The following is a 57,671-nucleotide window of genomic DNA, read 5'->3' on the forward strand; positions in this document are numbered from 1 at the left end:
GCCGGTCAGATCGCCCGCCGCGATCCGGCCGAAGCTGCCGACCGCGGCATCGATCGGATCGACGATCGACGAGACGAGCCAGCCGCGCGCGAACAGCGACAGCAGCAGCGCGGCGCCGAGCCCGGCCGCGACCGTCACGATGACGAACGAGAATTGCCGTTGCGCCTGTTCATAGCGCGCCTCGCCGAGATCGACCTGGCGCTTTTCGAGCACGAGCATCGCCTTCTCGTAGGCCGAATAGAGCGGCGAAATCTTGTGCGCCTGAAATTCGCTGAAGGTCGCGCGATCGCCCGCCTTGAGCGCCGCCATCGCGGGCGCGACGCCGTCGTGCAGGAACGCGGCGCGCTTGCTCTGCATGTCGGCGACGAGATCGCGCGCGCCGTCGTCGTTGCCCGCCTGGGCGAGATACGCGTTCATGCGGTCGTCGGAGAGCTTGATATAGCTGTCGGCGCGCTTGAGCACCGCCTCTGCAGCCTCCGTGTCGTTGACGCTCAACAGCGACTCGTAGGTCGCGAGCGCGAGCCGCGCGCGCAGCAACTGCCCCGAACTGCCTTCGAGGTTGGCGACGGCCGGAGTGTCGACCGTGTACATCTGCTTGAGCGATCGATTGGCCGAATTGAGCGACAGCACGCCAAGCGCGGCGCCGAGGATCAACGCAAAACCGAACAGACCGATGATCGCGTTCACGCAGCGGCGAATCGAGAGGTTCTTGAGCATGTATGAAGTTCCACTACTGAAATCAAAGCGCAAACGCGCGCGCACGGGGCGCGCGAGCAACGCCCACTGGCGAAGCCCGCGACACTGCCCACGAGCAAGGCCTGCGGACCGCGTTCGCGGAGGGTGCCCGATACGAGACGGCGTCATCGCGCGGCGCGCGTTCATTCGACGCAAGGCGTGCACGAACTAGCTTGCAGTCACCTTGCATACAGCATGAACAACGGCGAATTTTTCTAAAACTTTATTCATTGGACGGATCCGTCGCTAAAAAAAGATCGCGCGGACTCGACGTGCGTTACATGCAGATCATGCGCATTGAAAGCGGGATCGCATCAGGCGTAAAAATCGGGATGCGCCCCGTGTAACGCGATATTGCCGCGGAGCGCCCGGGGCGGCGCGGAGACCGGCGGCCGGGCTGCCGGCTGCGCGAGGACGCAGCGCGAACGATGCCGCGCCATGGGCCATGCAGGAGCCGGAATCCGCGCAAGCGCGCGAACATATGTACGCATACACGTACGCATACACGCATGCTGATCCGCACGCACGCACGAACGCGTGATCGCGGACGCGGGCGTTCGTGCGTCCCGACGGTCAGCCGTAACGCGCGCGCGGCGCCTGCGCCGAGGCCGGCTCCACGTCGAGCGGACGCTCGGGCCGCATGACGAACGCGAGCACGGTCCCGATCGCCATGAGCGCCATGAGCACGACGAACGGCAAGCTCCAGTTGCCCGTGCGATCGATGATCAGGCCGCCGATGACCGGACTCACGATCGCGGCGCCGGCGGAGCCCATATTCATGATCCCGGCCGCCGTGCCCGAATGTTTCGGCGCGATATCCATCGGCACGGCCCACATCGGACCGATCGTCATCTCGTTGAAGAAGAACCCCGCGCTGAGCGCGAGCGCCGCGCCCGGCACGCCGATATCGGGGATCAGCAGGATCGGCAGCAACGACACGAACGTGAGCATCATGCAGACCGCGACCATGACGTTGCGCGCGATGCGCAGACTGCCCGTGCGCTTGAGCAAGTAATCGGTGAGCTCGCCGCCGAGCCAGTCGCCGACGACGCCCGCGAAGAAGACGCTCGCCGCGAACCACGCCGACTTGCCGAGGTTCATATGGTGGCTTTGCTGGAAGTACTGCGGGATCCAGGTCAGGAACATCCAGAGCACCCAGCCGTAGCAGAAATAAACGACCGTGACGGGCAGCATGCGGCGCAACAGCCGTCCCCAGGGCACCGGGGTGCGCTCGCGCGCGCCGCTGTAGACGGGCAGCGTGTCGGCTTCGGCGTTCGAGATGCCGCGGTGCTCGCGCGGATCGTCGCGGAAATACCAGCCCCAGACGATCGCCCAGATCATGCTGATCGCGCCGACGACGAAGAACGAACCGCGCCAGTTCGTCGCGATCATGAGCCAGGTGACGAGCGGCGGCGCGACCGCGTTGCCGATCCGCGAGGCCGCATGCGTGATGCCCTGCGCCGAGCCGCGGCGCTCGGGCACCATCCAGTTCGACATCGCGCGCGTGGCCGTCGGGAACGTCGCGCCCTCGCCGAGGCCGAGCAGCAGGCGCGCGAGCACGAGCGAGACGATGCCGGACGCGAACCCCGTGAGGATCGTCGCACCCGCCCAGGCGACCGCGCAGACCGTCAGCGTGCGGCGCGGACCGAAGCGGTCGCCGAGCCATCCGCCGAAAATCTGGATCACCAGGTACGGGTACGCGAACGCGGAAAACACAAAGCCGATCTGCGTATGCGACAGGCCGAACTCGGGGCCGAATTGCGCGGCCGCGGTACTGACGTTGACGCGATCGACGTACGTGATGCAGTACATCACGCTGAGCAGCACAAGCACCTTCGTCGTGACACGGCGAAACATCTTGAACTCCCGTATGGGTCGGCCGCTGCGCGGGCCGTTACGCTAGCGTGTAGTCGACCTTGCCGATGCCCTCGATGACGCCGTGCACGGCGCCGGGCGAATCGATGGCTCGGCAGCCCGTGTACGAGCCCGCCGTCAGGATCTGGCCCGCGCCGATCGTGCGGCCGCGCGCGAGCGCATCGCGTACGAGCCAGACGACGACGCGGCGCGGATCGCCGCACGGATTGCGCGCGACGCCGCTGAAGATCGTCTGATCGCCTGCGCGGAACTCGACGCGCGGCGCGACGAATTCGATATCGGCGCGGTACGGCACGCCCTGGCCGACGATCAGCGCGCCGTTGTTCTGCAGATCGGCGAGCTGCGCGAGCTTCGAGATCGCGTTGCGGTTCGTGAAGCGGCTCGCGACGATTTCACTCGTCACGTGCACGGTCGCGATGCGCGCGAGGATCGCCGCATCGTCGAGCGCCGCGAACGACGCATCGATCGCGTCGCCGAAGCGGAATGCGATCTCGAGTTCAAGACCGACGATCGCCGATGCCTTGAAAGGCAGCATCACGCCGTCGTCGAAGATCGCATTCGCGGGCAACGGCGAGCATTGCGGCTCGGCCTCGGGCGTGCTCGCGCCGATCTTGTAGCCGCCCGCGCCGCCGAGCGCGGCGATCGTGATGTGTTGGGCGACGTAGGCCTGGTCCTTGGATTCGGGCACGAGTGCCTCGTCCAGCGTGTCGAGCGTCGTGTGCGCGCGGCGTGCTTCGAGCAGCCGCGTCGCGAGGCGCTGCATCCGATCGTCGGTCATTGTCCAGCCGTCTCCGCGAGATAGTCGATCGCGGCCTGCACGCCGCCGCGCTGATGCGGCACGCCGGCCTTGATGAAGCCGGCTTCGACGCCCGCGAGCGTCCCCAATAGCGTGAGGTCGTTGAAATCGCCGAGGTGTCCGATGCGGAACACCCAGCCCGATACTTTGCCGAGCCCCTGCCCGAGCGACATATTGAAGTGTTCGAGCACGATGCGGCGGAACGCATCCGCGTCGTGACGCTTGCCGTTGCCGTCTTCAGGCATGACAACCGCCGTGAGCACGGGGCTGTATTCGTCTTCGTTCAAACACAGGACCTCGAGCCCCCAGGCGCGGACTGCGCGCCGTGTCGCTTCGCCATGCCGCCGGTGGCGCGCGAACACGCGATCGAGGCCCTCCTCGAGCAGCATGTCGCACGCCTCGGCCAAACCATAAAGCAGATTCGTCGCGGGCGTATAGGGCCAGAAACCCTTCTCGTTCATCGCGAGGATCTCTTCCCAACCCCAATAGGCCTTGGGCAGCGTCGCCTGTTTCGACGCTTCGAGCGCCTTGGCCGAGACGGCATTGAAACTGAGTCCGGGCGGCAGCATGAGGCCCTTCTGCGAGCCGCTGACGGTCACGTCGACGCCCCAGGCGTCATGCCGATAGTCGGCCGATCCGAGACCCGAAATCGTGTCGACGAGCAGCAGCGCCGGATGCTTGGCGCGATCGATCGCGGCGCGCACGGCCGCGATATCCGACGTGACGCCTGTCGAGGTCTCGTTGTGCACGACGCAGACCGCCTTGATGCGGTGCGCCGTATCGGCCACGAGGCGCGCCTCGATGCGCGATGCATCGACGCCGTGACGCCAGTCGCCCTCGATGAGTTCGGCGTTCAAGCCGAGCTTGTCGGCGAGCTTCTTCCAAAGCGTCGCGAACTGGCCCGTCTCGTACATCAGCACGTCGTCGCCGGCCGACAAGGTATTGACGAGCGCCGCTTCCCACGCGCCCGTCCCCGACGACGGATAAATCACGACCGGCTGCTCGGTTTTAAATATCTGCTGAATCGAGGCGAGTACTTTCTTTCCCAATGCCTGAAACTCCGGACCCCGATGATCGATGGTCGGATAATCCATTGCACGTAGAATGCGATCGGGAACCGCGCTCGGTCCCGGTATTTGGAGAAAATGCCGGCCACTCGGGTGGGAATTTAGTTTCAGCATGGTTCCTCGATACGAAATGGTATTTTGTATTTGGCATACCATACTCGCGGACTATGTCGTTTGCAATCGCACCACGGTGTCGGCGCATGACGTGCGGCGGATAGACGCCCGCCATCTCGCGCCCTTAGTATTATTCGTCACATCCGATTCGAATCGAGCCCAACATGACCGAAAACGGCATACAGAATCCCAATCTGAAGGGTGTCAGTAAGACCGCGGAATTCGAAGCGGCGCTCGAAGGCATTCGCGGCGTCACGATCGAGCGGCCCGTGCTGCACGCCGCGGTCACGAAGACGCTGCGCAAGCTCATCGTCGAGGGCACCTTGCCGCCGGGCACGCGGCTCAACGAGCGCGATCTGTGCGCCTCGCTCGGCGTATCGCGCACGCCGCTGCGCGAGGCGCTCAAGGCGCTTGCCGCCGAAGGGCTGATCGAGCATCAGCCCAATCGCGGCGCGGTCGTGCCCGTGCTCAGCGAGGCCGACATCATCGATGCGTTCGATTTGCTCGGCTGTCTCGAAGGGTTTGCGGGTGAACTCGCATGTTCGAAGATCACCGCCGAACAATTGACCGACATCAAGAGCCTGCATGCGTCGATGGTCGCCTGTTATGCGCGCGTCGATTTGCCCGGTTATTACGCGCTGAATCAGCAGATACACGAGCGCATCAACGAAATCGCGGGCAATTCGACGTTGCGGCAAACCTATCAATCGGTCAACCGGCGGCTTCAGGCTTTACGTTTCCGTTCGAATCACGATTCGAAGAAGTGGCAACGCGCGGTGTCCGATCATGAAAAGATGATTGCCGCGCTCGAAGCACGCGACGGCGCCATGATGTCGGCGATTCTGCGTTCGCATTTGAACGAAAAGAAAGAAGCCGTACTCGCGGCCATGCGCACGGTCGCCGCGGCCTGAGCGTCGAGCGCGGCGCGGGCTATCCGGACGGCCGCCGGCGTCCGGTGAGCGCGGCATCCCGCACCCGCGCGGCGCGATCCGAGCCTAACGCGCGTTGGTCTGGAGCAGCGACAGGAATTCGCGGCGCAGCACCGAGTCACGCAGGAACGAGCCGCGCATCACGCTGTTGACCATCTTCGATTGATTGTCTTTCACGCCGCGCCAGTGCATGCAGTAGTGATCGGCTTCGAGCACGACGGCCAGGCCGTCGGGTTGGAGCTTGTCCTCGAGCAGATCCGCGAGCTGCGCGACCGCCTCTTCCTGAATCTGCGGCCGGCTCAGCACCCAGTCCATGAGCCGCGCGTACTTCGACAGTCCGATCAGGTTCGAATGCTCGTTGGGCATCACGCCGATCCATACGCGTCCGATGATCGGGCACAGGTGATGGGAACAGGCGCTGCGCACGGTCATCGGTCCGACGATCATGAGTTCGTTGAGCGCGGCGACGTTCGGGAACGAGGTCACGGGCGGCGGCGCCTGATACCGTCCGCTGAACACTTCGCGGATAAACATCTTCGCGACGCGGCGCGCGGTGTCCTGCGTGTTGTGATCGTTCTCGATATCGATGACGAGGCTCTCGAGCACGCCGCGCATCTTTGACTCGACCTCTTGCTGGAGTCCGTCGAGCTCGCCCTCGCGGATAAAGTCGGCGATATTGTCGTTCGCGAAATAGCGGCCCTGCGCGCGCTCGACGCGGGCGCGGATGCGCACCGACAACGGCGTGCCTTCGTCTTCGTGCGCGTCGGGGGCTTCGGCGGCAGGCGCGGAATGCTGCGTGCCGGGGGCTTCGGCGGCAGGCGCGGGGCGCTGCGTGTCGGGAGCTTCGGCGTCGGCCTGGGGCGCGATCGTCTTCGCGTCGTCCATCTGATGGTCCTCGGTAACCTTGCCGGCACATCGATGCGCCGGCCAATCCCACATGCTATCCGGCACGCGTGCCGGGGTCAAAATGCGGGGAACGTTCCGCTGATGCGGAGGTTTGCTGCATTGGCCACCCGCTCGATGGCCATTGCAAGCACAATCTGACTGTAACGCCCAGCAATATGCACCCTCTTTGTCATTCGTGCTTGAGCGGGCACAGTGCGCTTTTCCGTTTGCACGGTGCGTCCCGCTTGCGTGGCCCGCCAAGCACGGCTTACAACTCGCCTCATTGCCGCTTGCCCGCCCATGCGCTTTGCCATTGCCACCGTTCCACGCTATCAGGTCGTGCTCAATGCATTCGTCGAAGCCGGGTGGGAGCCCGTCAAGATCTTCTCGACGAATCTGCTGTCGACGCTCGAAAGCAATTCCGTGCTGCTTGACCGCGCCGAACGGCTGCGCGTGCCGATCCAGCTTTCGAAGATCGAGCCGCGCGATCTGGAAGCCCTCGCGCAGGCCGGATGCACGACGCTCGTCGTCGCCGGTCATCCGTGGCGCATTCCCGAGTGGCGCCCGCATCTGCAATACGCGGTCAACTTCCATCCGTCGCCCCTGCCCGAGGCGCGCGGACCTTACCCGCATTGCCGTGCGATCCGCGAACGGCGTCGCGAGTGGGGCATCAGTTGCCACAAGATCGAGACGAGCTTCGACACGGGCGACGTGCTCGCGCAATCGCGATTCGCGATGCACGCGAACGAGACGCACGAGACGCTCGATCTCAAGATCCAGTTCGCGATGGCGGTCGTCGCGCTCGACATCGCGCGCGACCTGCCGAAGCACTGGGCGGCGGCCAAACCGCAGCAAGGCGGCGATTACTGGCCGTTCGACAGCGACGCGGATCGCACGCTCGATTTCACGCAGAGCGTCGACGAGGTCATGCTGAAGGTCCGCGCATGCGGCCTGCTCGAATGCATGGCGACGGTCGAGCAGCAAAAGATCCATATCTCGCGCGCCGAGGGATGGGTCCAGGCCCACGGCTTCCCGCCGGGCACGCTCGTGCATCGAAACGGCAAACATCTCGTCGTCGCGGCGGCCGACGGATTCATTGCGCTGCTCGAGTGGAGCACGTTGTCGCTCAACGAACGGCGTGTGCACCATCGCTGACGGATTGCGCGCGCACGACATGATACGCGCGCGATGGCGCCAATCGCACGATGCACCGATCGCTTGCGTGCGCTTGGCCGCGCGACGTTCGGTCCAGCAGACTAGATCCAGGCGTTTGTGCGTGGAACGGCGAGCACCGCCGCGGCATTGGACGGTGGCGTGAAGAGGCCGCCCTGCGGCACATCGAACGACGCCATCGCCTCGACCAGGGTGTCGACCAGCTCACTGCGCAGCACGTCTCGGTCCGCTGTGTAGACGATCTCAATACGATGATCGGCCCCGCCGTACCAGTCCTTGACCGTCTGCCGATCGGCGGTGCCCGCGACACGGATCTCGAGATCCGCGCCGACGCGCCAAAACCAGAGGTCCTCGCTCGATATCCCTTCGCCATACCGAATCATGTCGACATTGCCGGTCGTGCCGTCGAAATCGATGATCGTGTCTTCGCCCGAGCCGCGCTCAAACGAGTACGTGTCGTTACCCGCTCCACCGATCAGCACATCGTTGCCCGCTCCACCATGGAGTCTGTTGTCGCCGCGATTGCCGACAATCCGGTTATCGAGCGCATTTCCCGTCGCGTCGATGTCTTCGTCCCAGAGCTTGATCGGATCCTTCGTGTAGATCGCATGGGCATTCGGCACATTCGCGGCCGCGCGGAAATCGCCGATTGCGACGAATCGCGTCATGTCGCGCACGCGACCGCGCCCCGAATCCGCGATGTAGAAGCCCGCAAGCGCGCCCGTTTTGGCATCGCATGCGACACCGGTCACTGTCACGACGTGGTCCGCCTTCGCGCGCCGCGCCGACCCGGCCGTGCCCCACAGGGTGTTCGAGTCCACGCCGACGACAACGCCGCGCCCCCCTTTGATGAGATTCGCGATCGCCTGTTCGTCGTAGCCCGCAATGGTGTCGCTCCGAATGCCGATGCTCGTCAACAACGCTTGCTGATTCGCGATATTGGAGCCGCCGCGTCGGTGTTCCGGTGTCGATTGATCCGTCTCGCACCATCCGTTTTCGATCGCGCGTTGTATGACCGTGTGTTCCGAAACGGGTCGCTTGGCCTGAACGCTGAGATTCGCGATGGCCGTCAAACCGCAGGTCCCGATATATCCGGGGACGGCATCGCCCTGCGTGTAGTCGAGTTCGTTGGCCTTCGGGTAGCCATAAACCAGCACGTCGACGCCGTCCACCACGCCCACTTCCGGCGTCACAAAATCCAGTAGCGTAAGGTTCTCGACGTGGGCGCCGAGCGTATAACGGATTGTCGTATTGACCGTGTCGACACCCTCCGCGGCCGTCTCCACCACTCGATCGCCGAGATCGTCGACATAGTAGGTATCGTTGCCCGCGCCGCCGATCATCGTGTCCGCGCCCGTCACGCCGTCGAGTATATTGTCCTCGCGATTGCCGACGATCCGGTTGTCTGCGCTATTGCCCGTGCCGTGGATACGTGCCCCCTCGACGAGATGGAGCGCTTCGACATGCGCGTCGAGGATGTAACTCGTGCTGCTGACGACGGTGTCGTACCCCTCGTTCTCGCGCTCGACGATGACGTCGTTGGCGCTGTTGACGATATAGCTGTCGTCGCCGAGACCGCCTCGCATATCGTCGGCACCCGCGCCACCGTCGAGATAATCGCGGCCGGACCCGCCGACAAGTCTGTCGTGACCCGCGCCGCCGTACAGCGCATCGTCGTCGGTTTCCCCGGCCGAGAGCGTTTGCTTCGTCGAATTGGTCGGCGTGAACCCGAACAGGACGTCGTCGCCGTCGCCGCCATATAGGACGTCGTCACCGGCATCCCCGAACATCCGGTCGTTGTCCGCCTCTCCGTAGAGCGCGTCGTGGCCGTCGCCGCCCTGCAACTCGTCATGCCCGATACCGCCCCAGAGCACGTCGTGGCCCAGCCCGCCGAGGAGCAGATCGTCACCCGCGCCGCCATATAGCCAGTCATCGTCCGTCTCACCGGCGGCGAGCGTAGCGGGCGTGTCGGCATTACCCCAGTAGCCGCCCATGACGTCGTTGCCATCCCCACCCCACATGCGATCGTTACCGGTGCCGCCGAACAGTCTGTCCTCACCAGTGCCGCCGCTCATCGTGTCGTGCCCCGAACCGCCGTTGAGCGTGTCATTGCCGGCGTCGCCGAACAAACAGTCGTTACCGTCGTCGCCGAACAGCGTATCGTCGCCGCCTTGACCATCGATCAGATCGTGGCCGACGCCGCCGCTGGCTTCGTCGTTGCCATCGCCCGCGAACATCGTGTCGTTGTCCGATTCACCGGGCGCGAGCGCCTGTTTCGGATCGTTGGTGGCCGTGAACCCGAACAACACGTCGTCGCCCGCGCCGCCATTCAAGATGTCATCGCCGACGCCGCCAAACAAGCGGTCAGCGCCTTCGCCGCCTTCAAGTGCGTCGTCGTGTGCATCACCCACGAGCAGATCGGCCCCCCCGCCGCCGATCAGGATATCGTTGCCGTCGCCACCGAACAGGCGATCAATGCCCGTACCGCCGTCGAGCAGATCGGGGCCGATCCCGCCGCCAAGCTCATCGTCCCCCTCCTCGCCATAGAGCCGATCGCCGCCGGCACCGCCGAGCAGCAGATCGTTCCCCTTGCCGCCCCAGAGCTTGTCGTTACGCTCGCTGCCGCCCATCGTGTCGTTGCCCGCGCCCGCGTAGAAATTCTGAATGAGGCTCAGGTTGAAAAGCTTGCGGTCATGAATCGCGTAATAGCGGACGTCGAATCGGTCATCGAGATCGGTGCCGATCATCGAGCGCTGATCTTGCGAGATCCGAATCTGATTGGGCCGCCAGTACACCACGCCGATCGGCGAGCCGAACACATTCGCTTTGCCGCTCACCACCGCATATTGGCTGACCGCAGCGGCGGGAAGGATCGGCGCGCATTTTGGGTTCGTCGGAGCCGACGCCATGCGCTCGGACAATGCACGGTATCGCGCGTTGCCTGACGTGCGCAACGCATCGTCGTGCGCGGACAGACGGGTGAGGCCTGCACTCGCCATCGCGGCCGCGAGCGTCGTCATTTCATTGCCACGCGCGTCGTCCGTGTCGACGACGCCGTCTTCGTTCCAATCGCGCCAGGCAGTCAGGCCGCTCAACTCGCTGCCCTCAAGTGCGCCATTACGATCGAGATCGCACGCGATGAGGTCTGTCGCACTCAGCCCCACGCCCGCACCGTCGAAAACGCGAAAGGTCCTTTCCGCAATCGGCGCAGCCGTATCGTGTTGCGGCGAGCGGCTTTCGTAAAACGCGCCAAGCGGCATCAGATCGACAAGACTGACGCCGGGCATCATCACGCGTGCAGTGCGATGCGCGAGGTAATCCGTCGATGCGTTGACGAGGTTTTCGAAAGTCCCCGTGCTGATGTCGCCTCGGCTCAGTGCTTCCCAGGCCGCGCGATCGGCCGCAGTGGCCGCATTGAGGTTCTCGAAGCGATACGTCGGCGCGCTCCATGTCTGCCCATCGGCCGACGTCTGCATCGCGTGGTATCCGGCGACCGGACTGCCCGCGATAACCGACTCCCGTGCGACGATCAGGCCGCTGTCGCGCTCGTAGGTGTAGAGACCGTGTCGCCCGTTCGCCAGGGTCCCGGTGCGATGCGACGGATCAAAGCTGCCAAGGTACGTCGTACCGCTGAATACATGCTCCTTTCCGTCGGCCATGAATGCGAGATGGCCGTTTGCGGCAACGTTGCCGCGTGATGTCGTCCCGTCTTGCGACCGCAAATCGTAGAACGTTTGTCCGGTGGGCGTGTGCGTCGTGGTGACCAGCGTGCCGCCCGCCGCGGGACCGAGCGTGATTTGGCGCGTCGAAATCTCATAGACACTCGCCACGTGCGTGACCGGGTGTGAGATCGACACCGTCGCCTTGACGCCGTTCTTCAACGTCGACGACATCGCGAGTAGCTTGATATCGTCACGCTTGCGTTCCGTCTGAGCAGGCGCAAGGGATGCGTGACCGTAGGTACCCGCAATGGTGTCGTACGCGACCGCAAGCGCTGTGCCGATCTGCTGCAGATTGCCGAAGCCCGGCGTTAGCTCAAGCCATTTCGTCGCTTCGGACGCAATCTTAGGGTCGGTCGAGTACTTGAGGTTCAGGATTCGAAGTGCAAGCAGCGAGCACTCGGCCAGCGCATCGAGACCGTCTCCGCTCGTGTCCCGCAAGCGCGCCCACGTCTTCTCGACCGCAACATCCCCTTCGGTCTTTCTGATCAGAGCCATCGGGATTTCGAGTGTCCAGTTCTCGATGCCGAGACCGTTTAGTTCGAATACCTCTTTGTGAAACTCTCGTACCTGCGTGAAATCCAACTTGCCGCTCAATACGTTACCGTTATGTTCGGCAATAGAAATGAGGGTATGGAGATACCGATCGGCCATATCGACACGAATCTTATTCACACGCTCGGGCGGCATCGGTTCACATTGAGGCATCCCCCACCCTCTCCAGGTCGTTTCCGTTAGAAACCCGAGTGCGGACGTCCCTGTCATCGTGGAACCCGTCTCGACGCCCTTCGCCCAGCCCGCATAGTGATAACCTTGCGCGTCCAGCTCTGCGTACACGCGCTCGATTTCGGCGAGACCACCGACCTGAACGCGTCGTCGGTATTCTTCGAGCGTTGCTTTGCGTATGAGTGCGGGCATCGTTCACCTCGTCGATCGATCGGAATGAGCGGCCATTACATTCGGTACGCGTGTGCCGTACTCTCACAAATCGATCTAGACAGCACGTGTACTCGGGAAACTCGGCACTCCGGTGGGCCACTCGATGGCGATCGACGTCAATCGCATATAAGCCAGCGTTTGAACCGTCACCGAGCGGGGCTTGATGGGTCCCCTGTCGATGGCGTCGTAGCGGCCTCGTCAAGCCTGAAACTCCAAATCAAATCGCCCGTCAGGCGTTGGATCTCCTTCCAGTAAGGAAGAAAATAGCGCGGGTACGAAACGTGAGCCTCGGCCTTCATCCGCGGTTCAAGACTGAACGACTGCGTACACGTCAAACGCAGCACATTCTTGCGATAGTGATTCGTACAAGCGATATAGGTATTGAGCCTTCCGTCTCGAGATCGATTGACATAGAGTTCCGTATTCGACGCAATCCAATGGTAAGCGTTGCCGCTCTCCGGATCGAAGAATCGCGTCGCGTAAGCCACCAGACCCCATCTGTCCTCCGGCAGCTTCTGATATTCCCTCTCACGCTTCGGGTCAAGATCCGGATTAAAGGTCAATCGATACTTCAGGACTCGTTCCAGACCGGCGATACCGTAATAACGAGAGCCCGTTTCGACACCGACGAACATCCATGGCGAAATCGAGTCGTACCAGCCATCCCAGTACAAATTGGCGTACTTCTCATAGTCCCACCAGAGCGCCGGACTGGTCCGGCCGGCCATGTCCGGGAATCGCACATTAAAATCGAAACTCGTCAAGGGCGAGTCCATCGTCCGCTTCGGAATCGGCCCTTCACGTTTCCCCATAAAACCCGGATCGCCCTCATATTCGACATGCTCGGCAAACCACAAAGGAATCCTGACGGGCACGCCGCCGAGATTCCCCATGCCGAAGTTCGGATCCGCATATTGGGCAGCGTCCGTTTCGATCGGAAACCATGACTTCCCGAGCACGCGACCCAACTGGGACAATCCCAACAGAATGCACGCGACGATCGATAACACGACGATCGAAAAAATAAATAACTTCTTGAGCGTCATGTGCATCACATCTCCATGCGTTGCTCTGAATCGCAGCGCAGCGCTTCGCGTGACCACGCCGCGGGAGCATGCGCACGCGTATCCCCGGCGGCGGGAAGCGAATCGCAGCGTCGTAAATCATCGGCGGTTCGTATCGATGTCGCCGAAACTTGCGCCGACGCCGATGCGCCCGACGTCGAAGCCTCTGCCCCTACGTCCACGCTAAAACTCCTCACGAGTGCGACGACCTTCTGCTGAATCGCATGCCAATGCGGCAACCAATGGCGCGGATACGACACCGTCACAGCCGCTCGCATGCCCGGTTCCATGCTGAAATGCTGTGCACAGCGCTGATACTTGAGACTCAGATACGGATCGTTCATACAGAGCACGAACGTACCGACGCTGCCGTCCCGATTCCTGCGCACCAATAGATCCTTTTCGTCATCGCGGTAGGGCTTTCCGGTCTTCGGATCGATACCTGGCGGCGCATACACCGTCAATCCGAATTCACGTTTCGCGAGCTTCGCGTATTCGGGAGGGGTGTGGTGATTCGGTCCAGCCTTGTGTGCAAGCCGCTCGCTCACGGTCCGATCGAGATAATCATCGCCGGGATATCGATCCGCCATCTCGAGCTTGACGTCGATCCAAGGCGACACGGCCTCGAATTCTTCGAAATAGGCGTCGAAATAGCGGCCGTAGTCGCTCCAGAGCGCTCGGCTCGAACGCCCCGCCATATCGGGATACCGAACCGCAAAGCCGAGCTCATTCATTTTGGATCGTTGCGTCAACGCCATCTTGGCGCCCCGATGAAGTGCCGCGAAGTCCGGCTCCCCTTCATATGTCACGTGTTCGGCAAACCAAGAAGGCATGCGCACGGGTACGCCGCCCAACTCGCCGATAACGACCGGCGGGCGCTTGGCCTCGTCTGCGAAATATCCGAGTGGATGCAGCGTACGATCGGGCATGAAATGGACGATCGCCGCACCGCATCCCGCCAAAACGACGACGACCCCCAACACAGTCGCCACGCTCCATCCCACGATCCGGCACAACCACCGTCCGTATCTCGACATCTTCATCCGATTGCCTCGTGTCCTGTCGGGCGACTCAGCGATGGCGCGTTCGAAGCACGCTGTTGCGCAAGCGTGCCCTCGCTTCGAACCCATCGGCCGCCGAGCCGCATGAAACCGCGTGGAGCGATGCCGCTTACCGTTTATCCGGCCTCATCCAAACCGACGCATCACTCAAACGCGCCACGCCCAAGCATTCCCATGCTGGCCTTGAGCCTCAACCTCGCCGAGTGCCACTCGGCCAGACATCGAATCCGCTCCTGCTGCGCATCGGCGAGTCCGTCCTCCGCGCGCAGCCGTTCGACGATGTCTGCCGCACCATGGTCATAGCGGCGCTGCGCGCTCTGCGCGGCATCCATCGCCGCAACGAGCAACGCCTGCGAAGCGAGCACGTTACGTCGCGCCGCCTGAACATCGGCACGCGCCTTCACGATGTCCAGATCGATCTGTAACCGCGTCTCTTCCAATTGATTCGATGTCTGCTCGCTTTGCGCCTGTGCACGGCGGACGCCATAGATCCTCGCGAAGCCATCGAACAGCGGAATCGTCAGCGTCAGGCCGATCGTCGTGGTTGTACCGCCACGCGCCGATAGACCTTGATTCGGATACCCGTTGCGATAGACGTTCCAATTCAAGTCAAGCGTCGGCAACGCCTCCGCGCGCGCGACACCGATCTTCGCTTGCGCCGCGTCCGCCTGCGCTCGCGCCGCGACGATCGCGGGATGCACGTGTTTCGCGTGTTCAAGCCACGCATCGAGCACGACCGCTTCATCATCGCGCGGCGCGGGCAGTGCGTCCGGCAAGCGCACGGCTTGCTCGGACGATCGACCCATCGCGTTGAGCAACACCGCGCGCGCTTTGTCCAATTCGCCCTGTGCCCGCGAACGTGCGAGCGCCGCTCTCGCATGCGCGGCGCTCGCTTGCGCGATATCGGCGTGACTTGCGCTCCCATGCAGGCTTCTGCGCCGTGTCGCGCCGAGCGTCAGTTCGGCCAGTTCAAGGCTGCGAGCGCGCTCGCGCTCGGCAGCTTGCGCGGTCACGGCGTCGAAATACGCCGACACGACGTGCGCGAGCACCCGCTGGATCGTCGCATCACGGGTCGCGCTCGCCGCATCGAGCAAGCGGTCGGCAAGCTCGATATTCGCCGATCGGCCCCCGAAATCGAGCACGCGCCACGTCAAGGTTCCGTAGCTCGCGAGTCCGCGCGCACGCTGATCGCCAAACGCATCGCGTGTACGACTCTCGAGTTCGCTGGTCGACAACGACAGCCGGGGTAAGTAGGCGGCGCGCGCCTCGCCGAGCGCGGCTGCTTGAAGCCGGATCTCCGCTATCGCATGTTTGAGCTGCGGGTTGTCGCATAGCGCGATATCGATTGCGTCAGTCAGGTCGAGCAGCCGGGGAGGATCCGGCCACACCTGCCGCGCACGATCCGAACATGACCATGGTTGTCGATCACCGGGTAACGCGATGCTCGAATTTTCAAGTACGGGCGGATTTGCAAGCAATGGATCGTCGAAGAGATCGGGCAATCCGTTCGCGTCGCTTCTCGCAACGACAAGCACGACACCCAGCACGCCCATCGCAGCCCGAATCCAACACCCGGGCCATCCACGCCATGCGCAATACATACGCCTGTCATCGTTCATGAAGGCTTTCTCTCGCGTGCAGGAACAACGGCGCCAATACGTATTCGATGATCCGGCGCGTCCCCGTGCGAATCTCGACCGTGCCGGTCATACCGGGCGTCAATGCAACACGACGTCCTTGTACCGCGATATCGGAGCGATCGAGCGCCACGTGGATCGAGTACATCAAGCCGCGTCGGTCGTCCTCGATGGCGTCGTGCGATACGTGACGTACAACGCCGGACACCGTCCCGTACTTCGTGTACTCGAACGCGTCGACTCTGAACTCGGCATGCTGGCCTTCGTGCACGAACCCGGCATCCTTGTTCTCGATGAACGCTTCGATCTCGACGTGCGTCTGCGCAGGCACAATCTGCATGAGCGGCTGCGCGGCTGCCACGACACCGCCGACGGTATGCACGGCAAGCTGCTGGACCGTGCCGTCGACGGGCGCCGTCAAGCGCAGCAACGCGCCACGCGCCTGCGCTCGCGCGACGTCCTGTCGGGCCGCGTCGGCCCGGCGCCGTGCATCGTCGTAGACATCCTCCGCCGCCTTGCGCGATTCCGCGATATACACCGCTCTGCGATGCTTCGCATCGTCGAGCTGGCGTTCCAGATCCCCGCGCACCTGCTCCTTGTCGAGGCACGCATGGCGCGAGACATCGTGAGATCGCGCGAGCGCCGCATAGTCGGTCGCCTGTTCCGCGGCCACTGCGAGTGCCTCCCCGACTCGACGAATGTCGGCGTCGATACGCGCACGCTTGGCCGCGTAGTCGCGCCATTGGTCCATCAGATGCCGCTGCGCCTCGCGCCGCCTATCGACATCGATGCCTTCGATCGCGGGCAATCGGGGACGCACCATCGAATCGATCGATCTCAGCAACGCATCGGAACGCGCCGAAAGCAGCTCCGCCGCCTGACGCTCGCCTTCGGCTTTATCCCGCTCGCTGTCGTTCATGCGGGTATCGAGCTCGATGAGCACCTGCCCCGCACGAACGGTCTGACCTTCTTCAACATGGAGCGCATGCACGCTTGCGACTTCGGTCGAGCCGAGCGTCTTCGTGTATCCGTCCGCGATAAGCCGGCCCTGCGCGTTGACGATGATGTCGACCCGACCGAAGACGGCTCCAGCGATACCCTCCGCGACAAGCGCAGTCAATACGCGCGCAACCCAACGTCCGACGGGCGAGATGGGTGCGTTCTGAATCGCAAGCGCATCGGGCAGGAATTCCGCTTCGTGCGCGCGCAATGCAGGCGGATCGAGTTCAGCGCGGCGTCGCCAGCTCACGCGCCAGACGCGACGATAGCGACGAATCCATTCGAGCCATGCCCGGATGCGGTGCCTCGTGCGTGTCCCGATCATCGTCAGGCTCCGTGCCCGAAGCGGCCGCCGGAAGACATCGGCGCCCCTTGCTGCAGCCGATGAAGTCCCGCGTAGATCCCATCCGTGTTCGCGAGAAGCGCGTCGTGAGTCCCGATCTCGACGATCTGCCCGCGGTCCATGACAACAATGCGATTCGCATCGCGCACAGTCGACAAGCGATGCGCGATGACGAGGACCGTACGTCCCGCGCAGATGCGCCGCATCGCGTCCTGGATGATCCGTTCGGATTCGTAGTCGAGCGCGCTCGTCGCCTCATCGAAGATCAGGATCCGCGGCTGCGTGATCAGCGCGCGCGCAATCGCGATGCGCTGTCGCTGTCCTCCGGACAAGCCGACGCCGTGCTCACCGACGATCGTGTCATACCCTTCGGGCAGGCCACAGATAAAGTCGTGAGCGCCGGCGAGCTTCGCGACGGCCATCACGCGTTCGAGCGTCGCGCTCGGCAGCCCGAGTGCGATGTTCTCGCGGACCGAACGATTGAACAGATGGTTTTCCTGCAGCACGACACCGATTTGCCGCCGGAGGCTCGCAACGTCGATCACCGCGAGATCGTGGCCGTCGACGCGCACACACCCTCGATCGGGCACGTATAAGCGCTGTACGAGACGCGTCAACGTGCTCTTGCCCGAGCCCGAGCGACCGACAATTCCGACGAATTCGCCCGCCCGCACGTGCAATGTGACATCGCGCAAGACGTCGCCGGCGTCGGCGCGGTACCGGAACGAAACGCGATCGAATTCGATCGTCCCGACGACGCGCGGCAACCGCGACTTGTGCGCCGCGACCTCGGGGCGGCTGTTCAGAATGTCGCCAAGCCGGCCCATCGAAATGCCGACCTGCTGAAAGTCGTTCCAGAGTTGCGCGAGTCGCAAGATCGGGCCCGACACCTGGCCGGCGAGCATATTGAACGCGACGAGCTCGCCGACCGTCAGTTTCTGTTCGATCACGAGCACCGCGCCCCACCCCATGATCGACGCGGTCACGAGCTTGCTGAGCAACGACGCGCCTTCCGTGGCCCATATCGACACGCGCGCGACGGCGAGCCCCGCGCGCACGTAGGCCGCGAGTTGCCGATCCCACTTCTCGGCCCACCGCGGCTCGACCGCCATCGACTTGATCGTATCGACGCCGCTGATCGACTCGACGAGAAACGACTGGTTTTCGGCGCCGCGGTTGAATTTTTCGTTGAGCCGCCCGCGGATCAGGGGCGTGAACACGATCGAGAGCAGCACGTAGAACGGAATCGACAGCGCGACGATCGCCGTCAGCGCCGCGCTATAGATCGACATCACCGCGAAGACGACGAACGAGAACACGATGTCCATGACGAGTGTCATCGCATGGCCGGTCAGGAATGCACGGATCGATTCGAGTTCGCGCACGCGCGCCACGGAATCTCCGACGCGCCGCGCATGAAAGTAGGCGATCGGGAGTTGGAGCAGATGGCGGAACAGACGCGCGCCGAGTTCGACGTCGATCTTGCTGCTCGTATGCGCGAAGACCCACGTACGCAACCCGCCGAGCATGGCTTCGAACAGCGTCGCGCAGACGAGTCCGAGCACGACGACATGAAGCGTGCGCATCGCATGATTGACGAGCACCTTGTCCATCACGACCTGAAAAAGCAAGGGCGTCGCAAGGCCGATAAGCTGCAGGACGAACGAAACAAGTACGAGCTCGCCGAGCACGCGACGATATTTGACCATGGCCGGAATGAACCACGAGAAATCGAAACGCGCCATCGTCGACGCACGATCGGCCTTGCTCGACAGCAGGATGAGTTCGCCCGTCCAGATGTCGAGCACGTGCGCACGATCGACGACTTCGGGTGATTCGCCCGCACGCCGAATCAGGATCCGCGTGGCGCCTGACGATGCATCGGTCCGGATCTGCGCAATCACAAAGAATTTGCCCGTCTCGCGGTGCTGCGCGATCGCGGGCAGCGGGGCACGATCGAGCCGTTCAGGCGTTTGCACGATCGCCTTGGCCGAGAGTCCGAGCGAACGCGCGGCAAGCAGCACGCGTAAGGTGTCGAGGGGGGGCGCACCGAATTCATGTCGAAGCCGCGCGACATCGAATGCCACGCCATGCATGCGCGCCATGATCTCGAGACACGCCATCCCCGAATCGCGCGGCGGATGAGTCCGCGGATCTTGCCGTACCGATGTGAGTTCGCTCATGCCGACGATGCCGCCCCGGGGTCCAATATGAGACAACGCCAAGTCGTTCGGCTCAATGCCGCTCGACGAAACGCCGAAATATAGGACCGTGGAATGGGCCGAACTTGCCCAATCCGCGCATGGCGATATGCGCGTCAGCGCAACAGCGGAGAAATCACGACAGGGATGCCACGAAACCGCCGAACAAACAAAAACCCCGAGGATCGTTTCCGATCGTCGGGGCTCTGTGCATTCTGGCGGAAAGGGTGAGATTCGAACTCACGGTACCCGAGAAGGGTACACCGGATTTCGAGTCCGGCGCATTCGACCACTCTGCCACCTTTCCTTGGTGTTCACAGCCTGCGGCGCTGATACAACCGACCGCTTTGAACTGCTTGATCTGTCGCATGGAGGTCAGCTGCGACAGAAACGAGATATTAGCGGAGCCCTCATCGCTTTACAAGCCCCCGATGCATCGAAACCGAATTTTTTATCCGGCATCGATCACGCATCGTTTCGGCTCGCCGTCGACACAGTCATGCCCGCCCCTATCCGGGCGCGCAATCAGGCCGTCAGACGCTCCTGCCCGCCGAGATACGGACGCAGCGCGGCCGGCACCGTGACCGAACCGTCCGCGTTCTGATAATTCTCGAGCACCGCGACGAGCGTGCGGCCCACGGCGAGGCCCGATCCGTTGAGCGTATGGACGTTCTCGGGCTTGCCCTGCGCATTGCGGAAACGCGCCTGCATCCGGCGCGCCTGGAATGCTTCCATATTCGAGCACGACGAGATCTCGCGATAGGTGCCCTGTGCGGGAATCCAGACCTCGAGGTCGTAGGTCTTCGCCGCGCCGAAGCCCATATCGCCCGTGCAGAGCGTCATGACGCGATACGGCAATTCGAGCTTCTGCAGGATCGCCTCGGCATGGCCGACCATCTGGTCAAGCGCTTCGTACGACTGCTCGGGCGTCGTGATCTGCACCATCTCGACCTTGTCGAACTGATGCTGGCGAATCATGCCGCGCGTATCGCGCCCGTACGAACCGGCTTCCGAACGGAAGCACGGCGAATGCGCGGTCAGCTTGATCGGCAACTGCGCCGCATCGACGATGCTTTCGCGCACGGTGTTCGTGAGCGTGATCTCCGATGTCGAAATCAGATATTGCGTGACCGTGTTTTCGCCGCCACCCTTTTCCACACGGAACATGTCGTCGGCGAACTTCGGCAATTGCCCCGTCCCGAGCAGAATCTCGGGGTTCACGATATACGGCGTATAGCACTCGGTATAACCGTGCTGCGTCGTATGCGTGTCGATCATGAACTGCGCGAGCGCGCGATGCAGACGCGCAATCCCGCCGCGCAACAGCGTGAAACGCGCGCCCGAGAGCTTCGCGCCCGTCGTGAAGTCGAGTCCGAGCGGCTCGCCGACGTCGACGTGGTCCTTGACCTCGAAATCGAACGTGCGCGGCGTGCCCCAGCGGCGCACTTCGACGTTGTCCTTCTCGTCCTTGCCCGTCGGCACCGACGCGTGCGGCAGGTTCGGAATACCGAGCAGGAATTCCGACATCTTCGTCTGGATTTCGTCGAGGCGCGCGGCCGATGCCTTGAGCGTGTCGCCGATGCCGCCGACTTCGGCCATCACGGCCGATGCATCCTCGCCCTTCGACTTGAGCGCGCCGATCTGCTTGGACAGGCTGTTACGGCGGCCCTGGAGTTCCTCGGTCTTGATCTGAATATCGCGACGCTCGGCTTCGAGCGCGCTGAACGTCGCGGCGTCGAAAGCAAAGCCACGATCGGCGAGACGCCGGACGACGGCGTCGAGATCCTTGCGGAGAAGTTGTAGGTCGAGCATGAAAAAGATCGCTGCGGCTATTTTTCGAATCTGCCGATTCTAACCGAGTGCCGCGACCCGCTTCACGAATTGAGGCCCGAATTGTGCCCGCTGATCGTTGAATCGCATCGAATCGCGTTGTATCGCGTTGTATCGACGCGCGCACGAAAGCGCCCCTCGCATCCCCCGCGCACCGATGACCGCCCCTCGCCCGCTACGACTCCCCGCCCCCTCGTGCCTCGTCGTCGAGCGAGCGCAGCCACGCAAGCTTCTCCGCAATCTTCGCTTCGGCGCCGCGCGGCACCGGCTGGTACCAGCCCGGCTCGTCGAGTCCTTCGGGGAAATACGTCTCGCCCGCCGCATACGCGTGCGGCTCGTCGTGCGCGTAACGATATTCGCGGCCGTAGCCGAGCTCCTTCATGAGCTTGGTCGGCGCATTGCGCAAATGCACGGGCACCTCGCGCGAACGATCCTGGCGCACGAACGCCATCGCCTGATTGAACGCAAGCTCGCCCGCATTGCTCTTGGCCGCGACCGCGAGATAGACCACCGCCTGCCCGAGCGCGAGTTCGCCCTCGGGCGAACCGAGCCGTTCATAGGTCAGCGCCGCATCGTTCGCGATCTGCATCGCGCGCGGGTCCGCGAGGCCGATGTCCTCCCACGCCATCCGGATAATTCGGCGCGCGAGATAGCGCGGATCGGCGCCGCCGTCGAGCATCCGGCACAGCCAGTACAGCGCCGCATCCGGGTGCGAGCCGCGCACGGACTTGTGCAGCGCCGAGATCTGATCGTAGAAATTGTCGCCGCCCTTGTCGAAACGACGCACGTTGAGCGTCAGCGCATTCTCGACAAACGCCGCGTCGATCGTCGTCTTGCCCGACGCAGTGGCGGCCGTATCGGTCTGTTCGAGCAGATTCAGAAACCGGCGCGCATCGCCGTCGGCATAGCCGATCAGCGTCGTGATCGCGACCTCGTCGAAAGCGAGGCGCGACAGCACGGTCTGCCGCGCGCGCGCGAGCAGCTCGCGCATCTCGTCCTCGGTCAGCGCCTTGAGCACGTAAACCTGCGCGCGCGAGAGCAGCGCCGAATTGACCTCGAACGACGGGTTCTCGGTCGTCGCGCCGATAAACACGACGAGCCCCGACTCGACGAAGGGCAGCAACGCGTCCTGCTGCGCCTTGTTGAACCGGTGGATTTCATCGACGAACAACAAGGTCTGCTTGCCGCTTTGCGCAAGATATTGCTCGGCCTGCTCCATCGCGGCCCGGATGTCCTTGACGCCCGCGAACACGGCCGACAGCGCGATGAACTCGCAATCGAACGCATCGGCCGTCAGTCGCGCGAGCGTCGTCTTGCCGACACCCGGCGGGCCCCAGAGCAGCATCGAATGCGGCTTGCCCGATTCGAACGCGAGCCGCAGCGGCTTGCCGGGTCCGAGCAGATGCTTCTGGCCGATCACATCGGCGAGCGTCGCGGGCCGCAGCGCCTCGGCAAGCGGCCGGCGCGGCTCGACCTTGAACAGATCATCCATGGATCACGTCGGCGCCCTTGGGCGGTGTGAACTTGAACGTGTCGGCCGGCAGCGTCGGATTCTTGACGACGTTCGTGAACGTCAGCAGCGTCACGTTACCGAACACGTCGTGCAACTCCATCGCGGCGAGCGTGCCGTCGCGAAAGCCGATGCCGATTTGCTGGAATTGCGTGCCCTGGCTCTTCGGCGTGAGCTCGAGCCAGTCGATGCCGTCCTTCACGCCGACGTCGCGCAAGGCGTAGCTCTTGTCGAGATCGTTGCTGCCGAACAGGATCGCCGCCGGGCTCGCGCCGAGCGCATTGCCGAGCTTGCGCTCGGTGACCTGGTTCAGGTCCTTGTCGTAGACGTAGAAATTCTCGCCGTCGGCCTGCAGCAGCTGGTCATAGGGCTTCGTATAGGCCCAGATGAACTTGCCGGGCCGCGCGAATACGAAATTGCCGCTCTGCGTGCCGGCCGCCTTCAGCGCCTGCGTGGCGCTCGCGCCACCCTTGTTCGCCGAGATCTGATGCTGGACGAAGTCGCCGCGCGCCGAATGCACCTGCGCGACGAACGCCTTCAGGTCGTCGATCCCGCCCGCGAACGCCTGCGATGCGGCAAGCAGCGAGGCGCCCAGCAGCGACGCCGTGAGTACCGCCTTTCGAATCATCGATTTCATAGTCATACGGTCGAAACGGAATAACCGTGGGAATAACTTGGGAAATATAACCGGGCGCCGCAAGCGGCATGCCCCGGAGATGGGCTTGACGCACGTCCCGCACGTCCGTGGCGCACGTCCAGCGCGCACCCGCGGGCCAGGCGTCGAACGGCGGGCGTCGTCGCACGCGTGCGCCCGCCCACACGCGAATCTGCTCACTCGGCGTCGCGCGTCGGCACGAGGATCTCGCGATTGCCGTTCGACGACATCGCCGAGACCATGCCCGATTGCTCCATCTGTTCGAGCAGCCGCGCCGCCCGGTTATAGCCGATACGCAGATGCCGCTGGACGAGCGAGATCGACGCGCGCTTGTGCTTGATCACGATCTCGCAGGCCTGATCGTAAAGCGGATCGGATTCGCCGCCTGCGCCGCCCGCGCCGGCTTCACCGCCCTCGACGCCGTCCTCGCCCGCGACGCCGCCCTCGAGAATTCCCTCGATATAGTTGGCCTCGCCGGACTCCTTGAGCTTCTCGACGACGCGATGAACTTCATCGTCCGACACGAACGCGCCATGCACGCGCACGGGCAAGCCCGTACCCGGCGGCAGATAGAGCATGTCGCCCATCCCGAGCAGCGACTCGGCGCCCTGCTGGTCGAGAATGGTCCGCGAGTCGATCTTCGACGAGACCTGGAACGCCATGCGCGTCGGCACATTGGCCTTGATCAGCCCCGTGATCACGTCGACCGACGGACGCTGCGTCGCGAGGATCAAGTGTATGCCCGCGGCGCGCGCCTTCTGCGCGATCCGCGCGATGAGCTCCTCGACCTTCTTGCCCACGACCATCATGAGGTCGGCCAGCTCGTCGATGACGACGACGATCGTCGGCAGCCGGTCGAGCGGCTCCGGTGCGTCGGGCGTCAACGAGAACGGATTCGGAATCTTTTCCTCGCGCTTGGCCGCGTCGTCGATCTTGTTGTTGTAGCCGCTCAGATTGCGCACGCCGAGCTTGCTCATGAGCTTGTAGCGGCGCTCCATCTCGGCGACGGTCCAGTTCAGCGCGTTGCCGGCCTGGCGCATGTCCGTGACGACCGGACACAGCAAGTGCGGAATGCCTTCGTAGACGCTCATTTCGAGCATCTTCGGGTCGATGAGCATCATGCGGACCTGATCGGGCGTCGCCTTGTAGAGCAACGACAGGATCATCGCGTTGATCCCGACCGATTTGCCCGAACCCGTCGTCCCCGCGACGAGCAGGTGGGGCATTTTCGCGAGGTCGGCGACGACGGGCTTGCCGCTGATGTCCTTGCCGAGACCCATCGTCAGCGCGGACGGCGCGTCGGCATAGATCTCGGAGCCGAGGATTTCCGACAGCCGCACCGTCTGCCGGCGCGGATTCGGCAATTCGAGCGCCATGTAGTTCTTGCCCGGAATCGTCTCGACGACACGGATCGACACGAGCGAGAGCGACCGCGCGAGATCCTTCGCGAGACCGACGATCTGGCTGCCTTTGACGCCCGTCGCCGGTTCGATCTCATAGCGCGTGACGACAGGCCCCGGATACGCGGCGACGACGCTGACCTCGACGCCGAAATCCTTGAGCTTCTTTTCGATGAGCCGCGACGTGAATTCGAGCGTATCGGCCGAGACGGTCTCCTGGACGGCCGCCGCGGGGTCGAGCAACGCGAGCGGCGGCAACGTGCTGTCGGGCATCTCGGCGAACAACGGTTGCTGCTTTTCCTTCTCGACGCGTTCGGACGTCGGCACGGTCGTGACCTGGGGCACGATCTGCACGGGCTCGTGTTCCTCGAGCTTCACGCGGCCGCGTTCGACCTTGTTTTCGCGCTTGACCGCGGCGGCCTCGCCGGCCTTGCGGTCGCGCTTGGCTTCCTGCCGCAGACGCGCGAGCGTGACGGCGTTGATGATCGCCTCGCCGACCTTCTCGGCCACGCTGAGCCACGAAAACTTGAAGTAGAGCGACAGGCCGATGCCGAACGCGAACAACAGCGCGAGCGTCCCGCCCGTGAAACCGAGCGCGTGCGACACGGCGTTCGCGACGAGGTCGCCGAACACGCCGCCCGACGAACGCGGCAGCGCGAGCTTGAGCGACCACATCCGCAGCGACTCGATGCCCATGGACGACAGCAACACGAGCGCGAACGCGCCGATCTGCACGACCCAGCCTTCGCCGACATGCGCGGACGCGCCGTCGTCGTCATCGAAGCCGCGGCCGCCGCGCTCGCGCGGCTCCGCGATCCGCTTGTAGCCGCCCGCGACACCGCGCGCGAGCAGCACGATCCACCAATAGGCCGAGAGGCCGAACAACAGGAACAGCAGGTCCGATGTCCATGCGCCGACGCGGCCGGCCCAGTTCGAGATGTGGTCGACTTGCGCCGAATGCGTCCAGCTCGGATCGCGCCGCGTGTAGCTGACGAGCGCCATGACGAGAAACAGCAGCAGCGCCGCCTGCACCAGCCAGCGGATTTCCGAGAACAGCCGCGACATCCGGTGCGGCAGCGCGTTGGCGCCGGGTGAAAAAGTCGTTTTCGCCATTGAAATGCAGGTACGGCGGAGGTCCGCCGGTCGTTCGATGCGTGTCATTCTAAACCGCCGATCCCGCGTTCCAGCCCGATTGCTCCGTCACGCGCGGAAAAATCTGTATCGAAACGCTGCAAAAACAACGATCAAGGGCACATTCCGCATTGTTTACTTCAATCTGCGGCGCGAGCGTCCCGCGGCGGCTGTGCGTCGCCCCGCCGCGGGACGCTGCAGGATCCGCGAGGCGCGGCGCGGCGGACGACCAAGGCGGCATCACGAAGGCAGGAGGCTTCACGGCCGATCAGGCATCGCGCGCGGCGTCTCCGCGAACCGAGCATGCCCTCCACCGGCGCCATGATCGGCTTGCGCTCGCGCGGGGCTGCCCCCATATGCTCGACGAAGACGGCCGAATCACACGCACGCGTCCGCGGCGCGCCCGGCTCGCCGTGCCGGGTATGCGCTCACTAGCGGCACCTCACTATCGGCACCTCACTATCGGCACGATAGAAAGGGTTGATTCGGTCTCGTCACGGCGCCCGCATATAATTGCGCGTCCGTTACCGCCCGCTGAATGCCCGTTTGGGGAAAGAACATGTCGCAAGTCAAACACGCCAAAGTGCTGATCCTGGGCTCCGGCCCCGCCGGCTACACCGCCGCAGTCTATGCCGCGCGCGCCAACCTGAATCCGGTGCTCGTCACGGGTCTCGCCCAGGGCGGCCAGCTCATGACGACGACCGATGTCGAAAACTGGCCCGCCGACGCGAACGGCGTCCAGGGACCGGAACTCATGCAGCGTTTTCTTGAACACGCGCAGCGTTTCAACACGGAAATCGTCTTCGATCACATCCATACGGCCAAGATCACCGAAAAGCCGATCCGGCTGATCGGCGACGCGGGCGAATACACGTGCGACTCGCTGATCATCGCGACCGGCGCGTCGGCGCAGTACCTGGGCCTGCCGTCCGAAGAGCTGTTCATGGGCAAGGGCGTCTCGGCATGCGCGACGTGCGACGGTTTCTTCTATCGCCAGCAGGAAGTCGCCGTGATCGGCGGCGGCAACACGGCGGTCGAGGAAGCGCTGTATCTGTCGAACATCGCGAAGAAGGTCACGGTCGTGCATCGCCGCGACAAGTTCCGCGCCGAACCGATCCTCATCGACCGGCTCCTCGCCAAGGAGAAGGAAGGCAAGGTCGAGATCAAGTGGAACCACGTCGTCGACGAAGTCCAGGGCGACACGAGCGGCGTGACGTCGCTGCGCATCAAGCATCGCGATACGGGCGCCACGCAGGATATCGAGCTCGCGGGCGTGTTCGTCGCGATCGGCCACAAGCCGAATACGGATCTGTTCGAAGGCCAGCTCGAGATGAAGAACGGCTACATCGTCACGCACGCGGGCCTCGGCGGCAACGCGACGGCGACGACCGTGCCCGGCGTGTTCGCCGCGGGCGACGTGCAGGATCACGTGTATCGGCAGGCCATCACGAGCGCGGGAACGGGCTGCATGGCGGCACTCGATGCGCAGCGCTACCTTGAAAGCCTCGAAGCTCACTGACCTCGCGGATCTCGGCGCGCTCGCGAAACAGCTCAAGGCGCAAGCCGAAGCGAGCGAGCGCGACCGGATCGAAACCGCCCGACGCGCGCGCGAAGCGGCGGCGGAGGCCGACGTGTTCCGCCGCTCGGTCGGGGCGGTGTCGCCGCTCGACGCGCCCCCGCGCGCGCCGCGCCGGCGCGACACGCCCCCGCCCCTGCCGCTCAAGACCCAGCAGGACGAGAAAGCCGTGCTCGTCGAGGCGATCTCCGACGAGTTCGATCCCGAGGCCCTGCTCGATATCGACGACACCCTTTCGTTCTGCCGGCCCGGCGTGCGCGGCGACGTCGTGCGCAAGCTGCGCAGCGGCACGTGGATCGTGCAGGCGCAACTCGATCTGCACGGCAAACGCAGCGACGAGGCACGCGAAGCGCTCGGCGCCTTCCTGCGCGAAGCCGTCAAGCACGGCCTGCGCTGCGTGCGCGTGATTCACGGCAAGGGGCTGGGTTCGATCGGCAAGGAGCCCGTGCTCAAAGGCAAGGTCCGGCGCTGGCTCGCCCAGAAGGAAGAAGTCATCGCGTTCTGCCAGGCGCGCCCCCATGACGGCGGCGCGGGCGCGGTACTCGTGCTGTTGCAGCCGTCGACACAGTTCGCGAAGGAAGTCGACAAGCTGCCCGTCTCCGGACACGCCGAACGCGCGCCGGACGGCGGAACGGATGCGGCTGTGAATGCACGTGCGGGTGCGGATTCGACGCAACCCGCCACGACGCTCGAAGCCTCGTTCGCCGAGTTGCTCAAGCGCCACCGTTAAGGCGCGACCCTCGCGCTGGGCGCTTGACCGATACCGCATGCGATTGACGGTGCCCCCCGATGCGCCGTCTCCGCGGTCAAGGCGCGGCGCTCATGCCTGAGCGGCGCTCACGGACCTGCAATCCCATCAAAGACAGCATCGATGCATCGGCATCGCCGATCGGGCGCAAGCGGCATCGTTCAACACCGATCGGGCCCATGACGGGCCCTTGCGTGCGAGACGGGATGCCTGCGCTCAGATCGCGGCTTCGTTCTCTTCGCCGGTCCGGATCCGGATCACGCGATCGATATCCGACACGAAAATCTTGCCGTCGCCGATCTTGCCCGTGCGCGCGGCGTTGACGATCGAGTCGATGACGCTTTCGCATTGCGCGTCGGTCACGACGACCTCGATCTTGACCTTCGGCAGGAAGTCGACCACGTATTCGGCGCCCCGGTAGAGCTCCGTATGGCCCTTCTGACGGCCGAAGCCCTTGACCTCGGTCACCGTGAGTCCCGTGAGGCCGACTTCCGCCAGCGCCTCGCGGACTTCGTCGAGCTTGAACGGCTTGATGATCGCAGTGATACGTTTCATGGTGGTCCCTTAAATGGCTGGATGTGCTCTCGATGCTGCGGATGGCTGTGCGTGCGGCGCAGGCCACCGTCATATCGCGGGGTACACGATGTCGATCGGCATGCGCATGGATGGGCTTGCCTGCATTCTACCCGTCGCGGCGCGGCGCCCGAAGCGCCGCGTCCGGCACGCGCGTGCAGACGGCTCCTGCATGCCCTCCTGCATGCCTATTGGTCGGGCACGCTCGCGAGTTGTTCGAGCCAGACGACCGACTCGCCATCGCTCGGCGCGCGCCAGTCGCCGCGCGGCGACAACGAACCTCCGGTCCCGACCTTCGGCGCGTTCGGAATGCATGAGCGCTTGAACTGGCTCTGACGGAAAAACCGGTCGAGAAAGATGCCGAGGTTATGCTTGATCGCCGCGAGCGTGTAGGCGTTGCGCGCGACGTCCGCGCGCTCGGGCCAGCGTCCCTTTTCCCGGTCGTGCCACGCCGTGTGCGCGAGGAACGCGACCTTCGACGGCGCGAATCCGAACCGCAGCGTGTAGTAGAGATTGAAGTCCTGCAGCTCGTACGGCCCGATGACGGCTTCGGTCTTCTGCTCGATCTTGCCCGACTCGCTCGACGGAATCAGTTCGGGGCTGATCTCGGTCGACAACACGTTCTCGAGCACCTCGGCGCCGCTCTCGCTGATCTGCCGCGTTTCGGCGACCCAGCGCACAAGATGCGCGATCAGCGTCTTCGGCACGCTCGCATTGACGTTGTAGTGCGACATATGGTCGCCGACGCCGTACGTGCACCAGCCCAGCGCGAGTTCGCTGAGATCGCCCGTGCCGATCACGATCGCGTGATTGAAGTTCGCGAGCCGGAACAGATGGTTCGTGCGCTCGCCCGCCTGGACGTTCTCGAACGTGACGTCGTACTGCGCCTGGCCTTCGGCGTACGGATGGCCGAGATCGCGGAGCATCTGCTCGCATGCGGGCCGGATATCGATTTCGTGCGCCGAGCAGCCGACCACGCGCATGAGTTCGCGCGCCTGCTGCAAGGTGCGCTCGCTCGTCGCGAAGCCCGGCATCGTGTACGCGAGGATGTTCGTGCGCGGCAGGTTCAGGCGGTCCATCGCTTTCGCGCAGACGAGCAGCGCATGCGTCGAATCGAGCCCGCCCGAGATGCCGATCACGACCTTCGACAGCTTGCTCGACGCGAGCCGCTGCACGAGTCCGTGGACCTGGATCTGGTAGACCTCGTTGCAGCGCTCGTCGCGCCGGCGCGGATCGGCCGGCACGTACGGGAAGCGCTCGACATGACGTTCGAGCGGCAAGGCGCGCTCGCGCACGAGATGCGCGTCGAACGCGAGCACGCGAAAACGCGCGACCTCATGCGCATGCCGGCGCACCGACTGCGCGAACGTCGTCGTGTGCATGCGTTCGCGCGAAAGCCGTTCGAGATCGACGTCGGCGACGATCAGATGCGAGTCGTCGCGGAACCGCTCCGACTCGGCGAGCATCTCGCCGTTTTCGTAGATCAGCGCCTGTCCGTCCCAAGCGAGATCGGTCGTCGATTCGCCGCGCCCGGCCGACGTGTAGAGATACGCCGCGAGACAACGCGCCGACTGCTGCCCGACAAGCTGATGGCGATAGCCGGACTTGCCGATCACGACATTCGACGCCGACAGATTGACGAGCACGGTCGCGCCCGCGAGCGCCGCGAACGACGACGGCGGCACGGGCACCCAAACGTCTTCGCAGATCTCCGCGTGGAAGCGCAGCAACGGCAGATTGCTCGCCTGAAACAGCAGATCGGAGCCGAACGGCACGCGTTCGCCGAGCAGATCGATGGCATCGACCGGCGCGTTTTCGCCCGCGCTGAACTGCCGCGCTTCATAGAACTCGCTGTAGTTCGGCAGATAGCTCTTCGGGACGACGCCGATCACGCGCCCCGACGACACGACGACGGCGCAGTTGTACAACGCGTGCTGCACGCGCAGCGGCATGCCGACGAGCAAGGTCGTCGCGATCTCGCGCGACGCGTCGACGATCGTCCTGAGCGCGGCTTCGCATGCATCGAGCAATGCGGCCTGATGAAACAGGTCATCGCACGTGTAGGCCGACAAGCCAAGCTCGGGAAAGGCGACGAGCGCCGCGCCGCGCGCGGCGGCATCGCGTGCGAGCGCGAGCGTCTGGGCCGCGTTGAACGCCGGGTCCGCGACGCGGCAGCGTGGCACGCCGACCGCGACACGCGCAAAACCGTGGGTATAGAGATTGAAGAACGGATGGGTCATCACGCATTCCTAGGGGTTGCGCACCGGCGACCGATGCCGGGTGGACAACGCGGGTCGGGATATGCAGCTAAGATAGGGACGATTAGCGACCTTGTGCATCGATCGTCATGCGCCGCGCTCAGGCTCGCGCGACATGGCCGATGCTTTCGGAACGATTCGGGACTGATGGATTATCGCACGCGCATTGTCGAATCACCGGCAGACCTCGACGCCGACATGTGGAACGCGCTGCTCGCAAAGCAGCCGAAACCCACGCCCTTCCTGCGGCATGAATTCCTGAGCGCGTTGACCGAGGCCGGATGCGCGACGGCCGAGACCGGCTGGGCGCCGCGCTTTCTGACGATCTGGCGCAGCACGGGTCACAGTTCGACGCAAGACGACGGCGCGTCGCGCGAATCGGCTTCGAGGCCGAACCGCGCGCCGGAATCCGCTTCGACGTTCGCTTCAACGTCCGATTCCGCATCGGATCCGGCATCCGACTCCGACGACGCGCCGCGCGAATGGCTCGCCGACGGCCAGACGATCGGCCCGTCGAGCTTCGACGGCGAAACGCTCGTCGCCGCGATGCCGCTTTATCTGAAAAGCCATTCGTACGGCGAGTACGTGTTCGACTGGGCATGGGCCGATGCGTATCGGCGCAATGGCCTCGAGTACTACCCGAAGCTGCTCTGCGCGGTGCCGTTCACGCCGGTGTCCGGCGCGCGCTTGCTCGCGATCGACGACGAGAGCCGGCTCACGCTTGCCGCGACGCTGCGCGCGCTCGCCGAGGACTCGGGGGTCTCGTCGCTCCACGTGCTCTACCCGACCGACGACGAAGCGGGCGTGCTCGACGCCGTCGGCATGATGGCGCGGCGCGGCGTGCAATTCCACTGGGAGAATCCGGGTTACCGCGACTTCGACGAATTCTTGTCGACGCTCGAACAGAAAAAGCGCAAGAACATCCGCGCCGAGCGTCGCAAGGTCCAGGAGGCCGGTGTCACGATGCGTCGGGTCAAGGGACCCGATATCACCGACGACGCATGGCGCTTCTTCAACCGCTGCTACCAGCAGACGTACCGCGAGCATCATTCGAGCCCGTATCTGAACCTCGCGTTCTTCCGAACGATCGGCCGCACGATGCCCGAGAATCTGATGATGGTGATCGCCGAACACGAAGGCCGCCCGGTCGCGAGTTCACTCGTCGTCTACCAGCGCGACAGCGATGGCGGCACCTTGTATGGCCGCTACTGGGGCGCGATCGAACATATCCCGTGTCTGCACTTCGAGACGGCCTACTACCAGCCGCTCGAATTCTGCATCGAGGAGGGCTTGCGCGCCTTCGAAGGCGGCGCGCAAGGCGAACACAAGATGGCGCGCGGCTTTATGCCGACCGTCACGCATTCGGCGCACTGGCTCGCGCATCCGTCGTTCGCCGATGCCGTCGAACGTTTCCTCGCGCAGGAAACCGCGCATATGCGCGACTACGTCGACGAACTCCGCGAACACGATCCGTTCCGCCACGCCGGCGCGCGCGACGCGTAGACGCGGCAAGCCTCACGCCAGACGGTCGGCTCAAACGCAAACCCGGCGGCCGGCGCGCGCCGCGCGACGGGCCTCGGCCCATCGCGACGGGCGCGGCCCGGGCGCCGGGTTGCGTGTCGTGTATCGGCGTCGCGTGACGCTTACTTCGCGGCGTTCGCGATGCCGTCGGTAATTTCCTTGTGCGCGGCTTCGATGCCGACCCAGCCCTCGACCTTGACCCACTTGCCCTTTTCGAGCGCCTTGTAGTTCTCGAAGAAGTGCTTGATCTGATCCTTCAGATAACCCGGCACGTCGTCGATCGACTTGATGTTCGCGGTCATCGGGCAGACCTTGTCGTGCGGCACGGCGATGAGCTTCGCATCGACGCCCGACTCATCGGTCATCTGCAGCATGCCGAGCGCGCGCGCACGCACGACCGAGCCCGCGAGCAGCGGAAACGGCGTGATCACGAGCACGTCGACGGGGTCGCCGTCGCCCGACAGCGTGTGCGGGATGAAACCGTAGTTGACCGGATAGCGCATGCCCGTGCCGACGAAACGATCGACGACGAGCAGGCCCATTTCCTTGTCGGCTTCGTACTTGACGGGGTCGCTCTGAGCGGGAATTTCGATGATGACGTTGAAATCGGTCGGCAGGTCTTTGCCAGCGGGGACGCGGTCGAAGCTCATGGTGTTCTCTGTTTCAGGAGGTCTGTCGGCCGGCGCGCGAAGCGCCGTACGGGGAAATCATGCCGGCCGCAATTATAGCGGCAGCGCTCCGGGCGACGCCGCGCGGCGCGCGTTCAGGTCAGCTTGATCGCGAGCGCGCTCGCGCGGTAATGCGTGCTCGCCTCGCCCGCGTGGCCGAGCTCCTCATGGAGCCGCGCCAGCGCGCGATGCGCGCGAATCTTCAGCGTGTCGTTGTCGCCTGCAAGCGCGAGCGCCTGTTCGAGAAACGCCTGCGCCTTGCCCCAAAGCTGCTGCTGCAGACATAGGCGGCCCAGCGTGAACTTGAGATCGGCGTCGTCGGGGTGTTCGGCCTGCCACGCTTCCGCGCGCTGGATCAGCGGCAAGGCCTCGCCGCCGCCGCAATCGGCATAGCGGCGCAGCAGGCGCGCATCCCATTGCTGGGCAAGCGCGTCCTCGACAATCTTGCGCGCTTCGCGCGGACGATCGAGCTGCAGCAGCAGATCCGCCGCGAGATCGGCGATCCGCGGCGTCTGCCGCTCGGTCAACGGCAAACTGTCCCAGCACGCAAGCAAGGCGACCGGATCGTGCCGGCGGTCGCGCAGCAGGTTCTCGGCCGACAACTGCCGCAGCCGCAATGCGACGGCCGGGTGGATCGCCTCGCGCTTTTCGAGCAGCTTGACGAGCTTGAGCACCTCGGGCCAATGCTTGAGTTGCTGGTGCGCACGCAGCGCGATCTGCTGCGCGTTGAGCCGCCGCACGCCCTGCGCCTCGAGCTCCGCGAGCGCGTTCAACGCGCCTTCGGAATCGCGCGCATCGGCGCGCATATCGGCGCTCGCCATCAGACGCGCGTCCTGCCACTCCTTGTCTTCGATCTGTTCGAGCCACGCGTCGCGTCGCGCGTACTCGTGCATGCGGTGCGCGGCGAGCGCGCCGATCATCGCGGCGGGCGGCTGATTCTCGTCGAACGCGCCCGCATCGCGCGCCGCCTTTTCGGCGCGCGAGAAACGCCCCGCGTAGAGGTTCGCGAGCGCGTCGCGCAACGACGCATGCGCCTTCGCCGCGCGCGCGCGCGTGCGATAGGCTGCGACGCGATCCGGCATGCGCCAGAGATTGCGCACGGTGCGCGTCAGCACATAGATCACGATGAATGCGACGACGATCGCCACGATCGCGAAGTTCAACGACACGTCGATCCGGTACGGATCGTCGATGATCAGCACATGGCCCGCGTCGAAATGACCGAACAACGCGATCACGACCGCCGCGACGAACAGCAGCACCAGCCAGAAGAGAGCCCGCATCGCCATCGCGTCAGTCTCCGCTCTTGTATTGGTGAATCGCGTCGAGGCTCGCGTCGAGATTCGGCAGCTCGACGACGGTCGACGCATGGCGAACCTGTGCGATCAGATCGCGCACGGTCCGCGTCGCCTGGGCGTTCGGATCGAAATAGCGGGCGATCGCCGCATCGGCCGCATCGAGGTCCGAATCCATCGTTTTCTGATCGCGCGACAACAGCGACAGTCTCGCCGTCAGCAGCCGGATTCGAAGGTTCTCGCGCAGATAGACCGCCTGGTCCGGCGCGATCAGCATCGCGTCGGCATTGTCGATGCGGCGCACCTGCACGACGCCCGTCAACTCGTGAAGCACGCGCGTGCCGAAGTCGGCCCACCAGGCATCGAAGCGTTGGACCGCGACCTGGAAGGCCGTGCCCGACGGTTGTGTCGACGATGCGCCCGAGGCGTCGACTGCCGACGCACTCGACGCGCCGGATCCGCTGGACTCACCCGACGTACCCGACGCAGCGGCGCCATGCGCGGCCACGCGGCCGCCGTGCTTGCCGTTCACCGACGCGGGCGACGAGGCGGCCGCAGCCGCGGGCACCGGGCCCTCGCCCGCGAGCGGCAACGCGTCGAGGCGCGCGATCGCATCGTCGAGCTTGATCGCCAGACCCGTGATATCGGCGTTCGGCGCGGCCTTGAGCTTGTCGATGTCGAGCGCGATCGCCTTGCGGATCGAGAGGATCTGCGGACTATTGAGCTCGGCGAGCCGCCCGTCCGCGTTCTGCAACGCGTAAAGCGCGAGTTGCACATTGCCCGTGAGCTGGAGCTGTTGGCTCGCGTTCGCGAGAATCTCGCCGATCTCGGACAGCGTCCACTGCGTGCGGTCGCGCGCGAGATCCTGATACATGTTCTGCAACGCCTGCTGCTGCCCCTGCGCGTCGGCGAGCTTGCCTTCGATCTGCGCGAGATGCTGGTCCGTTTGCCGCGTGGCGTCGAGCGCGCGGGCGCTGTCCTGCGTCGACGCGTTCGCCGAACGCTCGGCCGTCTGTTGACGCGCGTCGAGCGCGCGCTCGACGCGATCGAGCTTGCGATTGAGCGCATAGCCCGCGACGCCGGCCGCGACGGCGACGACGAGCGCCAGCCATACGAGCAGCAGGCGTCCGCGTTGCCGTCCCGCGCCCGGCTGGACGGGGCGATCGGCCCCGCTCGCGCTGAAGCGCGTCGGCGAGATCGTCGTGTTCTGTGGGGTGTCTTTCGAATCCGTCATGCTCGATGAAGCTCCGCGAAGCGTCGATGAGGCGGCCGGCGTCGCACCGACCGGCGGGGCGGCTGCGTCGCCCTCCCCGCTGGCTGAATGGATAGGCGCACCGATCGGTCGATCGGGCCGGGGCGCGCCGGCTTGATTTTCGTCAGGCCGGCTTGCGTCCGAGCGATTTGCGTCAGACCCGCTTGCGTCAGACCCGCTTGAACCCGACCGGTGGGCACCGCCTCGGGCCGCATCCGTCTGGGGTGCGCTCGCCAAGACAGCGCGCAACAGCGCGGCGTCGCCGGCCGCGCCGGTCGTTACTCTATCAAACCCGCATGCGCGCGCCGTTTCGGCGATCCGCGCATGCGGCACGATCCAGGGCGCGCGATGCAAGGCGGCGCGCTCGGTCTCGTCAAAGTGGATGGCGGCGAGCGTCTCGAGATTGCGCACGGCCTCCGAACTCGTGACGACCCAGGTCGCGCCGCCGTCCGCGAGCCAGCGCCGCACGCGCGTCAGCGCGTCGGGATCGGGCGACGGCACGCTGCGGCGATACGCGGCGACGGGATCGACGTCGGCGCCCCGCGCACGCAAGGTGTCGGCAAGCAGTTCCCGGCCGCCGTCGCCGCGCACGAGCAGCACGCGCTTGCCCGCGAACGATTCGAGACCCGCGTCGCGCGCGAGCGCGGCGATCAGCGTTTCGGAATCGAACCGGACCGCGTCGGGATCGACGGGTGCGTCCGTCGAGGCGCTGACCTTCGAGGCCGCGGCCTCATCAGCTTCGGCCGATGCATCCGCGTGCGCCTGTGCGTCGGGCGGCGCGGCGAAAAAGCTGTCGCTCGATACGACGCGCGCCGCGTCGGTACCCGCGTCGGCGGCCCGCGCCGCAGACGACGCGGGTACCGATGCGGGCGATGCCGTTGAGGCGGCAGGTGTCACCCCGACGGGCGCTGCTTGCACGGCGCCGGTGGCCGCAAGCGACTGAGCCATAACCGTATGCGCCTGCTGGCTCGCCCCGTCGGGCGCGAAGATCCGATATCGCGGCGACGCAACGCCGTGCTCCGCGAGCGCGGCGATGCTGCCCGGCCCCACGACGGCGATCGGTACGTGTTCGGGCCATGCACCGCGCAAACGGGCAAACGCCTGATTGACCGCATTCGGCGAGACGAAGACCGCGAGCGCGTAGTCGCCGAGGCGCGCGAGCGCGGCATCGAGCGGCGCGCTGTCGGCCACGGGCGTGATCGCGATCAACGGAAAATCGACGACCTCGCACCCCGCGTCGCGCAGGGCCGCGCCGAGCGCGGCGGACTGCCCGGCCGGTCGCGTCAGCACGACGCGCCGGACCTCACGCCGTTGGACACCGTCGCGTCGACCGTCGTCGTGCGGCCCCCCTTCGGGTGAGCCGTCGTCATGCGGGCCGGCGCCGCTTCGGGCGTCATCGGCGCGCGCGTCGCGACCTTGAACGCCGCCGGACGGCGCGGCGTCACGGTCGTGCGGGCGCGCCGGATCCGACGTCATGCGCGCGCGGGCGGCGCGTTCACGCCGCGGACAGCTTCGACGATCGCATGCGCGCCCTGCGCCGCCAGCGCGTCCGCGACCTCGCGACCGAGCGCGTCGGCGGCGTCCTGCGTGGCGGGCCGCGCCCGCGCTTCCGCGCGCAAGATCCGCGATCCGTCGGGCAAGGCGACGAAGCCGCGCAGACTGAGTTCACGCTCGCCGCCGTGTTCGAGCCAATGCGCATAGGCCGCGAGCGGCACCTCGCAGCCGCCCGCGAGCGCGCGCGAGACCGCGCGCTCCGCACCGACCGCGAAGGCCGTGCGCGCGTCGTGCAGCGGCGCGAGCCATGCCGCGACGTCCGTGCGATGGGCGGCAATCTCGATGCCGAGCGCGCCCTGTCCGGCCGCGGGCAAGCTGACTTCGGGTTCGAGCAGATCGCGGATGCGCGACGCGAGCCCGAGCCGTTTGAGCCCGGCCGCAGCGAGAATGATCGCGGCGTAGTCGCCCGCGTCGAGCTTGCGCAGGCGCGTGTCGAGATTGCCGCGCAGCGGCTCGATCACGAGACCGGGGTAGCGTGCACGCAACAGTGCCTCGCGCCGCAGGCTCGAGGTGCCGACGACGCTGCCGCTCGGCAACGCGTCGAGCGACGCATAGGTGTTCGACACGAACGCATCGCGCGGGTCCTCGCGCTCGAGAACGGCCGCCAGACTGAAGCCCGGCGGGAGATCCATCGGGACGTCCTTGAGCGAATGCACGGCGAGATCGGCGCGTCCGTCGGCCAAGGCGGCTTCGAGTTCCTTGACGAACAGGCCCTTGCCGCCGACTTTCGATAGCGTGCGATCGAGAATTTGATCGCCGCGCGTCGTCATTCCGAGGATCGAAACCTCGCAAGATGGATATAATTTTTGCAGCGCAACCTGAACATGTTCAGCTTGCCACATCGCCAAGCGACTTTCGCGCGACGCGATCACCAGCTTCTCAGGCGACTGGGAAGCCGACACCACCCCGGTATTCATCTCAGAGACCCTGACAAAATGTGGACGGCCCGATTTTGTGGACCGACCATTCATTGAACGTTGCGTGCGGAACGGCAAGACCGCGCGACGGCGTGTGGATCATTTTGTCAGGGGCTCTGGCGAAGGGTTGGATATAAGAAAACATGGTAGCACGCACCCATGCGCCGCTATGCCCATGCTCAAAGAGGAAACATCGTGACGTCTCAAGGTAAGGACCGTACCCGCTCTGCCAAGCGCAGTATCGCCGCCACCCGCTCGACTGCGGCCAGGGCCACCCTGAAGACGCCCGGAGACGCGACCAAACGGGCACCCTCGCCCAAGTCGAAGACCGCGGCGGCTGACGGCACCGCAACCCCGACCCGGGCCGCCAAGAAGGCGACGGCCCAGGCCGCCGCCACGCAGGCCCCCACGACGGCCCGCGCACGCGCGGCGACCCCCTCCGCCAAGACGGCGGCCCCCGCGACGAAGCGCGCCGCCGCGCCCGCGGCGAAATCCGGTGCGACGCCCGCACCGCGCGCCAATGGCCAGGCCGGCGCGCCGCGCGCGCGCGACGACAAGGACCAGCCGCTGTTCGAGGACATCCGCTTCCTCGGCCGGCTGCTCGGCGACGTCGTCCGCGAACAGGAAGGCGACGCCGTGTTCGACGTCGTCGAGACGATTCGTCAGACGGCGGTCAAGTTCCGCCGCGAAAACGATCGCGAGGCCGCGCAAAAGCTCGACAAGATGCTCAACAAGCTCGACCGCGAACAGACGAACTCGGTCGTGCGCGCGTTCAGCTACTTCTCGCATCTCGCGAACATCGCCGAGGACCGCCATCACAACCGGCGTCGCCGCGTGCATGCGCTCGCGGGTTCCGCGCCGCAGCCGTCGACGCTCGCGCACGCGCTCGAACGGCTCATGGAAACGGATCGCGACTGTGCGAAAACGCTTCAGCGCTTCTTCGACGAAGCGCTGATCGTGCCCGTGCTGACCGCGCACCCGACCGAAGTCCAGCGCAAGAGCATTCTCGACGCGCAACACGATATCGCGCATCTGCTCGCCGAGCGCGACCGCGAATTGACCGCGCGCGAGCGCGAGCAGAACACCGAGTCGCTGCGCGCGCGCGTGACGACGCTCTGGCAGACGCGGATGCTCCGCGACACGAAGCTGACCGTCGCCGACGAAATCGAAAACGCGCTGTCGTACTACCGCACGACGTTCCTGACCGAGATCCCCGCGCTTTACGACGACATCGAGCACGCGCTCGGCGAGCACGGCATCGATGCGACGCTCGCGCCCTTCCTGCAAATGGGTCACTGGATCGGCGGCGATCGCGACGGCAACCCGAACGTGACGTCGGAGACGCTCCAGCGCGCGATCACGCGGCAAGCCACGGTCATCTTCGAACACTATCTGAACGAAGTACACACGCTCGGCGCCGAGTTGTCGGTCTCGAGCCTGCTCGTCGAAGCGAGCAGCGAACTCCAGGCGCTGTGCAACGCATCGCCCGACCAGTCGGCGCACCGCAGCGACGAGCCTTACCGGCGCGCGCTGATCGGCGTCTACGCGCGCGTCGCCGCGACCGCGCGCGCCTTGCTCGGCGACGGCGTCATCGCGACGCGCGAAACCTTCGACGCCGTGCCGTATGCGCGTCCGGCCGACTTCTCGCACGATCTGCAGGTGCTCATCGATTCGCTGATCGCGAATCACGGCGCGTCGCTCGCGAAGCCGCGCCTGATTCCGCTCGCGCGCGCGTCCGAGATCTTCGGATTCCACCTCGCGAGCATCGATCTGCGCCAGAGCTCGGATATCCACGAGGCGGTCATCGCCGAACTGCTGTCGAGCGCCGGTGTGCTGGCCGACTACGCGTCGCTGCCGGAAGACGAAAAGATTCAGTTGCTGCTCGCCGAACTCGGACAGTCGCGGCCCTTGCGCTCGGCGTGGCTGCCGTATTCGGATCGCACGATCAGCGAACTCGCCGTCTTCGAGGCCGCGCGCTCGATCCGCGAACGCTTCGGCGCGCGCGCGGTGCGCAACTACATCATCTCGCACACCGAAACGGTCAGCGATTTGCTCGAAGTCATGCTGTTGCAGAAGGAATCGGGGCTGCTCGAAGGCCGCCTCGGCAGCACGGACGCGCCGGCCACCGTCGGCCTCATGGTGATCCCGCTGTTCGAGACGATCGCCGACTTGCGCGACGCGCCGAACATCATGCGCAACTTCTTCGCGCTGCCGGGCATCGCCGAGGTCGTCGAAGACCAGGGCGGCGAGCAGGAAGTCATGCTCGGCTATTCGGACAGCAACAAGGACGGCGGTTTCCTGACCTCGAACTGGGAACTCTATCGCGCTGAAGTGGCGCTGGTAGCGCTATTTCAGGAGCGCGGCACGAAGCTGCGCCTGTTCCACGGACGCGGCGGCACCGTGGGCCGAGGCGGCGGTCCGACGTATCAGGCGATCCTGTCGCAGCCGCCGGGCACCGTCAACGGACAGATCCGGCTCACCGAACAGGGCGAAATCATCGCGAGCAAGTTCGGCAACCCCGAGATCGGCCGGCGCAATCTCGAAACGGTCGTCGCCGCGACGCTCGAAGCCTCGTTGCTGCCCGAGCGCAACACGCCCGACCAGTTGCCCGTGTTCGAGCAGACGATGCAGGCGCTCTCCGATGCCGCGATGGCGTCGTATCGCGCGCTCGTCTACGAAACGCCGAACTTCAAGGACTACTTCTTCCAGTCGACGCCGATCAACGAGATCGCCGAACTCAATATCGGCAGCCGTCCCGCGTCGCGCAAGCTCCAGGATCCGAAGCAACGCAAGATCGAAGACCTCCGCGCGATTCCCTGGGGCTTCTCGTGGGGTCAGTGCCGCCTGCTGCTCACGGGCTGGTACGGCTTCGGCAGCGCGGTCCAGACCTGGCTCGGCGCGTCCGCGACGCCGGCCGAGCGCACGCGCCGTCTCGCGACGCTGCGCAAGATGAACAAGACCTGGCCGTTCTTCGCGACGCTGCTCTCGAACATGGACATGGTGCTCGCGAAGACCGATCTCGCCGTCGCATCGCGCTATGCGGAGCTCGTGACCGACAAGAAGCTGCGCAAGCTCGTATTCGACCGTATCGTCGCCGAGTGGGAACGCACGTCCGCGGCGCTGTCCGAGATCACGGGCAGCCCGCAGCGTCTCGCGACGAACCCGCTGCTCGCGCGCTCGATCAAGAACCGCTTCCCGTATCTCGATCCGCTCAATCACTTGCAGGTCGAACTGATCAAGCGTCGCCGTTCGGGCATGGACGATCAGCGTCTCAATCGCGGTATCCACCTGACGATCAACGGCATCGCGGCCGGTTTGCGCAACACGGGCTGATCGCGACGGATCCTCGCGCGACGGCGAGCGGTAGCGCTATCGTCGAATCAGGGGCACCGGCCATGGGGGCGGTGCCCTTTTTTCATGGGACGGACCATCGATGCATGCGGTGACTCGCGGCGGCCGGGGGTCGCCGAGATAGGTTGATGGTTGGCATGGGCTTTGGGCTTTGGGCTTTGGGCTTTGGGCTTGGGCTTGGCTCTGGCTCTGGCGTTCGGCGTCGTGAATCAAACGCCTCAGTACTCGCACGCGATCTGGAATCCGACGGTCGGCGCGGCCGTCGTCCAGCCCTTCGGTTTCCAGAGCGGCACGCCCGCATAGACGTCGTAGCGTGTGGCCACGGGCGCACCGACAGCGCCGCGAACCCCGACGACCGCGCCCGCCAGCCGCATCGGCGAATGCCGCGGCGCGTCCGACCGCGCGACGTGTCCGTAGTCCGCGCCGACATAGATCGCATGGCCGCCGATCGGCATGGCCAGGTCGTTACGCCAGTAAAAACCGCGCTCGCCGGTCAACACGCGCTCCCCGTCGAAGCCGCGCACGGTCCAGCGCATCCCGATCGCGAGCTGGTCGATGTCGTAGAGCGAATCGGGCGTCCATTGACCATGCCACGCCGTCGTATAGATCCATGGCTGCGAGCCGATCGCGAACGGAATCGAGACGTTCGTATCGAGCAGCGCCATCCGGTAGAGATCGGTCCGGCCCGCGTCGCTGCGATCGCGTCGCGCGCCGAACCATGACGTGCCTTGCCGCCACGCGACCATCGTGTCGATCTGCGCGGCGCCGAGATGGTGACGTTCGGCAAGCGCCCATTGCACGTACGTGCGGTTGTCGCGCTGTACGTCGAGCTCGGTATCCCCGAGATACGCATGGCCGAAGCGCCGGCCGAGCCGAAACTGAAGCTCGAGCGTCGCCGCATGGGTGCGCATCAGATGGCGCGCGAGCTGCCATTCGACGACCGTCGAATCGCCGGTCGTGACATGGACGCCCCTGCGTCCCACGAAGCGCCGCGCGTAGCGGCTCCCCGATGCATGGATCGAAGCGAGCCAGAACCCGTACGGCACCGCATAGAACAGCGTCCATCCGCTCGATGCCCTGTCCTTCTGACCGAGCATCAGATCGTGACTCAACGACGCGCTCGCACGATCATTGAGTCCCAGCGGATTGTCGACACGCATCGACACGGTGCCTTGGAGCTTACCCGTCGCGTCGAAGCCACTGTTGTCGACGCTCGCGGCCACATGCCACGGACGCTCGCGTTCGATTGCGATCACGATATCGCTTTGACCCGGCGCATCCGCCGGCTCGATCGTGAAGTGCGCGTCCTGACCGGGGACGTGCCTGAAGCGAACGAGCGCCTGCTCGATGTCGTCGAGCCTCAGCGTATCGCCTGCGCGCACAGGAAAGGCCGTATGCCACGACGCACGGATCCCGGGGTCCGAAAACCGGATCGCGCGGATGACGCCGGGGATCAGATACAGCCTGAGCACGTGCTCGGACAGCGTCTGCGCGGGCACCCGGATCCGGGTCGTCACATAGCCGCGCGACAAGATCTCGGCACCGAGCCCTTGTGCAATTCGCGACACCCCCTGTTCCCCGATACAGTGCCCGCGATACCGTTCGAGCCAGTCGGCGGCGAACGCAAACGGATCCTGAGGCAACGCCGATGCGCCCGCGCGCCGCGCCGCGTCGGGCAGCGCATCGGGCACCTCGAGTACGAAACGCTCGATCGCGAAACACGGGGTCTCCTGCGGCACGGCCGGCGCGGTGACCGGCGCGGCTGGCGCGCCCCGCACGTCCGGGGCCGCCAGCGTCCGCATGCGCGCCCGTGCCTCGTGTTGCTCGCGGTCGCGCAGGATCTGCGCCGCGGCCGTCCCATCGCTCGATGCCGAGATCCCGCCATCGAGCCGATCGTCGAGCGGCGCGGCGACGGCGAGCATGGGGAGGCCCGACATCAACGCGACGCCCGCGAACCGCGTCCCGCCGCGAAACCCACCGCGCGCCGCACGATGACGAGCGCGGTCCATGCAACATCGCGTTCCGGCGCCCGTTCTCATGGACCTCATCGCGGACGACGTTCGAAATTCGGTTTCGGTGCCGGCTGCGCCGCCGCGCCGGCTTTGCCGCCCCCCGTGCCGCCCCCCTGACTGTGCGCCTGAATCGCGGCATCGCTGAGATTCACGCCGCGCTCGCGGATGAACGCAATCTCCATCGGATGCAGCGTGCTCTGCGCCCAGTTCTCGACGCGCTCGGGCGGGTCGTGTGCGCGGCACGTGCCGTTTCCGTCGTCGCAGGGTTTCGTGAACCACTGCGTGAGCGACCCGTTGTCGATGCGCGTGCGCGTCCGGTACGCATCGACGTTTTGAATCGTCTGGCCCGGCGCGAGCGCCTCGTGCCTGAACCGCTCTCCCGCAATGATCTGACTGCCGTCGTTGACCGCTCGCCCCCGCAGGAAGACCGAACGCCCGGCTTCGATCAAGCCCGGACGGCTCTCGCTGACCTTCGCGTCGATATATTCGCGATCGACCTCGTAGCGCGCGTAGCGCGCCATGGTTTTGCCGTCGCGCGTCTCGGCGACGGGGATGCCGTCGACCTTGACGAGACGCACATCGCTGCCGTCATACCGTTTGTTCGTCGCGGAGTCGATCCATTCATCGACGCGCGAACGTGTCCTCACGGCGTCGTGGATCGCGAGCCTGCTGTTACGGTTCTCGATCGACTGCGCGGTGACGTCGACATCGAGCACCGACGCGAGGGTCCCCGTGTTATGCAGCGCGCGCATGGGCGGCGTCGCGCCGCGCGTCTGCCAACGACCGGAATTGCCGTAGAGCCTCAAGTTGCCCGCACTTCGCACAACCGCACCGGGACCGTTGATCATTCTCTGCGCGGCGATCGTTAAGGTGGTGCGTGCGTCGATGCGCCCCGACTTATCCGCGTCGTAGCTCGCATGCCAGGATCCGCGCGTGCGTTCGGGCGCGCTCCACGGCTTGACGGTGCGCCGGTAGTTCGCGACTTCGTCCGCGCCGAGCACGACATTGAAGCCGCCGATCTGACCTTCGTTCGCGATCGAATCCTTCACGTCGAAAATCAGCTCGGCCGCATCGACAACGCCCCGCCCGCGATTCCAAGCGGTACCCGCGGTGAGCCGCATGTTTCGCCATGCCACGATGCGGCCGTCGTTATCGAGCCGTCCGTCCGTCATCACCCGGATCCTGCCGTAGTCGGGCGCGGGCTCGGACAACCCCCGATCGTCCTTGCGCTGCGCCGCGGCGAGATGGCCGAGGTTGCGTACGCCCACGCCCGCGTCCGTCGCGATCAGCTCGATATGCGATGCGAAGATGCCGCCCATTTCCGCGACGTCGATGCCCCAGCGCCCGGCCCTGCCCACCGCTTCCGCCGCCTCCACCGCGCGTTCCTCGTCCGTCAGGTCCTCGCTCGCGATGCGCGTCGCACCGCTCTGACTCTCGCGTCGGCTGGTCGTCGGGGCGTTATAGCGCACGCCGTTCGCGCCGGCCACGAGCCAGGCTTCACCGCTGCGCGTCTCGATCTCGCCGTCGACGACGATCCGGCGCGCCCAGAGATCGAGCCGCGTCAGCCCCGGCGCGCGCAATCCTTCACGCACGGTGATCGCGCCTTGCGTCACGCGATAGACACCGAGCGCGTCCTCTCCGGCGAAATCGGGCCGCCCCGTCGTGAGCACGACGCGCGGCGTATTGACGAACTCGCATCCGGCGCACGTGATGCCGTTCGGATTCGCGACGACGACATCGGCCTGCGCGCCCGCCACCTCCATGACGCCTTGCAACTGCGACGGCGTCGTCCCGAGCACTTCGTTGACGATCACGCGGGCCGGCCCGCTGCCCGCGAGGTTCGGGTTCGGCGGCACCGCGTGGCCTCGCGCATGGGCCGCGGCGGTCGCGTTGTTCAGGATCAAGCCTTGTCCCGGCACGTTGAACGTCGTGTAGGTGTTGTGGCTCACGCCCGACGCCGTCGGCGCCGTGATGTCGACGATCGGCGTATGGGCGTCGATCGTGACCGTGGGTGCGTGCGGACCCGGGGCCGCGACGACCGGCGCTTGCGCACGCGCGTCGCCGATTGCGCACGCCATGGCGATCATCGCGGCCGATATCGCGACACGGTACGCCTGCGCCGCCTTCCGACTCTGTGTTCGATCCATTCGTGAAGCTCTCCCGTGCGTCTGTTTTTCAATACGCAAAAAAAGCGTCCGACGAATGTAGCGAGCAATGCGCCGCCCCTGGACCCGCCACGTGCAAATACGAAACGTCCGAGCGAACCACGGACAACGTGCACGTCACGATTCGGACACGCGGGCATCGCATACCGGAATTGAACCTGCGACCGATACCGATCCGAGAACGATCGAGCGCCTTCTCGTCATAGGCCGTGAACGACCGGACAGCCATGCGGTCGACCGTCGCCGACGGCCCATACGGCTGTGTCCGAACGCGATCGACGCGACCCGCGAGACGAGGATCTCGGCGGCACGGTTTTGGCGATCGGCGTGCGAGGCGTTACGATAGGCGCGTCCCGATATCCGAAGCGCGCCGCCCTGACGGCGCGTGCCTCGCCCGCCGATGCCAACGAGCCCGCCCACGCCTCCCGCGTCTTCACCCCGCGCCGCGCGCGACCCCGGCCCGCTTCGCTCGCCCGAACGCGAACTCGGCGCGTTCATCCGCGCGCACCGCGAACGCCTGAGCCCCGAGGCCGCGGGCGTGCCCGCCGGCAACCGGCGGCGCACGCCGGGCCTGCGCCGCGAAGAAGTCGCGCAGCTCTGCGGCGTGAGTCCGACCTGGTACACATGGATCGAACAGGGCCGGCCGGTGTCGGCGTCGCCCGACGCGCTCGCGCGTATCGCGGTCGCGCTGCGCCTCACGCGCGCCGAGCGCGCCTACCTCTTCGAACTCGCCGCGCTGCGCGACCCGTCCGACCCGACGCCGGGCGCGAGCGACGCGCCGAGCGCGCTCATCACGAGCGTCGCCTTGTTCGACGCCCCCGCGTACGTGCTCGATCGCCAGTGGACGATCCTCGCCTGGAACGCGCGCGCGAACGATCTGTTCGTCGGTCTGCTCGGCAGCGGCGACGATCACAATCTGCTGCGCTGGATGTTCACGAGCGAGATCGCGCGCACGCTCGTCGTCGACTGGCAGGCGCGCGCGCGCAGGCTCGTCGGCGAATTTCGCGCCGATTCGAGCCGCCACCTGAACGATCCGCCGACGCGCTCGCTCGTCGAAAACCTGCTCGCCGCGAGCGAGGACTTCGCGCACTTCTGGCGCGCGCAGGACGTCGTCGAACGCGAGGGCGGCGTGCGTGATTTCCTGCATCCGGTCCACGGCGCGCTGCGCTTCGATCAGATCACCCTGAAGCCCGCGCTGCGCGACGATTTGAAGTTCGTCGCGCTGATTCCGCTCGAAGGCGGCGCGCGCCCGGAGCATGGCGACGGCCGGTTGGTATAATTCCGCGATTCATCGACCGCGCCCGCCGGCTTGCGCCGCCCCGCGGTCGCGCTTTGTTCCGCGCCCGCGCGCCCTAACCGCACTCACCATGACGTCCCAACTTCACAAGAAAGGCGAAGCGTGGTCCGCCCGCTTCTCCGAGCCGATGTCCGAGCTCGTCAAACGCTATACGTCGTCGGTGTTCTTCGACAAGCGACTCGCGTTCGTCGACATCGAGGGCTCGCTCGCCCATGCCGGCATGCTCGCCGCCCAGAAGATCATCAGCGCCGACGATCTCGCGAAGATCGAGGCGGGCATGGCGCAGATCCGCGGTGAAATCGAGCGCGGCGAATTCGAATGGCAGCTCGATCTCGAAGACGTCCACCTCAATATCGAAGCGCGCCTGACCGCGCTGATCGGCGACGCGGGCAAGCGGCTGCACACGGGCCGTTCGCGCAACGATCAGGTCGCGACCGACATCCGCCTCTGGCTGCGCGGCGAAATCGACCGCATCGGCGGCCTGCTCGGCGATCTGCGCGGCGCGCTGCTCGATCTCGCCGACCAGCACACGAACACGATCCTGCCCGGCTTCACGCATCTGCAGGTCGCGCAGCCCGTCACGTTCGGCCACCACCTGCTCGCGTACTTCGAGATGTTCAGCCGCGACGCGCAACGCATGCTCGACGTGCGCAAGCGCGTCAATCAACTGCCGCTCGGCGCGGCCGCGCTCGCGGGGACGAGCTATCCGATCGACCGCGAGCGCGTCGCGAACACGCTCGGCTTCGACGGCGTATGCCGCAACTCGCTCGATGCCGTCTCCGATCGCGACTTCGCGATCGAATTCACGGCCGCCGCCTCGCTCGTGATGACGCACGTCTCGCGGCTGTCGGAAGAACTCGTGCTGTGGATGAGCCCGCGCGTCGGCTTTATCGACCTCGCCGACCGCTTCTGCACGGGCTCGTCGATCATGCCGCAAAAGAAGAACCCGGACGTCGCCGAGCTCGCGCGCGGCAAGACGGGTCGCGTCAACGGTCACCTCGTCGCGCTGCTCACGCTGATGAAGGGGCAGCCGCTCGCGTACAACAAGGACAATCAGGAAGACAAGGAACCGCTGTTCGATACGGTCGACACGGTCGCCGACACGCTGCGGATCTTCGCCGAGATGGTCGCCGGCATCACGGTCAAGGCCGACAATATGCGCGCGGCCGCGCTGCAGGGCTTCGCGACGGCGACCGATCTCGCCGACTACCTCGTCAAGCGCGGTCTCGCGTTCCGCGATGCGCACGAGGCGGTCGCGCACGCGGTCCGGATCTGCGAGACGCGCGGCATCGACCTCGCCGATCTGTCGCTCGAACAGATGCGCGCGGACCTGCCGGCGGTTGCATCGCTGCTCGGCGACGACGTGTTCGACTATCTGACGCTCGAAGGATCGGTCGCGAGCCGCGACCATATCGGCGGCACGGCGCCGTCGCGCGTGAAAGCCGCGATTGCCGAAGCCCGCGCGTCGCTCGCGTCGCCGCGCTAGACGCGCATTCGCCCGCCTCTCGCGCAAGCGATGCGCGCGCGGCGGGCGCGATATCCCGACACACAGGGACGCCTCGATCGGTGTGACGTCGCCCCGGACGTCAGGGATTGCGGCTCAGGTTCGCCGCAATCCGTCATCTCCGCGCTGCCGCGCCGTCACGCCACTCAGTCGCGCACGCAATCGACGAAGTATTCGACGCGCCCGTCGACGACCTCGGTCACGAGACCGTGGATGTCCGTATGGAAGCCCGGGAAGCGTCCGTTGAATTCGCGCGCGAACTGCAGATACCGCACGATGATCGGATTGAACCGCTCGCCCGGAATCAGCAGCGGAATGCCCGGCGGATACGGCGTGAGCAGGATGCTCGTCACGCGGCCTTCGAGCTCGTCGATCTTCACGCGGTCGATCTCGCGGTGTACGAGCTTCGCGTACGCTTCGGTCGCCGTCATCGCGGGCACCATGTCCGACAGATACATCTCGGTCGTCACGCGCGCGACGTCGTTGGCCTTGTAGACGCTGTGAATCTGGTCGCAGAGATCGCGCAGGCCCGTACGCTCATACGCCGGATGCTGGGCGACGAACTCGGGCAACACGCGCCACAGCGGCTGATTGCTGTCGTAGTCGTCCTTGAACTGCTGAAGCTCGGTCACCATGCTGTTCCAGCGGCCCTTCGTGATGCCGATCGTGAACATGATGAAGAACGAGTAGAGGCCGGTCTTCTCGACGATGATGCCGTGCTCGGCCAGATACTTCGTCACGATCGCGGCCGGAATGCCCGCGTCGCCGAACTCGCCGTCGATCCCGAGCCCCGGCGTGATGATCGTCGCCTTGATCGGATCGAGCATATTGAAGCCCTCGGCGAGATCGCCGAAGCCGTGCCAGCGGTCGCCGGGCTTGAGCACCCAATCCTCGCGATCGCCGATGCCTTCCTCGGCGAGATGCTCGGGTCCCCAGACCTTGAAGAACCAGTCGTCGCCGTATTCCTCGTCGACCTTGCGCATCGCGCGCCGGAAGTCGAGCGCCTCGGCGATGGACTCCTCGACGAGCGCCGTGCCGCCCGGCGCCTCCATCATCGCGGCCGCGACATCGCACGACGCGATGATCGCGTACTGCGGGCTCGTCGACGTATGCATCAGATACGCCTCGTTGAAGCGATGCTTGTCGAAATTGTGGTCGACCGACTCCTGCACGACGATCTGCGAGGCCTGCGAAATGCCCGCGAGCATCTTGTGCGTCGAGTGCGTCGCATAGACGGTCGCGCTCGTGCGCGAGCCGCCCGCGCCGATCGCGTGCATGTCGCGATAGAACGGATGGAATTCGGCATGCGGCAGCCACGCTTCGTCGAAGTGCAGCGTATCGAGCATGTCGCCGAGCAGGTCCTTGATCATCTCGACGTTGTAGACGACGCCGTCGTAGGTGCTCTGCGTGATCGTCAGGATCCGCGGGCGCGCATTCGGATTCTTTTCGAGGGCGGCGCGCGCGAACGGATTCGCGAGCATCTTGCGCTTGATGTTCTCGGGCTCGAATTCGCTGCGCGGAATCGGACCGATGATCCCGAAGTGATTGCGCGTCGGCGCGAGGAAGACCGGGATCGCGCCCGTCATCGTGATCGCGTGGAGAATCGACTTGTGGCAGTTCCGGTCGACGATCACGATATCGCCGGGCGCGACGGTCGCATGCCAGACGATCTTGTTCGACGTCGACGTCCCGTTGGTCACGAAGAACACGTGATCGGCGCTGAAGATGCGCGCCGCGTTGCGCTCGGATGCCGCGACAGGCCCCGTATGGTCGAGCAACTGGCCGAGCTCGTCGACCGCGTTGCAGACGTCGGCGCGCAGCATGTTCTCGCCGAAAAACTGATGGAACATCTGGCCGAGCGGATTCTTGAGGAACGCGACGCCGCCTGAATGTCCGGGGCAATGCCACGAGTACGAGCCGTCGGCCGCGTAGTGCGTGAGCGCGCGGAAGAACGGCGGCGGCAGCGAGTCGAGATAGCTGCGCGCCTCGCGGATGATATGGCGCGCGACGAACTCGGGCGTGTCCTCGAACATGTGGATGAAGCCGTGGAGCTCGCGCAGGATGTCGTTCGGGATGTGCCGTGACGTCCGCGTCTCGCCGTACAGGAAGATCGGAATATCGGCGTTGCGGCGGCGCACTTCCTCGACGAACGCGCGCAGCGCGACGATCGCGAGCGCGAGTTCGTTTTCACCGTCGCCCTCGCTCGCCGTGACGAACTCGTCGTCGTCGATCGACAGGATGAAGCACGATGCGCGGCTCGCCTGCTGCGCGAACGCGCTCAGATCGCCGTAGCTCGTGAGGCCGAGCACTTCCATGCCCTCGCCTTCGATCGCCTCCGCAAGCGCGCGGATACCGGAACCCGAGATGTTCTCGGAGCGGAAGTCTTCGTCGATGATGACGACCGGAAAGCGAAACTTCATGAGCAAGGCTCCAAAAGCGACGGCCCGCGACGCGGGCCTCGAAATTCAAACTGCGCCGCGCCCGATCGGCGCGACCTGTTGTCCGCGGGGTCTCGCTCCCCGGATGGCGACGCGAGCGGCCGCCCGAACCCACCGTACCAACGCCCGATGACACGCGCGTGATCGGCGCGTCGGGCGCGCGGCGATCACGCCTTCGGCAAGGTCACGCCGTGCTGGCGCTGATACTTGCCGCCGCGGTCGGCGTACGACGTCTCGCAGACCTCGTCGCTCTCGAAGAACAACACCTGCGCGACCCCTTCGTTCGCGTAGATCTTCGCGGGCAGCGGCGTCGTGTTCGAGAACTCGAGCGTCACATAGCCCTCCCATTCGGGCTCGAACGGCGTCACGTTGACGATGATGCCGCAACGCGCGTAAGTCGACTTACCGAGGCAAACGGTCAGCACGTTGCGCGGGATCTTGAAGTACTCGACCGTGCGCGCGAGCGCGAACGAATTCGGCGGAATGATGCAGACGTCGCCCTTGAAGTCGACGAACGACTTCTCGTCGAAGTTCTTCGGATCGACGATCGTCGAATTGATATTCGTGAAAATCTTGAAATCGTCGGCGCAGCGGATGTCGTAGCCGTAACTCGACGTGCCGTAGCTCACGAGTTTCGTGCCGTCGGCCGACGTACGGACCTGACCCGGCTCGAACGGCGAGATCATGTCGTGCTCTTCGGCCATGCGGCGAATCCACTTGTCGGATTTGATGGTCATGTCGCGATCGCTGGGAGGAACGAGCCGGCCGCTGCGCGGGCGCGCCGGCCGGGATAAAAAACGCGCATTTTACTTGATCGCGACGCGGCGTCGCACAGCGCACGCGTACCCGTGCGCCCGGCCGCGCGATTCGTGACACGCACGCGGGATCAGCGCCGGATCACGCCGCACGCGAGCCTCGGGCCGTCGCTGATCGTCTGCGCCATCGCATACGGATCGTCGGCGTCGCGATGCACGACGAGCACGTGCCCGATGACCGAACGCACGCCGTCGAGCGCGAGATCGGTCACGACGAAAAAGCCGTTCGCGACGCCGTTCGCATCCGCGTGCACATTCGGCAGGTCGCCCTCGATATGCGCGCTGCGCGTGGCGCCGGCCGGCACCTGCAGCGGATTGAAGACGTTGCCGATCCCCTCGGGCCCCGCGCCGATGCAATCGCTCGAATCGTGGATATGCAGACCGTGATCCGAGTCGGGCGGCAAGCCGGCGAGGTTATAGGTGACCTGCACGCCGTCGGGGTTCTCGACGAACGTGACCGTGCCGCGCGCGGTCAGGCCCGGCGCCGGCAGCAGCTCGACCGATGCCCGCCGCGCATGGTCGCCGATCAGCGCGCACCCTGCGACCGACAGCGCGCCCGACAGCGTGATCGATAACGCAAGCGACCGCGCGAACAACGCGACGCGCGGCGCGCCGTCGCGCGCGGAGCAGACAAGCGAGGTGGATCGACGCTTCATGCAGCCTCGGATCAGGTGTTTTGCACGACGATCGACGGGAACTTCGAAGTCATGTCGCGCGACTTGTCGGCGATCGAGATCGCGACCTTGCGCGCGATCTCGCGATAGAGCGCGGCCACGGGACCATCGGGTTCCGCGATCACGGTCGGATTGCCCGCATCGGCCTGTTCGCGGATGCCGATCGACAGCGGCAGGCTGCCGAGCAGCGTCGTGCCGTAGTCCGCGCACATGGCCGCGCCGCCGCCCGATCCGAAGATGTGCTCGACGTGACCGCAGTTCGAGCAGATGTGCACGCTCATGTTCTCGACGATGCCGAGGATCGGGATATCGACCTTCTCGAACATCTTGAGACCCTTGCGCGCGTCGAGCAGCGCGATGTCCTGCGGCGTCGTCACGATGACCGCGCCCGTGACGGGGACTTTCTGCGCGAGCGTGAGCTGGATGTCGCCGGTGCCCGGCGGCATGTCGACGACGAGGTAGTCGAGCTCGCGCCAATTCGTCTGGCGCAGCAACTGGTCGAGCGCCGACGTGACCATCGGCCCGCGCCAGACCATCGGATTGTCCTTCTCGATCAGAAATCCGATCGAATTGACCTGGACGCCGTGCGCGACGAGCGGCTCCATCGTCTGGCCGTCCTTCGATTCGGGGCGGCCGTCGACGCCGAGCATCGTCGGCATCGAGGGGCCGTAGATATCGGCGTCGAGCACGCCGACGCTCGCGCCTTCGGCGGCGAGCGCGAGCGCGAGGTTCGCCGCGGTCGTGCTCTTGCCGACGCCGCCCTTGCCCGATGCGACGGCGACGATGTTCTTGACGTTGGGCAGCAGCTTGACGCCGCGCTGCACGGCATGCGCGACGATGTCCTGCGAGACCGACACGCTGCGCGCGCCGATGCCGGGCACCGCGGCCAGCGCGCGTTCGACGGCGTCGCGAATCGCCGCATGCTGGCTGCGCGACGGATAGCCGAACACCACGTCGACCTGCACGTCCGCGCCGTCGATCGCGACCTTGCGGATCGCCTTGCCCGCGACGAGATCGCGCTGCGTATTGGGGTCGACGACGGTCGCGAGCGCCGCGTCGATGGATTGCCTGTCAATCGTCATAGGGATCAGTCGCCGGGAGGACACCGGCTTTCGAAAATGCAAAAATTTGTTGCGGCAGTTGCGCCATATTGCGCGCCACGGCACGCTTTGCCGCACCCGAAAGCGGGCGCGGCGCGCGCGACGCCATACGATGCGGGCCAGACACGCGATGCCGGCGCCTATTGTAGCGTCTCGGCGTCGAAGACTCCGGCCCGTGCGAGCATGAGCAGCCCGCATGCCCGGTCGGTCTCGACGGGGTTCGCGAGACGCGCGCGGCGCGTCTCGCGTCCGTCTTTCGCGTTCGCTTTTCGCGTCATGTCGAATCATCCTTCGAATCACGCGTTCATTCGCTTTACCGCCTGTTCGCTTTACGGTTTATTTCTGAAGCGCAATTCGTACGTCACACCGGAGCCCTAAGATGAAAACAAGATGGATCAACCAACTCTCGACCCTCGCGATCGCCGGCACGCTGCTTGCGGGATGCGCGACCGAGCAGGGGACCAACACGGCGGTCGGAACGGGAGCCGGCGCCGCGGGCGGCGCGGCGCTCGGCGCGCTGATCGGCGGCGGTAAGGGCGCCGCGATCGGCGCCGGCGTCGGCGCGGCGGGCGGCGCGCTCGTCGGTTATAACTGGCAGTCGATCAAGAACAAGCTCAATGGCGGCACCAAGGGCACGGGCACCCAGATCACCGAGCAACAGGACGGGTCGCTCAAGGTCAATATTCCGAGCTCGATCTCGTTCGACACGAATAGTTACCTGATCAAACCGTCGTTCGCGCCGGTGCTCGACCAAGTCGCCCAGACGCTCAACGAACATCCCGAGCTCAATGCCGAGATCGATGGCCACACCGACAGCACGGGTTCCGCCCAGCTCAATCAGGTGCTGTCTCAGAATCGCGCGCAAAGCGTCGCGAACTACCTCGTCGGCCGTGGCGTCGCGCAAGGCCGCCTGACCGCATACGGCCGCGGCGCGACCATGCCCGTCGCCGACAATGGGACCGAGGCGGGCCGCGCGCAGAATCGCCGCGTCGAGATCTATCTGCGCCCGGTTCAGCGCTGACGCGCGACCTGCCGCAACGTATTGCAACGTGTCGTGACGTGTTGCGATCGTCGGCATCTCGCAAAGAAAACGCGATTTCGAGCGAACTCGTACGCACCCCGGCTGTCAGTACATACGGTACGCGCCTGGTGACCTGGGTGCGTCACCATTCTCCTCTTGTCGTTGTTGCTCCGGGGCGCCCTCGCCCCGGTTTTTTTTGCCTGAACGACGCGTTCATGACGGCCTGAACGCCGGCCTGAATACCGACCTCGGCGCACGGACGCGAGCGCGTCCCGCGTGAATCTCCGCCGCACTGGTAAAATCGACCCTCCGGCGCCCGCCCGGACCGCGCGATCGCACCGCGCCGGTCGACGCGCCCAGGCATGACCCCATTCAACCTTCGCAGCCTGCTCTATGCCCTCCAACGCCCCGCGCCGCATCCTCGTCACGTCCGCCCTGCCCTACGCGAACGGGCAGATCCATATCGGCCATCTGGTCGAATATATCCAGACCGACATCTGGGTGCGCACGCTGCGAATGCATGGCCATGAGGTCCACTACGTCGGCGCCGACGACACGCACGGCACGCCGATCATGCTGCGCGCCGAGAAGGAAGGCATCACGCCGCGCGCGCTGATCGAACGCGTCTGGCAAGAACACAAGCGCGACTTCGATCACTTCGGCATTTCGTTCGATAACTATTATTCGACCGACTCCGAAGAAAACCGCGTGCTGTCCGAGCAGGTCTATCTCGCGCTCAAGCAGGCCGGCCTCATCGCCGAACGCGATATCGAACAGGCGTACGATCCGGTCCGCGAGATGTTCCTGCCCGATCGCTTCATCAAGGGCGAGTGCCCGAAGTGCGGCGCCAAGGATCAATACGGCGACTCGTGCGAAGTCTGCGGTTCGACCTACGCGCCGACCGATCTCAAGAACCCGTACTCGGTCGTCTCGGGCGCGACGCCCGTGCGCCGTACGTCGACCCATCATTTCTTCAAGCTGTCCGATCCGCGCTGCGAAACGTTCCTGCGCGACTGGGTCGCGAAGCTCGCGCAGCCCGAAGCGACGAACAAGATGCGCGAATGGCTCGGCGATTCGGGCGAAGCCAAACTCGCCGACTGGGATATCTCGCGCGACGCGCCGTATTTCGGTTTCGAGATCCCGGGCGCGCCCGGCAAGTATTTCTACGTCTGGCTCGATGCGCCGGTCGGCTACTACGCGAGCTTCAAGAACCTCTGCGAGACGCGCGGCCTCGATTTCGACGAATGGGTCCGCCCCGGTTCGAACACCGAGCAATACCATTTCATCGGCAAGGACATCCTCTACTTCCACACGCTGTTCTGGCCGGCGATGCTCGAGTTCTCGGGTCACCGGACGCCGACGAACGTCTTCGCGCACGGCTTCCTGACGGTCGACGGCCAGAAGATGTCGAAATCGCGCGGCACGTTCATTACCGCGCAAAGCTTCATCGACGTCGGGCTCAATCCCGAATGGCTGCGCTACTACTTCGCGGCGAAGCTCAACGCGACGATGGAAGACATCGACCTGAATCTCGGCGACTTCATCGCGCGCGTGAACTCCGATCTCGTCGGCAAGTACATCAATATCGCGAGCCGGGCCGCGGGTTTCCTCGTCAAGCGCTTCGAGGGCCGCGTCGACGACGCAGCGATGCAGCACCCGCTGCTCGTGCAATTGCGCGATGCCGTGCCGGCGGTCGCCGCGTTCTACGAGCAACGCGAATACGGCAAGGCGCTGCGCCAGACGATGGAACTCGCGGACACGGTCAACGGCTTCGTCGATACCGTCAAACCGTGGGAACTCGCGAAGGATCCCGCGCGCGCCGCTGCGCTGCGCGAAGCATGCAGCGTCTCGCTCGAAGCGTTCCGCCTGCTCACGCTGATGCTCAAGCCCGTGCTGCCGACGCTCGCCGCGTCGGTCGAAGGCTTCCTCGGGATCGCGCCGCTCAAGTGGGCCGACGCATCGGCCGCGCTGTCGTCGAGCCATCCGATCAACGCATATCAGCATCTGATGACGCGCGTCGACCCGAAGCAGATCGACGCGCTGATCGCAGCCAACCAGGAGTCGTTGCAGGCCGCACCCGCGCAGCCCGCGAACGACGCCGCGGCGGCCGGCGCCAAGACCGCGAAGGCATCGGCCCCGGCGGCCAAGCCCGCCAAGGGCGGCGCTACCGAAGGGGACGCGGACGGCGTCATCTCGATCGACGATTTCGCGAAGATCGATCTGCGCATCGCGCGCATCGTCGACTGCCAGGCCGTCGAAGGGTCGGACAAGCTGCTGCAGCTCACGCTCGACGTCGGCGAGGAGAAGACGCGCAACGTGTTCTCGGGCATCAAGTCGGCCTATCAGCCCGACCAGCTCGTGGGCAAGCTCACGGTCGTGGTGGCGAACCTCGCGCCGCGCAAGATGAAGTTCGGCCTCTCCGAAGGCATGGTGCTCGCCGCGTCGGCGGCCGACGAGAAGGCCGAACCGGGCCTCTACATTCTCGAACCGAACTCGGGCGCGAAGCCGGGCATGCGCGTGCGATAAGCCTCGCGCATTCGACATCGACAACGCCGGGTCTTGCCCCTCGAGACCCGGCGTTTGTTTTTCCGTCTCAGTCGAAACGCCGATTGAACGCGACATCCACGCCGTTGAGCGTGCCGCTGTGAATCGCGAGCGACCAATTGCGCGTGATCGTCCACGTGATCTTGAACAGGTTCTGCGCGGTCTGCAGCCCCTGCTCGTAGCCGAACACGAAATGCTCGTTGATCGCCTTCGCGATCTGCACGACCTGCGGATCGGTCAGGCCGTTCTGGCTTTGCCCGATCGTGAATTCATCGAGCCCGAAGGTCTGCGCGATCCGCTTGCCGCCCGTGCTGCCGAGCAGCGC

Annotated in this window: 38 protein-coding genes, 1 tRNA gene and 1 pseudogene (2 of these 40 running past the window's edge); 10 read left to right on the forward strand and 30 right to left on the reverse strand. The window is 65.3% G+C overall.

Annotated features, from left to right (window positions below; all coding sequences use genetic code 11):
• The 4 genes from D7S86_RS09925 to D7S86_RS09940 all read right to left on the reverse strand — a co-directional run.
• Positions 1-717: the 5' portion of a methyl-accepting chemotaxis protein gene (locus D7S86_RS09925; RefSeq protein ID WP_121085862.1), read on the reverse strand. It extends 912 nt beyond the left edge of the window; the window shows 717 of its 1,629 coding nt (coding positions 1-717); the start codon lies at positions 715-717; the stop codon falls past the left edge of the window.
• A gap of 591 nt (positions 718-1,308) precedes the next feature.
• Positions 1,309-2,592 carry an MFS transporter gene (locus tag D7S86_RS09930; RefSeq protein WP_121085864.1) on the reverse strand — a complete coding sequence of 428 codons (1,284 nt, stop codon included), beginning with the start codon at positions 2,590-2,592 and terminating at the stop codon, positions 1,309-1,311.
• Between the two features lie 37 nt (positions 2,593-2,629).
• Positions 2,630-3,388 carry a 2-keto-4-pentenoate hydratase gene (locus tag D7S86_RS09935; protein ID WP_121085866.1) on the reverse strand — a complete coding sequence of 253 codons (759 nt, stop codon included), beginning with the start codon at positions 3,386-3,388 and terminating at the stop codon, positions 2,630-2,632.
• Positions 3,385-4,587, reverse strand: a complete 1,203-nt coding sequence (locus D7S86_RS09940) for a pyridoxal-phosphate-dependent aminotransferase family protein (RefSeq protein WP_121085868.1) — start codon at positions 4,585-4,587, stop codon at positions 3,385-3,387. The genes D7S86_RS09935 and D7S86_RS09940 overlap by 4 nt, the downstream gene beginning before the upstream one ends.
• A gap of 164 nt (positions 4,588-4,751) precedes the next feature.
• Between D7S86_RS09940 and D7S86_RS09945 the strand changes: the two genes are divergently transcribed.
• Positions 4,752-5,498, forward strand: coding sequence for a GntR family transcriptional regulator (locus tag D7S86_RS09945; protein ID WP_121085870.1), 747 nt, complete (start codon positions 4,752-4,754; stop codon positions 5,496-5,498).
• Between the two features lie 84 nt (positions 5,499-5,582).
• Here the strand turns inward: D7S86_RS09945 and folE are convergent, their stop codons facing one another.
• Positions 5,583-6,401, reverse strand: coding sequence for a GTP cyclohydrolase I (gene folE / locus D7S86_RS09950; protein WP_121085872.1), 819 nt, complete (start codon positions 6,399-6,401; stop codon positions 5,583-5,585).
• Between the two features lie 300 nt (positions 6,402-6,701).
• Here folE and D7S86_RS09955 point away from each other — a divergent pair, with 300 nt between their 5' ends.
• Positions 6,702-7,556, forward strand: a complete 855-nt coding sequence (locus tag D7S86_RS09955; protein WP_121085874.1) for a formyltransferase family protein — start codon at positions 6,702-6,704, stop codon at positions 7,554-7,556.
• A 101-nt stretch (positions 7,557-7,657) separates the two neighbouring features.
• On the opposite strand, the gene D7S86_RS30415 is transcribed toward D7S86_RS09955, so the two are convergent.
• From D7S86_RS30415 to D7S86_RS10010, 11 genes are all read right to left on the reverse strand, one after another.
• The gene (locus D7S86_RS30415) at positions 7,658-12,211 is read right to left on the reverse strand and encodes a calcium-binding protein (protein WP_121085876.1); all 4,554 of its coding nucleotides are present in this window, start codon (positions 12,209-12,211) and stop codon (positions 7,658-7,660) included.
• A 167-nt stretch (positions 12,212-12,378) separates the two neighbouring features.
• Positions 12,379-13,278, reverse strand: coding sequence for a hypothetical protein (locus tag D7S86_RS09965; RefSeq protein WP_147432285.1), 900 nt, complete (start codon positions 13,276-13,278; stop codon positions 12,379-12,381).
• 5 nt (positions 13,279-13,283) lie between these two features.
• Entirely contained in the window at positions 13,284-14,030 is a 747-nt protein-coding gene (locus tag D7S86_RS09970; RefSeq protein ID WP_147432286.1) for a hypothetical protein, read from the reverse strand.
• 470 nt (positions 14,031-14,500) lie between these two features.
• Positions 14,501-15,745, reverse strand: a complete 1,245-nt coding sequence (locus D7S86_RS09975; RefSeq protein WP_158601916.1) for a TolC family protein — start codon at positions 15,743-15,745, stop codon at positions 14,501-14,503.
• A 220-nt stretch (positions 15,746-15,965) separates the two neighbouring features.
• Complete coding sequence (locus D7S86_RS09980) at positions 15,966-17,318, reverse strand: HlyD family type I secretion periplasmic adaptor subunit (protein ID WP_121085885.1); 1,353 nt, start codon at positions 17,316-17,318, stop codon at positions 15,966-15,968.
• A gap of 2 nt (positions 17,319-17,320) precedes the next feature.
• Positions 17,321-19,519, reverse strand: coding sequence for a type I secretion system permease/ATPase (locus tag D7S86_RS09985; RefSeq protein ID WP_121085886.1), 2,199 nt, complete (start codon positions 19,517-19,519; stop codon positions 17,321-17,323).
• 234 nt (positions 19,520-19,753) lie between these two features.
• Positions 19,754-19,844, reverse strand: a tRNA-Ser gene (locus tag D7S86_RS09990).
• Between the two features lie 218 nt (positions 19,845-20,062).
• Positions 20,063-21,349 (reverse strand): serine--tRNA ligase, encoded by a 1,287-nt coding sequence (serS, locus tag D7S86_RS09995; protein WP_121085888.1) that lies wholly within the window; start codon positions 21,347-21,349, stop codon positions 20,063-20,065.
• A 193-nt stretch (positions 21,350-21,542) separates the two neighbouring features.
• A complete protein-coding gene (locus D7S86_RS10000; RefSeq protein WP_121085890.1) occupies positions 21,543-22,859 on the reverse strand; it encodes a replication-associated recombination protein A in 1,317 nt (438 codons plus the stop codon).
• A complete protein-coding gene (gene lolA / locus D7S86_RS10005; protein ID WP_240648072.1) occupies positions 22,852-23,514 on the reverse strand; it encodes an outer membrane lipoprotein chaperone LolA in 663 nt (220 codons plus the stop codon). Before lolA ends, D7S86_RS10000 begins: the two co-directional genes overlap by 8 nt.
• A 194-nt stretch (positions 23,515-23,708) precedes the next feature.
• Positions 23,709-26,045 (reverse strand): DNA translocase FtsK, encoded by a 2,337-nt coding sequence (locus D7S86_RS10010; protein WP_121085894.1) that lies wholly within the window; start codon positions 26,043-26,045, stop codon positions 23,709-23,711.
• 577 nt (positions 26,046-26,622) lie between these two features.
• On the opposite strand from D7S86_RS10010, the gene trxB reads away from it, so the two are divergent.
• Both trxB and D7S86_RS10020 read left to right on the forward strand, forming a co-directional pair.
• Positions 26,623-27,582 (forward strand): thioredoxin-disulfide reductase, encoded by a 960-nt coding sequence (gene trxB, locus D7S86_RS10015; RefSeq protein WP_121085896.1) that lies wholly within the window; start codon positions 26,623-26,625, stop codon positions 27,580-27,582.
• A pseudogene (locus D7S86_RS10020) lies at positions 27,545-28,201 on the forward strand (Smr/MutS family protein); the annotation flags it as partial. The gene trxB and the pseudogene D7S86_RS10020, both read left to right, overlap by 38 nt.
• 402 nt (positions 28,202-28,603) lie before the next feature.
• On the opposite strand, the gene D7S86_RS10025 reads toward D7S86_RS10020, so the two are convergent.
• Complete coding sequence (locus tag D7S86_RS10025; protein WP_121085898.1) at positions 28,604-28,942, reverse strand: P-II family nitrogen regulator; 339 nt, start codon at positions 28,940-28,942, stop codon at positions 28,604-28,606.
• Between the two features lie 206 nt (positions 28,943-29,148).
• On the reverse strand, positions 29,149-31,200 hold the full coding sequence (locus D7S86_RS10030) for an NAD(+) synthase (protein ID WP_121085900.1): 2,052 nt from the start codon (positions 31,198-31,200) through the stop codon (positions 29,149-29,151).
• 165 nt (positions 31,201-31,365) lie between these two features.
• Between D7S86_RS10030 and D7S86_RS10035 the strand changes: the two genes are divergently transcribed.
• Positions 31,366-32,721 carry a GNAT family N-acetyltransferase gene (locus tag D7S86_RS10035; protein ID WP_158601917.1) on the forward strand — a complete coding sequence of 452 codons (1,356 nt, stop codon included), beginning with the start codon at positions 31,366-31,368 and terminating at the stop codon, positions 32,719-32,721.
• A 140-nt stretch (positions 32,722-32,861) separates the two neighbouring features.
• On the opposite strand, the gene ppa is transcribed toward D7S86_RS10035, so the two are convergent.
• From ppa to hemC, 4 genes are all read right to left on the reverse strand, one after another.
• The gene (gene ppa, locus D7S86_RS10040; RefSeq protein WP_121085904.1) at positions 32,862-33,389 is read right to left on the reverse strand and encodes an inorganic diphosphatase; all 528 of its coding nucleotides are present in this window, start codon (positions 33,387-33,389) and stop codon (positions 32,862-32,864) included.
• Positions 33,390-33,502: 113 nt separating this feature from the next.
• Entirely contained in the window at positions 33,503-34,696 is a 1,194-nt protein-coding gene (locus D7S86_RS10045; protein ID WP_121085906.1) for a heme biosynthesis HemY N-terminal domain-containing protein, read from the reverse strand.
• Between the two features lie 4 nt (positions 34,697-34,700).
• Positions 34,701-37,244, reverse strand: a complete 2,544-nt coding sequence (hemDX, locus tag D7S86_RS10050) for a fused uroporphyrinogen-III synthase HemD/membrane protein HemX (protein ID WP_240648073.1) — start codon at positions 37,242-37,244, stop codon at positions 34,701-34,703.
• 182 nt (positions 37,245-37,426) lie between these two features.
• Positions 37,427-38,425, reverse strand: coding sequence for a hydroxymethylbilane synthase (hemC, locus tag D7S86_RS10055; protein WP_121085910.1), 999 nt, complete (start codon positions 38,423-38,425; stop codon positions 37,427-37,429).
• Positions 38,426-38,701: 276 nt separating this feature from the next.
• On the opposite strand from hemC, the gene ppc reads away from it, so the two are divergent.
• Entirely contained in the window at positions 38,702-41,758 is a 3,057-nt protein-coding gene (gene ppc, locus D7S86_RS10060) for a phosphoenolpyruvate carboxylase (protein WP_420813225.1), read from the forward strand.
• A gap of 236 nt (positions 41,759-41,994) precedes the next feature.
• Here ppc and D7S86_RS10065 read toward each other — a convergent pair whose 3' ends face one another.
• Complete coding sequence (locus D7S86_RS10065) at positions 41,995-43,785, reverse strand: ShlB/FhaC/HecB family hemolysin secretion/activation protein (protein ID WP_158601918.1); 1,791 nt, start codon at positions 43,783-43,785, stop codon at positions 41,995-41,997.
• 35 nt (positions 43,786-43,820) lie between these two features.
• Positions 43,821-45,866 carry a filamentous hemagglutinin N-terminal domain-containing protein gene (locus D7S86_RS10070; RefSeq protein WP_205962784.1) on the reverse strand — a complete coding sequence of 682 codons (2,046 nt, stop codon included), beginning with the start codon at positions 45,864-45,866 and terminating at the stop codon, positions 43,821-43,823.
• A gap of 487 nt (positions 45,867-46,353) precedes the next feature.
• Here D7S86_RS10070 and D7S86_RS10075 point away from each other — a divergent pair, with 487 nt between their 5' ends.
• Positions 46,354-47,232 (forward strand): helix-turn-helix transcriptional regulator, encoded by an 879-nt coding sequence (locus tag D7S86_RS10075; protein WP_121085918.1) that lies wholly within the window; start codon positions 46,354-46,356, stop codon positions 47,230-47,232.
• An 88-nt stretch (positions 47,233-47,320) separates the two neighbouring features.
• Positions 47,321-48,736 carry an argininosuccinate lyase gene (gene argH / locus D7S86_RS10080; protein WP_121085920.1) on the forward strand — a complete coding sequence of 472 codons (1,416 nt, stop codon included), beginning with the start codon at positions 47,321-47,323 and terminating at the stop codon, positions 48,734-48,736.
• A 164-nt stretch (positions 48,737-48,900) separates the two neighbouring features.
• Here argH and D7S86_RS10085 read toward each other — a convergent pair whose 3' ends face one another.
• The 5 genes from D7S86_RS10085 to D7S86_RS29495 form a co-directional block, all read right to left on the reverse strand.
• Positions 48,901-51,174, reverse strand: coding sequence for an arginine/lysine/ornithine decarboxylase (locus D7S86_RS10085; RefSeq protein ID WP_121086136.1), 2,274 nt, complete (start codon positions 51,172-51,174; stop codon positions 48,901-48,903).
• 185 nt (positions 51,175-51,359) lie between these two features.
• Positions 51,360-51,929, reverse strand: a complete 570-nt coding sequence (gene dcd, locus D7S86_RS10090; RefSeq protein WP_121085922.1) for a dCTP deaminase — start codon at positions 51,927-51,929, stop codon at positions 51,360-51,362.
• A gap of 149 nt (positions 51,930-52,078) precedes the next feature.
• The gene (locus tag D7S86_RS10095; protein WP_121085924.1) at positions 52,079-52,663 is read right to left on the reverse strand and encodes a superoxide dismutase family protein; all 585 of its coding nucleotides are present in this window, start codon (positions 52,661-52,663) and stop codon (positions 52,079-52,081) included.
• A gap of 11 nt (positions 52,664-52,674) precedes the next feature.
• Positions 52,675-53,763 (reverse strand): iron-sulfur cluster carrier protein ApbC, encoded by a 1,089-nt coding sequence (gene apbC / locus D7S86_RS10100; protein WP_121085926.1) that lies wholly within the window; start codon positions 53,761-53,763, stop codon positions 52,675-52,677.
• 158 nt (positions 53,764-53,921) lie between these two features.
• Positions 53,922-54,059, reverse strand: coding sequence for a hypothetical protein (locus D7S86_RS29495; RefSeq protein WP_158601919.1), 138 nt, complete (start codon positions 54,057-54,059; stop codon positions 53,922-53,924).
• A gap of 101 nt (positions 54,060-54,160) precedes the next feature.
• Between D7S86_RS29495 and D7S86_RS10105 the strand changes: the two genes are divergently transcribed.
• Both D7S86_RS10105 and metG read left to right on the forward strand, forming a co-directional pair.
• Positions 54,161-54,802, forward strand: a complete 642-nt coding sequence (locus D7S86_RS10105; protein ID WP_121085928.1) for a YiaD family glycine zipper/OmpA-like lipoprotein — start codon at positions 54,161-54,163, stop codon at positions 54,800-54,802.
• A gap of 393 nt (positions 54,803-55,195) precedes the next feature.
• Positions 55,196-57,328 carry a methionine--tRNA ligase gene (gene metG, locus D7S86_RS10110; protein ID WP_121085931.1) on the forward strand — a complete coding sequence of 711 codons (2,133 nt, stop codon included), beginning with the start codon at positions 55,196-55,198 and terminating at the stop codon, positions 57,326-57,328.
• A 67-nt stretch (positions 57,329-57,395) separates the two neighbouring features.
• On the opposite strand, the gene D7S86_RS10115 is transcribed toward metG, so the two are convergent.
• On the reverse strand, positions 57,396-57,671 hold the 3' end of the coding sequence (locus D7S86_RS10115; RefSeq protein ID WP_121085933.1) for a translocation/assembly module TamB domain-containing protein. The gene runs 4,044 nt beyond the window's last position; 276 of the gene's 4,320 nt are visible here — the last part of the coding sequence; its start codon lies beyond the right edge, outside the window — the gene reads right to left on this strand; the stop codon is at positions 57,396-57,398.

Source organism: Pararobbsia silviterrae, from assembly GCF_003628125.1.
Lineage (GTDB): Bacteria > Pseudomonadota > Gammaproteobacteria > Burkholderiales > Burkholderiaceae > Pararobbsia > Pararobbsia silviterrae.

Bases quoted from the DNA above. Each gene is read 5' to 3' on its own strand.
- D7S86_RS09985 (WP_121085886.1), bottom strand. From the start codon at position 19,519: ATGAGCGAACTCACATCGGTACGGCAAGATCCGCGGACTCATCCGCCG.
- D7S86_RS10010 (WP_121085894.1), bottom strand. From the start codon at position 26,045: ATGGCGAAAACGACTTTTTCACCCGGCGCCAACGCGCTGCCGCACCGG.
- serS (WP_121085888.1), bottom strand. From the start codon at position 21,349: ATGCTCGACCTACAACTTCTCCGCAAGGATCTCGACGCCGTCGTCCGG.
- D7S86_RS10035 (WP_158601917.1), top strand. From the start codon at position 31,366: ATGGATTATCGCACGCGCATTGTCGAATCACCGGCAGACCTCGACGCC.
- D7S86_RS10070 (WP_205962784.1), bottom strand. From the start codon at position 45,866: ATGGCGTGCGCAATCGGCGACGCGCGTGCGCAAGCGCCGGTCGTCGCG.
- D7S86_RS30415 (WP_121085876.1), bottom strand. From the start codon at position 12,211: ATGCCCGCACTCATACGCAAAGCAACGCTCGAAGAATACCGACGACGC.
- D7S86_RS10095 (WP_121085924.1), bottom strand. From the start codon at position 52,663: ATGAAGCGTCGATCCACCTCGCTTGTCTGCTCCGCGCGCGACGGCGCG.
- D7S86_RS10085 (WP_121086136.1), bottom strand. From the start codon at position 51,174: ATGAAGTTTCGCTTTCCGGTCGTCATCATCGACGAAGACTTCCGCTCC.
- argH (WP_121085920.1), top strand. From the start codon at position 47,321: ATGACGTCCCAACTTCACAAGAAAGGCGAAGCGTGGTCCGCCCGCTTC.
- D7S86_RS10030 (WP_121085900.1), bottom strand. From the start codon at position 31,200: ATGACCCATCCGTTCTTCAATCTCTATACCCACGGTTTTGCGCGTGTC.
- D7S86_RS09945 (WP_121085870.1), top strand. From the start codon at position 4,752: ATGACCGAAAACGGCATACAGAATCCCAATCTGAAGGGTGTCAGTAAG.
- D7S86_RS29495 (WP_158601919.1), bottom strand. From the start codon at position 54,059: ATGACGCGAAAAGCGAACGCGAAAGACGGACGCGAGACGCGCCGCGCG.
- D7S86_RS09965 (WP_147432285.1), bottom strand. From the start codon at position 13,278: ATGACGCTCAAGAAGTTATTTATTTTTTCGATCGTCGTGTTATCGATC.
- folE (WP_121085872.1), bottom strand. From the start codon at position 6,401: ATGGACGACGCGAAGACGATCGCGCCCCAGGCCGACGCCGAAGCTCCC.
- D7S86_RS10000 (WP_121085890.1), bottom strand. From the start codon at position 22,859: ATGGATGATCTGTTCAAGGTCGAGCCGCGCCGGCCGCTTGCCGAGGCG.
- D7S86_RS10075 (WP_121085918.1), top strand. From the start codon at position 46,354: ATGCCAACGAGCCCGCCCACGCCTCCCGCGTCTTCACCCCGCGCCGCG.
- D7S86_RS09930 (WP_121085864.1), bottom strand. From the start codon at position 2,592: ATGTTTCGCCGTGTCACGACGAAGGTGCTTGTGCTGCTCAGCGTGATG.
- trxB (WP_121085896.1), top strand. From the start codon at position 26,623: ATGTCGCAAGTCAAACACGCCAAAGTGCTGATCCTGGGCTCCGGCCCC.
- lolA (WP_240648072.1), bottom strand. From the start codon at position 23,514: ATGAAATCGATGATTCGAAAGGCGGTACTCACGGCGTCGCTGCTGGGC.
- D7S86_RS09935 (WP_121085866.1), bottom strand. From the start codon at position 3,388: ATGACCGACGATCGGATGCAGCGCCTCGCGACGCGGCTGCTCGAAGCA.
- hemC (WP_121085910.1), bottom strand. From the start codon at position 38,425: ATGAATACCGGGGTGGTGTCGGCTTCCCAGTCGCCTGAGAAGCTGGTG.
- dcd (WP_121085922.1), bottom strand. From the start codon at position 51,929: ATGACCATCAAATCCGACAAGTGGATTCGCCGCATGGCCGAAGAGCAC.
- metG (WP_121085931.1), top strand. From the start codon at position 55,196: ATGCCCTCCAACGCCCCGCGCCGCATCCTCGTCACGTCCGCCCTGCCC.
- apbC (WP_121085926.1), bottom strand. From the start codon at position 53,763: ATGACGATTGACAGGCAATCCATCGACGCGGCGCTCGCGACCGTCGTC.
- ppa (WP_121085904.1), bottom strand. From the start codon at position 33,389: ATGAGCTTCGACCGCGTCCCCGCTGGCAAAGACCTGCCGACCGATTTC.
- D7S86_RS09940 (WP_121085868.1), bottom strand. From the start codon at position 4,587: ATGCTGAAACTAAATTCCCACCCGAGTGGCCGGCATTTTCTCCAAATA.
- D7S86_RS10065 (WP_158601918.1), bottom strand. From the start codon at position 43,785: ATGGACCGCGCTCGTCATCGTGCGGCGCGCGGTGGGTTTCGCGGCGGG.
- D7S86_RS10025 (WP_121085898.1), bottom strand. From the start codon at position 28,942: ATGAAACGTATCACTGCGATCATCAAGCCGTTCAAGCTCGACGAAGTC.
- D7S86_RS10105 (WP_121085928.1), top strand. From the start codon at position 54,161: ATGAAAACAAGATGGATCAACCAACTCTCGACCCTCGCGATCGCCGGC.
- D7S86_RS09980 (WP_121085885.1), bottom strand. From the start codon at position 17,318: ATGATCGGGACACGCACGAGGCACCGCATCCGGGCATGGCTCGAATGG.
- D7S86_RS09955 (WP_121085874.1), top strand. From the start codon at position 6,702: ATGCGCTTTGCCATTGCCACCGTTCCACGCTATCAGGTCGTGCTCAAT.
- D7S86_RS09970 (WP_147432286.1), bottom strand. From the start codon at position 14,030: ATGAATGAGCTCGGCTTTGCGGTTCGGTATCCCGATATGGCGGGGCGT.
- D7S86_RS10045 (WP_121085906.1), bottom strand. From the start codon at position 34,696: ATGGCGATGCGGGCTCTCTTCTGGCTGGTGCTGCTGTTCGTCGCGGCG.